The following is a 57,671-nucleotide window of genomic DNA, read 5'->3' as shown; positions in this document are numbered from 1 at the left end:
GGCAGATGTTGGTGCAGGTAGTAAAAAAATATTCCGCTACATATACTTTCCCTTCAACGTCTTTGCTGGTGATTGTTTTGCCTTCCTGGTTCACAAAAGAGAAGCCGCCGATAATATGGCCGTTGGTGCCAAGTATGGGTAATTTCTCTTCCCCGAAGAAACTGCCTTTCTCACCTTTGATCACATAACCTGAGTAGCCGAGGAAAGCGATGGATAACAGGGCAAAAAATATAATATAGAACACATTCTTTTTAGACATAATGCCAGTCGTTTTACATCACAAAGGTAGTACACAATTAGCTAAATACGTTTAGGCACCCTGCCGGCAGGCGGGTGGCCGAAGAATTAGGTTTGTAAACGGGAAATGGCGCCGCTGGCGGACTGTTATAAACGCAATCCGATTTTTATGCCTAAATGCAGACTGGGCAGTACACTGATGAGACGTCCGTCTCTGGAGTCGGCTACACCATTATTATCATAAAAGTTATTGTAGTCGTAAACTTTTGCGCGGACGCCGAGGCCGACATAGGGGTCTATAACGAATCTGTCCCGGGTGATCTGGCGGCCCAGCAGGAACTGGATGGCGTAGACGTCTTTATCGCCGGTGTTTTCGTATTCGGTACCCCGGATATTGATTTTCTCGTTGGGGTAAAATACCTTCTTATATGTAAGGACGGGTTGAAAGTAGGTACCCTGGGCGCGTGTAATGTCGTCTTTCTGGGTGACGAGGTACCAGCGGAGGCTGGCACTGAATCCGAGTCCTCTCCCATCGACGAATTGTTCTGTGCTGATATCTGGTTTTTTCTGGCCGATATCTATTTTCCTGGCGAGGATGTAATCGGGGTAATCTGTGTAGATACCGGCGACACCCAGTTCAAGGCTCAGGCGTTGAGTGAGTTCCTGTTCAACGGTGAATTCCAGCTGATTGATCAGCCGGGCGGGATTTACCTTAATATAGGTAGACCGGTGAAAGGGCTTTTTGTCCTGGGCATAGAGGGACATTCCACTCAGGCATAACAGGCAAATAACAAGCAGTGGTTGTTTCATATAGTTGTCTGCATTTGACGGTGGCCGCCAGCAATTGTAGGTTCAGAAGGGCGCCTACAGCTGAGCTGAAAGCCCGTGATTATGAGGTCAATAATCGTTCCACAATTAGAGGATACCATTGATGTTCAAGCAGGTGGATTTTAGCTGCGAGGGTCTCGGGGGTATCATCCGGGGTGATCGTACAACGTTCCTGGAGGATTGTTGCGCCATCATCATATTTTTCGTTGACGAAGTGGATGGTGATGCCACTTTCTGTTTCTTTTGCCAGGATCACTGCTTCGTGTACGAAGTTGCCATACATGCCTTTACCACCATATTTAGGTAACAGGGCCGGGTGTATATTAATGATACGGTCCGGAAAAGCCTGTACCAGGTTAGCGGGTACTTTCCAGAGGAAACCGGCCAATACGACGAGGTCGGTGGAGGCATCCTTTAATACCTTTATATAATGGTCCGTACGGAAAAAACCTTCTTTTTCGATCAGTACGGAGGGGATACCTTCTTTTTCGGCTATCTTCAGCACGCCGGCCTCCGGTTTATTACAAAGTATCAAAGCGACCCTTGCAATGGAAGAGTTCCGGAAATGATCAATAATTTTTTGTGCGTTACTACCTGCTCCTGAGGCGAAGATGGCTATATTTTTCAAAGTGCGTATGTTAAATTATAAGACGGCGCAAAAGTAACTAATTGGTCTTATTTATGGAGAGGTTTGAACATTCCAGGTACCGGGAGGGTTATAAATGGAACCTGATAAGCACAAGGAAGTTAAGAAAACAACAGTCCAGACAAAAATAATACCATCCCAAAGGACACACCATTATATATATAAGGAGAACGATAAAGAATGCAAGAGTTTGTCGAGAATCATGACTTTTATCATGTTTTTTCTCATGCGAAAAGCATTGATCAATACGTGCTTTAGCGGAATATATATAGTGAAAAGGAATCAGTGAAGCAAGTAAGAATTTTTTATAATTGTTGATAAATTGTCAACATTGTGTCTTATTTTTGTGAGCACTTTTAAAGAAACTTAAGGTCAAATCTAAACTAAATAGGCTGTGTATCGTCGTGTTTCCATTCTTATGCGCAAGCATTTTGTGAGTGTTCTTGTCCTATGCGTTGCAATGATCGCGTCCTTATCAGTAAGGGCAGCAGATGCAGGCAAGGGTAAAACATTGTTTCAGCAGAATTGCGCCAGCTGCCATAATGTTCACAAACAAGTTACTGGTCCTGCACTGAAGGGTGTGGAGGAACGTTGGTCTGATAAGAAATTATTGCACCAATGGATTCATAACTCATCTTCTGTGGTAGCTTCAGGTGATGCTTATGCTGTTAAACTCTTCAATGATTTTAACAAGCAGGTAATGCCTGGTTTCCCTGCATTTACAGATGCTGATATCGATGACATCCTGGCTTACATCGCTGATGAAAGTACCAAAGAAGTTGGTCCTAAGAAAGGAGATGGTCCAACTCCTGGTGGTAGTACTGAAGATGGCGGTAACAACAGTCTGCTGTTTGGTATCATCACACTGATCCTCGCTATCGTTGCGCTGATCCTGATGCAGATCAACAGTAACCTGAACAAGCTTGCTGGTGATAAAGACGGTGTACCTACTCCGGATCCGGTTCCTTTCTACAAGAACAAAGCTTACATCGCCCTGGTGATCCTGCTGCTGTTCATCGTAGGTGGTTACTATACAATCAATGGTGCGATCGGCCTGGGTCGTCAGAAAGACTACATGCCAGAGCAACCCATCTTCTACTCTCACAAAGTTCACGCAGGTGTTAACCAGATCAACTGTCTGTATTGCCACGCGGGTGCTGAGAAGAGTAAGCATGCTATGATTCCTTCTGAGAATATCTGTATGAACTGTCACAAGACTATCAGTGAGTATGGTGGTGCTGACCTGTACACTGCAGAAGGTAAGAAGGTAAATGGTACTGCAGAAATCCAGAAATTATACGATCATGTCGGTTGGGATAAGAAAGCACAGGCTTACACTAAACCTGGCAAACCAATCCAGTGGACCAGAATCCACAACCTGCCTGATCACGTTTACTTCAACCACTCTCAACACGTAGTAGCTGGTAAACAACAGTGTCAGACCTGTCACGGTGCGATCACTGAGATGGACGAAGTTCATCAGTTTGCTGAGCTGTCAATGGGCTGGTGCGTAAACTGTCACCGTACAACTAAAGTGCAGTTCGCAGATAATAAATATTACAGCATTTTTGAACAGTTCCACCAGCAGGTGAAAGAAGGCAAGATCGACAGCGTAACCGTTGAGATGGTAGGTGGTACTGAATGTCAGAAATGTCACTATTAATATAGAGGAAGTAAATCGGGTGAAGGAAGCTTAGGGGATTGTTAGCGAATGTAAATCGTTATGCCGGCATGCTGTACTTCAACGAGGGGCTTCAAAGTTCTAAAACAAATATCCGTAACTCGTTAGTATAAATAACATGGAGCAAAAAAAGTATTGGAAAGGCTTGGAGGAGTTGCACAATACCAAGGAACATCAGGAGATTGTGAATAACGAATTTAGAGAGGATCTGCCTTTTGAGGAGAGTGAAAGCCTGTTGAATGCTACTACACCCCGCAGGGATTTCCTTAAATACCTGGGGTTCACTACCGCAGCTGCTACAATTGCGGCTAGTTGCGAAACGCCTGTTAAGAAAGCAATACCATACGTAAATAAGCCGGAAGAAATCACTCCCGGTGTACCTAACTATTACGCTTCCACTTACGCAGTAGACGGAGAATATCTGCCTATCGTCGTTAAGACCCGTGAAGGCCGTCCGATTAAAGTTGATGGTAACGATCTGTCTACTATCACCGGTACAGCTTCCACAGCAAGAGTACAGGGTTCTGTGCTGAGCCTGTACGATGCAGCTCGTCTGCGTTTCCCTACTATCAATGGTGCGGAAACAACGTGGGCGGAGCTGGACAAACAGGTAGGTGCTGCACTGGCTGGTCTGGGCGGTGCTCCTATCGTGTTACTGACTTCTACTATTATCAGTCCTTCTACTAAGAAAGTTATTGCAGGTTTCCAGGCGAAATATCCTGGTTTCCGTCATGTAACATATGATGCAGTGTCCTACTCAGGTATGCTGCTGGCTAACGAAGCTTCTTACGGAAAAAGAGCACTGCCGGTTTACCACTTCGAAAATGCAAAGACTATTGTGAGTCTGGATGCAGATTTCCTGGGTACCTGGCTGAACCCTGTAGAGTATTCTAAGGGTTATGGTGTTAACCGTAAGATCGATCAGAAGAGACCGGAAATGAGCAAACATTTCCAGTTTGAAAGTATGATGAGCGTTACCGGTGCCAATGCTGACGAAAGATTCACACATAAGCCTTCTGAACTCGGTGCTGTAGCACTGGCGTTGCTGAGCGCTGTGGGTGGTGCGGTAAGCAAACCGGCTATCGCTGACAAACGTCTGGCAGAAGGTATTGAAAAAGCTGCGAAATCACTGAAAGAAAACCAGGGTAAAGCGCTGGTAGTAAGTGGTTCAAACGATGTGAACGTACAGATCATTGTAAATGCCATCAACAGCCAGATCGGCGCGAATGGTACTACTATCGACTGGAACTCTACCGCTGGTTACCGTCAGGGTATCGACAGCGAAATGACCCAGCTGGTAAGCGATCTGAATACAGGTAGCATCGGTGCATTATTCGTATATGGTGTTAACCCGGCTTACGACTACTTTGACTCCGCGAAATTCATCTCCGGTGTTAAACAGGTGAAACTGAGCGTTACATTCAACGATCGTAAAGACGAAACTTCTGAATTATTTAAATACGCAGCTCCTGCACATCACTTCCTGGAAAGCTGGGGAGATGCAGAAGGCCGTACCGGATACTTCAGCTTTATACAGCCAACAATCGCGCCGCTGTTCAAAACACGTGCGTTTGAATCTAGCCTGCTGGCGTGGAGCGGAAACGCTACATCATGGGAAGATTTCCTGAAAAATGAGTGGATCACTAAACTGGGTAGCCAGGAAGCCTGGGATAAAATCCTCCAGGATGGTATCATCGAGCCGGCTCAGCCAGCTGCTTTAGGTGGTGCTACTTTCGCCGGCGACGTTGCTGGTGCAGCTGCTAAGATTAACAGTGCCAAGAAAGGCGGTAAGCTGGAACTGGTACTGTATCAGAAAGTTGCTATCGGTAATGGTAAAGAGGCGAACAACCCCTGGTTGCAGGAAATGCCGGATCCGATCACCCGTGCTACATGGGATAACTACGCTGTAATATCCAACACCCTCGCTAAAACGTTCAATACGCAGCTGGGTGACGACTACGAAATCAACAACGACAGAACTGTACTGAAGATCAAAGCAAACGGTAAGGAAATTGAACTGCCGCTGCTGATCCTGCCTGGTATCCATCCTGAAGTTGTGGCTATCGCTGTTGGTTACGGTCGTAACAACAACGCCGGTAAAGCTGCTGCAGGTGTAGGTAAAAATGCCTATCCGTTAGTAAGCTTCAACGGTCAGACTTTTGATTATTTCGCTGCTGATGCTGCGGTTGAAAAAACCGGTGCAGTAGCTCAGGTAGGTGTGACGCAGACGCATAACAGCTATGAAGGTCGTCCTATCATAAAAGAAACTACTCTTGAAGAGTTCATTAAGAACCCTAAAGAGGTAAACGAAGACCGCAGAGAGCTGGATCAGTTTGGTCCTGATTTCCGTAAAGATGGTACCCTTTATCCGGATGTTCACCACTATCAGGGTATTAAATGGGGTATGTCTATCGACCTGAACACCTGTTTCGGTTGCGGCGCTTGTACTATTGCATGTCAGGCTGAAAACAACGTATCTGTAGTTGGTAAAGAGCAGGTGCTGAAAGCACACGAAATGCACTGGCTGCGAATCGACCGCTACTTCGCAGGTGATGAAAACAACCCGGAAGTAGTATTCCAGCCGATGCTGTGTCAGCACTGTGATAACGCTCCTTGTGAGAATGTTTGTCCGGTAGCAGCTACCAACCACAGCTCTGAAGGTATCAACCAGATGGCTTACAACCGTTGTATCGGTACCCGTTATTGCGCTAACAACTGTCCGTATAAAGTTCGTCGCTTCAACTGGAGAGACTGGAATGGTGCTGACAGCTTTGAAAATAACCTGTATGACGTAGCAGGTATGAACGATGATCTGACACGTATGGTACTGAACCCAGATGTTGTGGTTCGTAGCCGTGGTGTAATGGAAAAATGTTCTTTCTGCGTACAGCGTTTACAGGATGCTAAACTGACTGCTAAGAAAGCGGGTCGTCCGATGAAGGATGGCGAAGCTAAAACAGCTTGTCAGGTTGCATGTGCTGCTGATGCGATCGTATTCGGTAACATTAACGACAAAGAAAGCCGCATCGCTAAACTGCGTACAGAAGAGCAGACAGAAAGGATGTACTATGTACTGGAACAAACCCATACATTACCTTCTATCAACTACCTGGCTAAGATCAGAAACAAAGCTGCTGAGCCTAAGTTGAAAGGACATCATGAAGAAGAAGCTCATCATGAAGCAGCAGCAAAACACGAAGCGTAAGCCGGGGTTGAGCTGATTAGATTGAAAGATTAACAGAGAGATAAAGTTTTAAGTTTAGAACAATTAAAGCTCCTTATTCTGCATCCAGGTGCAGGTTAGGGGTAAAAGCTTAAAGAATTATGCATTTAAAGTACGAATCCACACTAAGAGAACCATTAGTTGATGGGGTGAAAGATTACCACCAGGTAACAGAAGATATCATCAGCCCGATTGAAGCCAAGCCTGGTAAATTGTGGTATGTGGGCTTTTTCATTTCCCTAATGCTGCTGGCATTTGGCGCCTTCTCCGTAACCTGGGAAGTTTACTACGGTACGGGTGTGTGGAACCTGAATAAAACGATCGGTTGGGGTTGGGACATTACCAACTTCGTATGGTGGGTAGGTATCGGTCACGCCGGTACACTGATCTCCGCGATCCTCCTCCTCTTCCGTCAAGGCTGGCGTACTGGTGTAAACCGTGCAGCAGAAGCGATGACGATCTTTGCGGTAATGTGTGCGGGTCAGTTCCCGATCTTCCACATGGGTCGTGTATGGATGGCCTTCTTCGTATTGCCTTATCCGAATACACGTGGTCCGCTGTGGGTGAACTTCAACTCTCCGCTCTTATGGGACGTGTTCGCGATCTCTACTTACTTCACAGTATCTCTCCTGTTCTGGTATTCCGGTCTGATCCCTGACTTCGCAACTGTACGTGACAGGGCTAAAACCAAACTGCGTAAGTTATTATATGGTGTTGCTTCTTTCGGCTGGACAGGTTCTACCAAACACTGGCAGCGTCACGAGGCACTGTCACTGGTTCTGGCGGGTCTCTCTACTCCACTGGTACTTTCTGTACACACTATCGTATCTTTTGACTTTGCAACTTCCGTAATTCCTGGTTGGCATACTACCATCTTCCCTCCATACTTCGTGGCGGGTGCGATCTTCTCCGGATTCGCAATGGTACAGACCCTGCTGATCATCGTACGTAAAATATTAGGTCTGGAAGACTATATCACCCTGGGCCACATGGAGGCTATGAACAAGGTGATTGTACTGACCGGTTCCGTAGTAGGTTGTGCTTACCTGACTGAGTTATTCATGGCATGGTACGCAGCAGTTCCTTATGAATTCGATACTTTCTATAAATACCGTGCAGCAGGTCCGCTGGGTTGGTCTTACTGGATCATGATGACCTGTAACGTAATCACTCCACAGGTATTCTGGTTCAGCAAAATGAGAAGAAACGTAGCCGTAACCTTTGTGATGTCTATCATCGTAAACATCGGTATGTGGTTCGAGCGTTTCGTAATCATCTGTACTTCCCTGTATCGTGACTACCTGCCATCCAGCTGGAGCTACTATCGTCCATCCTGGCCGGAAGTTGGTTTCTATATGGGTACCTTCGGTCTGTTCTTTACCTGTTTCTTCCTGTTCGCCAAGTACTTCCCGGTTATCGCTGTTGCTGAGATCAAGAGCGTACTGAAAACTTCCGGTGAAAGCTTCAAGAAGGGCATGGAGCAGTATGAGCAGCAGCCTGCTGAAGAGTTTGAAGCTGGTTTACACCATGATGACGATCATCATCACGATGCTCACGGTGCAGTAGCTCACGCTCATCATAACTAATCTATGACCGGGAGATCCCGGACAAGTAAAGAATCGGATTTCGTTTTTTAGACTAAGAATTTTTTAAACATATGGCGGTTAAAAATTTTGTTGTAGCAAGTTTTAGTGATGAGGCGGTATTGTTTCCGGCAGTGAAAAAAGTAAGAACTGCGGGTTACAAGTTACACGATGTGTACACACCATTTCCGGTGCATGGTCTTGACCATGCAATGGGTCTGCGCGAAACCAGCCTGCACACTGCCGGCTTCATATACGGTATCACCGGTACTACTACGGCATTATCCTGCATGAGCTGGGTATTTAACTCTGACTGGCCTATGAATATAGGTGGTAAGCCACACTTCCCGCTGCCAGCATTCATACCTATCACTTTCGAATTGACGGTATTGTTTTCAGCAGTAGGTATGGTGCTCACATTCTGCTACCTGTGTCAGCTGGCTCCTTTCGTAAAGAAACATATCTTCAATCCACGTCAGACGGACGATAAGTTCGTGATGGCGATTGAAGTAACTGCTAAAACCAATGCTGAGGAACTGAAAAGATTCCTGGCAGGTCTGGGCGGCGAGGATGTGAACGAACAGCGTGTTGAATCAGGTTGGTGGTTCGGTCGTTTTGACCGTGAAGACCGCCTGTTTGAAACAAAAGTTGAGGCTGTAAACGCATAAACAGAATTTAAAACTTTCCGGAGGACGTATTCCCCGGGAGGAGCACACAGAACATAAGCTTGAATTATAATAAACAGATGAAAAGGACTTCCAACATATTGATCGCGGCTGCTGTGGTAAGTGGAGCTATGTTATCGGCATGCGGAAAAGACAACAGGAAACCCGGCAAGCATTACATGCCGGACATGGTTGAATCCCGTGCATACGAGTTCTACAGTGAGCGTCTTTCTACACTGAAGCCAGTAGATGGAACCGTAAAAAGAGGAGAATTGCTGCCTTACCATCTGAAAGCGGCAGATACCGCTTTGGCTAATGCAGTAAAGAATCCGCTGATTCTCACAAAAGCGGATCTGGAGGAAGGAAAACGTCTATTCAATATCTACTGTGCTATCTGCCACGGTTCCAAGCTGGACGGTAACGGTCCGCTGTACAATGGTGGTGCTGGTCCATACGTAGCAGCTCCTGCCAACCTGGCGAGCGGTGCGAAAGCCAGCTATACTGAAGGACGCCTGTTCCACGTAATGACCTTCGGTTATAATGCGATGGGTAGCTACGCCAGCCAGCTCGACAGAGAACAGCGCTGGAAAGTAGCGGCTTACATCCGCAGCGTACAGAACGGCGGTGCAAACGCTGGACCAGTGGCTAATGAAGCAACACAGACAGCTCCTGCTGCATCAGCGGCATCAGCACCTGCGACAACTGACTCATCAGCGACACACTAAGATAAACAGCATTCAATCAAGTATTTTAATATACAGTAATGAAGGACCAATTTGTAGTACCGGCAAGATTAAAAAGGACCAGCTTCGTGTTAATGGGTGTTGGCTTGCTGACTTTATTGATCGGAATTTTTGCATTTCATGGTGAGCATGGCTCTACACGTTTCTGGGCTGGCCTCCTCCAGAACAGCACATTCTTTTTGTTGGTAGTATTAGCCAGTGCCTTTTTTATCGGAGCTACTACCCTGGCGCATGGTGGATGGCAGATTGGTTTCCGTCGTGTACCGGAAGCAATTTCCATGGCAGTACCTGTACTGGGCGGGATTCTGTTCGTGATCCTCATGTTAATTGCGTTCACTGGTAAAGAGAATATCTACCACTGGTTAAACGCAGAGCATGTTAAACATGACGAAATATTAAGCTGGAAATCAGCTTTTTTGAATAAAGGAATGTTCACAGCGTTTTCGGTTGTTACAATCGGCGCATGGAGCTTCTTCGCAGTAAAACTGCGTAAAATGTCCATCGAAGAAGATGGCTGGGATCTGTCCGCAGCTACCGGTCGTCGTATCGTATGGAGAAATACAGTATGGTGTGGTGGATTCATCGTGGTTTACGCACTGACTGTAGGTTCTACTACCCCATGGTTCTGGCTGATGAGTATTGATGCACACTGGTATTCTACCATGTATAGCTGGTACACATTCGCAAGCAGCTGGGTTTCTGGTATCGCACTGATCATTCTGTTCCTGGTTCACCTGAAACGTAATGGTTACCTGCCGATGGTAAATGAAGAACACCTGCATGACCTGGGTAAATTTGCTTTCGCATTCAGTATCTTCTGGACATACCTGTGGTTCTCTCAGTATATGCTGATCTGGTATGCAAACATGCCTGAGGAGATCGTCTACTTCAAACCACGTGTTTGGGGCGAGTGGAGACCCATCTTCTTCCTGAACCTGCTGATCAACTTCATTACTCCATTATTATACCTGATGAAGCGTGATACAAAACGTAACTACTCTTCTATGGTGTTTATCTCTGTAGTAATCCTGGTAGGTCACTGGTTAGATTTCTGGCAGATGGTAGGTCCTGGTACTTACAAACACCTGGTGTTCCCTTGGTACGAATTCGGTCTGGGTCTTGGTTTCGTTGGTGTGATTATCTATGTGGTAATTCATCAGCTGACGAAAGCGCCGCTGGTTCCAAAGAATCATCCTTATCTGAAAGAAAGTATTGTACACCATACCTGATCATCGAGCAAGTAACGGAGATTCCGGTGTACGCCGGAAGTGATAGGTAATAACGTAAAGCATTAGATAACTTAATTATTTCAAATAGCAATGTCAGGATATTTAGCAGTCTTAGTTGTTGTGCTCATATTCGTAGTCATCTTCCAGATTGCGAAGGCCAGCGAGTATGTGTCCATATTGAAGGGAGAAAAGAAAGCGCGTCAGCAATCCAACCGCGTGAACGGTTTCCTGTTGATCATCTTCCTGATACTGGGCCTGGTAGGTGTTTACTACTGTAACGATGCCCTGAAAGGAAAGATTTTCTTTGAAGCAGCGTCTGAACAGGGTGAGGGTATCGACAACATGATCAAATGGACGTTGTGGATCACAGGTATTGTATTCATCATTACCCAGATCCTGTTGTTCTGGTTCTCTTTTAAATATCAGGAGAAAGAAGGTCAACAAGCCTTTTACTTCCCTCATAACAACAAACTGGAGTTAATATGGACAGTTATTCCTGCCATAGCGCTCACTATCCTGGTGGCTATCGGTTTAAGACACTGGTTCCGTATCACTTCCGATGCACCGAAAGATGCTGCGGTTGTTGAGATCACCGGTAAACAGTTTAACTGGCTGATCCGTTACCCGGGTAAAGATGGTCAGCTGGGTCGTAAATTCTTCAAGAATATCAACGACGCTAACAACCCTGTAGGTCAGGATTGGGATGATCAGCTGAACAAGGATGATTTCATGGCAACAGAAATGCACCTGGTAGTTGGTAAACCGGTAAAACTGATCATTGGTTCCCGCGACGTGATCCATGACGTAGGTCTGTCTCATTTCCGTCTGAAAATGGATGCTGTTCCAGGTATTCCTACTACATTGTGGTTTACACCTAAGTATACTACCACTGAGATGAAGGACAAAACCGGCAATCCTGATTTCGTGTATGAAATCTCCTGCGATCAGATGTGTGGTTCCGGTCACTATTCCATGAAAGCGAATATCGTTGTGGAAACACAGGAAGAATTCGACGCATGGACAGCTAAACAGGTGGCACAGTACGGTGTAGCTCACCCGGCAGAAGCGCCGGTAGCCAAACCAGCAGAAGCACCTGCTGCAGCTACCGATACTACACAGAAAGTAGTAGCGGCTAACGAGGTGAAACCTTAATTTTGCCTTGTAGAAGAGATTAAATTAATTGACGCAGGAATTTTAAAAATTATAAGATAAACTGGTAGCGGTACTCCCCGATGACAGTTTTATATAAATAGAACCGATTATGAGTAACGAAGCAACATTGCACAGTCAGGAGGTAATTCATGGCGCAGCGCATGCGCACGACCACGGTCACGGGCACGATGATCATGAGCATCATGAAGGCGGCTTCATTTCGAAGTATGTTTTCAGCCTTGACCACAAAACTATTGCCAAGCAGTTTCTGATTACCGGTATTATCTGGGCTATCATAGGTGCTTTCTTCTCTGTACTGTTCCGTTTGCAGCTGGGTTTCCCTGATGCTACTTTCCCTTGGCTGGAAAGCATCCTGGGTCACTGGGCAAAAGGCGGTCGTATCACCCCGGAAGCGTATTATGCATTGGTAACCATGCACGGTACCATCCTGGTATTCTTCGTATTAACAGCCGGTTTGAGCGGCACATTCTCTAACCTGCTGATTCCTTTGCAGGTAGGTGCCCGTGATATGGCTTCTCCTCTCATGAACTGTATGAGTTACTGGGCGTTCTTCCTTGCGAGTGTCGTAATGATGGCTTCCCTGTTTGTTCAGACAGGTCCTGCATCTGGTGGCTGGACTTCTTATCCTCCGCTGAGTGCACTGGGTGACGCTTCAATCGGTTCTAAAATAGGTATGGACTTATGGCTGATCTCTATGGCGCTGTTCGTTGTTTCGCAGCTGCTGGGTGGTCTGAACTATATCTCTACTATCCTGAACATGCGTACCAAAGGTATGAACATGACTAAGATGCCGCTGACTATCTGGAGCTTCTTCTTCACTGCCGTACTTGGTGTACTTTCCTTCCCTGTATTATTGTCTGGTTTCATCCTCCTGCTGTTTGATCGTCACGGAGGTACCAGCTTCTACCTGAGCGATCTGTTCGTTGCCGGTAAAGCACTCTCCAACGAAGGTGGTAGTGCTATCCTGTATCAACACTTGTTCTGGTTCCTCGGTCACCCTGAGGTATATATCATCATCCTCCCTGCGATGGGTATGGTATCTGAGATCCTGGCGGTTAACTCCCGCAAACCGATCTTCGGTTACCTGGCGATGGTGGGTTCTATGTTTGCTATCGTTATCCTGGCGTTCCTGGTATGGGCGCACCACATGTTCGTTACTGGTCTGAATCCGTTCCTGGGTGCATTCTTCGTACTGTTAACATTGCTGATTGCGGTTCCATCAGCCATCAAGGTGTTCAACTGGATCACGACTATCTGGAGAGGTAACCTGCGCTTTACGCCTGGTATGCTGTTCTCTATCGGTTTCGTGAGCACATTCATCTCCGGTGGTCTGACAGGTATCTGGTTAGGTAACTCTTCTATCGATATTCACCTGCACGATACATACTTCGTAATTGCGCACTTCCACATCGTAATGGGTGTATCTGCGTTCTTCGGTACGTTCGCCGGTGTATACCACTGGTTCCCTAAAATGTTTGGTCGTTATCTGAACAATACCCTCGCTTACATTCACTTCTGGGCTACGCTGATCGGTGCTTACCTGATCTTCTGGCCAATGCACTATGAAGGTATCGCGGGTATGCCAAGAAGATATTATGATTACACCAGCTGGGAATCATTCAAACAGTTCGCTGATCTGAACCACTTCATCAGTATCGTGGTAATCGCAGTATTTGCTGCTCAGCTGCTGTTCGTATTTAACTTCTTCTACAGCATCTTCAAGGGTAGAAAGGTAACTACTACCAACCCATGGAACTCTACTACACTTGAGTGGACAACTCCAATCAATCCTGGTCACGGTAACTGGCCTGGTGAGATCCCTGAAGTATATCGCTGGCCATATGACTACAGCAAGAACGGTAAAGATTTCGTTCCTCAGACTGTACCATTGTCTCCAGACGAAGAAAAAGAAGGACATTAATAGTTTAAATTTTTGGGCAAGCTACGGGGTTACATCCGTGGGCATGGGCTGAAGAAATGATAAGAGAAAACTCGATAAAATTGTCGACATCGTATGCAGTAGCCAGTAAGGTGAGGGATTATTCTCAGTTGATGAAGTTTAATCTCACCATCATGGTAGTGTTTTCAAGTGTAGTGGGATATCTGCTGGTGCCGGGAATCGGGTTCAACCTCGTAAAAGTTCTTACTTTATTTGCCGGTGGATTGCTGGTGTCTGGCGCAGCCAACACAATCAATCAATTACTGGAAAAGGAAACGGATAAACTGATGGCGCGTACAGCTGTACGTCCATTACCGGCCGGCCGGATGTCTGAAACAGAAGCTATTATCTTAGCTGTTGTTACAGGAGTATCCGGTCTGGTTATCCTTGCACTGGGCTTTAACCTGTTATGTGCGGGTCTGAGTCTGCTGTCCCTGGTGTTGTACGGTTTCGTATACACACCCTGGAAGAAATGGAACTCACTGGCAGTGCTGGTGGGTGCGGTGCCTGGAGCGTTACCCCTGCTCATTGGATGGGCGGGTGGTGCTAACGAAATCGGTAATGGCGGATGGGCTTTGTTTGCAATTCAGTTCCTGTGGCAGTTCCCCCACTTCTGGGCTATCGCCTGGATCGGGCATAAAGACTACACAAGAGCAGGATTCAAACTGTTACCTGCCGGAGGAGAACCTAACAAGCTGATTGCATTACAGGCAGTGCTGTATACATTACTGCTGATTCCTGCAGGATTATTACCATATTACCTGGGTATCAGTGGTCAAAGTTCTGCGATCATTGTATTGCTGGTGACATTGTTCTTCCTGTACAGAGCAATCAATCTGTATAGAAAAGCAGATGTGCCTGCAGCACGCAAGCTGATGTTTGGTTCATATATTTATCTGATGATCATGCAGTTTGCACTACTGTTTGATAAGATCGGGTAATTCAATTTTGAAATCAAGGAGTGATGGACGCAATGAGCTTACAACGCAATAAAATACATCCGCATAAATATTCTCTTTGGATAGCAATGGGTAGCATTACCATGATGTTCATAGGGTTTACGAGTGCTTATGTTGTGAAGCGTGCCCAGGCCAACTGGTTCACTTTCAACCTGCCGATGATTTTCTGGATCTCTACTGCAATCATTCTGACCAGCAGTGCGACTATCCAGATGGCAGTGAAACAGTTCCGTAACAGGAACATGCAGCGGTACAAACAGCTGATTACGCTGACCGCAGCATTGGGTGTTGCCTTTGCTTTGTGCCAATGGGTTGGTTTCCAACAAATGAATGATAGTGGTCTGCGACTGAATGGTCCTGCTTCTGTATCTTTCATCTACGTTATCGTGAGTGTACACCTGTTACACGTACTGGGTGGTGTTGTTGCACTGCTGATCATGTTTGGCAAAGCATTTCGCACCCGGGTCCGTTCATACAGCTCCGTTCCTATAGAAGTTGCCGCTACGTATTGGCATTTTGTGGACGGGTTATGGATTTACCTGTTGATATTTCTGAGTATTGCCAGATAAACTTTCTTAAAATTAATTTACAAAACAAACAATGGATACAGCAGTTACAGCGAAGAAAAAATGGTGGTCCGGGGGACATTCTCCTTTTAATGTGAGCTACGGAAAGTTGATGATGTGGTACTTCCTGATGTCAGATGCCTTTACTTTTGGTGCATTGCTGATAGCATATGGTACGATCCGCTTCATGAGCCCATCCTGGCCTGATCCTAACGTGGTATTCCACTCATTCCCTGGTATGGGGCATGCAGATCTCCCGCTGGTATTCGTGAGCTTGATGACCTTCATCCTGATCATGAGTTCTGTAACAATGGTATTGGCTGTACACGCCGGTAAAATGAGAGACCGTCAGGCAGTTGTAAAATGGATGGCATGGACTATTCTCGGTGGTGCTGCGTTCCTGGCTTGTCAGGCATGGGAGTGGACACACTTACATGAATCCGGTGCATGGTGGGGTCGTAACCCTTTCCATAATGTCGATGGTACAGTCGCATCTACCAACTTTACTAACTTCTTCTTTACTATTACCGGTTTCCACGGTTTACACGTAACTTCTGGTGTTGTATTGAATATCATCATCCTCGCTAACGTACTGAAAGGTACTTATGAAGAAAGAGGTCATTATGAAATGGTGGAGAAAGTAGGTTTATACTGGCACTTTGTAGATCTGGTTTGGGTATTCGTATTCACCTGTTTCTATCTGCTCTAAGAGAAGTCAGTAGTATTTGTAAATCTGGAACTTTAAAAGAAAAAACTAATGGAACATACACATACAGGAGCGGCGCACGAGGAACATGCTCACGATTCATCCACTAAAAGTATCTGGAAGACGTTCTGGATATTATTAGCAATCACTGTTTTTGAAGTAGGTCTGGCATTCCTTTACCTGGAATACGACTTCATGGCAAGATGGGCACTCAACGGCATCTTCGTTTGTCTGACGCTGGTGAAAGCTTTCTTCATCGTAGCTGAATTCATGCACTTACGTCATGAGATCAGAAACCTGATTATGACCATCTTAATTCCTTTGTTATTGTTCGTATGGTTTATCATCGCTTTCCTGGCTGATGGTGATTCCTGGAAAAACATGCGCAAAGACCTGTCTCCTGGTACACCTGTAGCTCCTGCTACACACATTACCAACGAGCCCGCACATCACTAATTAACAAACTTTATATATTACGCTTTACGAATCCTGCTGTATCTTTACGGCCGTATTTGTAAAGCGTAATTTTTATCTGACACTTTAAAACTTCAGGCCATTACCAAGAGAGGATTATTAGGAGCGATGTTGGCAATATTAGTGCCATTGGCGGGATACCTGATTGTAGATCACTACAGTAAAAACGTGGTTCCTATCCCACGGTACTACATCCCGGAAGGAGTAGATACTATAGTGAAAAACGGCACAACTACTTACGATACTACCTTCCATGTAGTGAAAGATATCACCCTCACTAACCAGATGGGGCGCCAGGTAAGTCTGAAAGACCTTCCTAACAAGGTAATACTGGTTAATTTCTTCTTCACCTCCTGCCCCAGCATATGTCCGCGTATGATGGCCAACCTTGAAAAGATCCAGCAGGCTTACATCAAGAACGATACCCTCTTACAGCTGGTATCACTGACTGTGGATCCGGAGAGAGATTCTTCTGAAACGCTGCGTATGTATGGTGTAAAACATGGTATCAATCCGGATAACTGGTGGTTACTCACCGGCGCCAAGAAAGATATTTATGACTGGGCGAGAAATGAAGTATATGTGAGTGTGGTAAAAGGAGACGGCGGACCGGATGATTTTATCCATACCGAGAAACTGGTGCTGCTGGATAAGAATCATAATATCAGAGGTTATTACGATGGAACGGATTCCAATGCCGTACGTAAATGTGCCAATGATATTGCCGTGCTGCACCTGGAGAAGGATAAACACAGACCGGGTTTGTTAAAAAGACTGTTTTCAACAACGGAATAATGAGTACATACGTTAGTATGTTCTAAATACATAAACGATGAAATGTAAATGTGAAAAGTGAAATGTGAAAACGCCCGCAATGCGCGTTCACATTTCACTTTTTACATTCAGGCAAAACCTAACACCGCAATGGATATAAAAAACAAAAATCTTAATCTGCCTATCGCGATCATTTCGATTGTGATACCGGTACTTGTAGCCATCCTCTTCTACCTGCCGAGGCCAAATATCGAAGCAGGATTTAATGTACAGATACTGCCGCTTTTTCATGCGGTGCTTAATTCCGCTACAGCGGTCATGCTGCTTGCGAGTCTTTACTTTATCAAAAGAGGACAGACTAAAGCGCATAAGGTGAGTAACCTGATTGCAGTGGCATTGTCATCAGTATTTCTGCTGTCTTATGTGACGTTTCACTTTTTTACTGAAAGCACCAAATATGGCGATGTGGACCATAACCACGTCGTAGATGCAGCTGAAAAGGCAGCGATCAGTGGTAGTGCGGGTATTTACTACTTCATTCTGCTGACACATATCGTACTGGCTGCGGTAATCGTACCATTGGTACTGTTTACATTGCTTCGTGGTTTTCAGGCGGACTTTGAAAGACATAAAAAGATTGCCCGTTATACTTGGCCTATCTGGTTTTATGTGGCTGTAACAGGCGTAGTGGTGTATGTAATGATCTCTCCGTACTATTGACGAATGGTAGTGAGGAAATAGCAAGAATGCTTAATTTTACCTTATGAAAAAGATAGCGCAGATTTTAGCGATCATTTTATGCTTCAGTGTACAGGCAATGGCACAGTGCTCTCTTTGTACGAAAACAGCTCAGCAGCTGGGTGAAGGTCCGGCGAAAGGGTTGAATAACGGTATCCTGATGCTGGCAGCGACGCCGCTGATCATCATCGCCATACTGGGATTCAGGTACTGGAGGAATAACCGCACAGCATAAAAGTATAAACTCTTTATAAATCAAAGGAGGTCCGGCATTACGCCAGACCTCCTTTTTTGCGTTTGATTAGGATACGGTTTAGTGGTATATATCTTTTATCTGCAGCCTTCCAGTTCGTAGATATGGTAGCCATGCTGCCGGATGTTTTGTTCCCATATAGGAATCACTTCCTGTACATGACAGAATCTACAGTCCCTGGAAGAGACAGATTGTTTTTCAATTGATTTTGACTTGAGATATGCGTTTCCGAAGGTTAGCACGTTTTCATAATTGGTATCAGCGGATACTATAATGTCAAAGTGCATATAGCCGCCTTCACGGCGCTTCACGTAGGTGTCAAAGATAGCAACGTCCATGATAGTCTATACTTTTAAGGTCATAGAATATGAAAATCAAATTATCAGATAATGGATCAATGGTAGGCCACAAATGTAAGAATGGTGTTAAACTGGTCAAATTTTTAACATCTCATTTACCACAGCTAAAGTGGATAACTCAAATAAGTAGTAATAAGACTAATCTTTGTAATATCATTAATTAATAAATTAAACTTATTAATAACGTACCTATGGAGTATAGTTATTTCTTAACATCGGATTAACATCTTATATACGCAAATTATGCGGTGGACCATCTATTGTTGTTTATACTTGTAAATCGGACAGCAAAAAGATAGTATACAGTAATACATGGATATACGTATATTGAACATTTAAAAAATCATCTTAAATGAGAGAGAATATCCGGGCCTTTGTAAAAGAAGGCATCCCCCTGATGGATACTGCCGGACTGCACAAACCACTGTCTGAAAACCCCATCGGAAACAGACACCTACCCCTGTTGTTCCTGTATGCATTACTACTTGCCGCAGCGACCGCCTTCCTGCTGTTTGGATTGATCTCCGTCATGAATAGAATTCCGACTTATAGCGGGCTTCCTGGTGTATCCAGGGACCTGGATGAAAGAGATTGGCTGCTGCTGTCTGCACCGGTTGTTATTGCCCTGCTGACGCGTGGTATACTGTATTACGCAGGAGACGGCACAAAACGGATGTTAAGGCCATTTCAGGGAATTTTATTGATCAATTCAGGTATTCCCCTTGGATTGGAAGGACCGCTTGCTGATATGCCCTTTGCGATCGCAGCGCATGAAAAGCGTTCCAGGCAGAAAAAACGGATACTGGCAGCAGCCTGTATGACCAGCGGATTGGCCTTCCTTTTCGGCGCTCCCCTGACGGCTGTAGCACTGGCTATTGAACTCCTGGTGATAGAACTGAGCTGGATAGGTATTGTGGCAATAGTACTGGGAGGTGGAACCGGTTTGCTTTGCCGTTACTGCCTGATAGGAACAGACCCTGTTTTTCTTACACCGGACATACCGGCAGCCAGTTTTCCGATGTTACTGGTATATACCGGCACCGGCATACTGGTCGGTTTACTGGGTATGCTGACCAGGAGAATGACAAATGGGGCAAAAAAGCTATTTAAATGCCTTCCTTTTGATCAATTATGGTGGCCGGTAGTCGTGGCGATTATCGTGGGCATTACGGGCTATTTTAAGCCCGAATTAGCAGGTGGTGGATATGAGCATATCGATAGCCTGTTATTGGGCCGGATTACCCTGCAATTTCTTGTGGTGATGATGATAGGAAAACTGCTACTGCTGAGCATCTGTATCGGCGGAGGGATACCTGGTAGTGCGATGACGCCCCTGGTTATTGCCGGTGGTGCAGCCGGACTCTTTATTACCTTCCTGCTGCAATTCGCTTTTCCCGCATTACATCTCAACTTTACCGTAGCGGCACTGGTGGGTATGTCGGCCATGTTTGCGGCAGGTAACCGGGTACTGATCGCTCCTATCCTCTTTGCGATAGAAACTACACATGCGCTCCATGCGTTATTGCCCGTGATCTGTGCTTGTACGGCTGCTTATGCGATGGTGTTCCTGCTGAGCAAAAAGAAAGATAGCCGCGCATACGATATCTTAGGTTCTTAGTGGTACAGTGCATCACATGTATGCTTATGCAAGCGTATTGACAAAGCGGTAGAGGTTAAATGTGCCGCTGGCTAATTCCTGTGTAATCTGTTGTTGCAGTGTACGACGGCTTACATCCTGCATACGGCGGTGCTGCAATAACTGATACGCTTTCTCTGCCAGTAATAATGCATGGTGTGTACGGTTGCCGGTTAGCTGTTGCTGATGTGCATCAATGGCTGCTACCAGCGCCTGTAATCCTTCCTCTTTTGTAGCGATCGTTTTTAGTACCGGAATTTCCCAGTTTTCTTTTTGCCGGGTATGTGCAAGTATGCGCAGATTTTTTACAAATTCATCTGCATTATCCCTGTCCGCTTTATTGACCACAAAGATATTTGCGATCTCCATCAGTCCTGCTTTCATCGTCTGTATCTCATCTCCTGCTTCGGGTACAACAACAACAATGGTCGTATCTGCAATACCGGCGATTTCCACCTCACTCTGCCCCACTCCCACTGTTTCAATAAACAGGTAATCAAATCCTGCTGCCTTTATAAGATCGCTTGCCTCAATGATCTTAGGACTTAAACCTCCTAATGCTCCCCTGCTGGCCATAGAACGGATGAATACGTTCTCATTGCCAAAATGCTCCGACATCCTGATACGATCTCCCAGTAATGCACCATAGTTGAATGGCGAAGAAGGATCTACTGCAATGATCGCAATACGTTTCTGCTGTTGCAGCAGAAATGTTATCAGAGAATTAACCAGGGTACTTTTGCCTGCACCCGGAGGGCCGGTAATACCAATCACCCGGGTCGTCTGTTGTGCCGGAAGATCTTCCAGCAGGCGTTCATAGCCGGCAGACTCATTTTCAGCAAGCGAAATACTTCTTGCCAGGGATCTGATATCTCCATTCAGTAAGCCATTGATGAGCGAGGGTTGCATGCTCCGAAATTAAACAATTCGCAATGATTATATATCTTCGCAAACAATATATATCTGTCTATATGAAAGTATCCGGGTTCACTTTTGTTCGGAATGCCGTTAAATATGATTATCCTGTAGTGGCGTCGATAAAATCTATCCTGCCGCTATGCGATGAAGTGATTGTCAGTGTAGGCAACTGCGAAGACGGTACACTTGAACTGATCCAGTCTATCGGATCGCCTAAGATCAAAATCTTTCATTCTGTATGGGATGATTCACTGAAAGAAGGCGGACGTATACTGGCTGTAGAAACGGACAAAGCATACGCACATGTAAGTGCAGAATCAGACTGGGCTTTTTACATACAGGCAGATGAAGTGGTGCATGAGCAGGATTACGATGCTATCCGTACTGCCATGCAGCAATACCGTGATGATAAACGCGTCGAAGGATTGCTGTTCAGATACACGCATTTTTTTGGTAGCTATGACTATATCGGAGATTCAAGAACATGGTATCAGAACGAGATCAGGATCATCCGTAATGACAAACGTATCTCTTCTTACCGCGATGCACAGGGCTTCAGAAAAGAAGGCCAGAAACTGCATGTAAAACCGGTAAATGCACGCATGTATCATTATGGTTGGGTGAAAGATCCAAAGGTACAGGCGCAGAAGGTGAATAACTCATTTCAGATGTATCATGGATCAAATGAAACGGAAGTAAACGGACCGGTATCAGCAGATGCATTTGACTATGGTGAGGTAGATTCACTGGCGGTATTCAAAGGTACGCATCCCGGTGTTATGCAGGAGCGCATTCATCAGAAGAACTGGCAGTTCTCGCATGATATCAGCAGGAAGAAAATGTCGTTTAAAGACACTGTCCTGTACTGGGTAGAGAAGATAACAGGAAAGCGTTTGTTTGACTACAGGAACTACAAACTTATCTGATCAATACAACCGGCAATCACAGTTATTACATACTGCTGTTGCCGGTTGATTTTTTATGTCAGTACAGACTTCTGTACAGCTCCATATATTTTCTTGCGTTGGTATCCCAGCTGAATTTTACAGCGTGTTGTTTTATTTTTTCTACAGGCTGATTCGTCGCATAATGTTGCATCCCTGCTTCGAATACGCCACGCATATATTCGTTATCGAAATCTTTAAAATAATACGCGGCGTCCCCTCCTATTTCCGGCAGACTTGTACGGTCTGACAGGAATACGGGTTTGCCAAAATGCATCGCTTCTACCACCGGTGCACCAAAGCCTTCTGCAACGGAAGGGAACATAAATGCGGCACAGTTTTTATAGTACCAGTATTTCTCTTCATCTGTGATGCTGCCCAGCATTTTAACGCGATCGGATACACCGAATTTGGCAGCCTCCTCTTCTATTCGTTTTACATAATCTCCCTGTGTTTTTCCAGCAATCAGTAATTCGTAATCGTTGTGTTCCAGCAGTCGTGGTAATACATGGAAATTCTTCTTGGGCAATATCATGCCTATAGAGAACAGGAATGGCGCTGATGGCCGGTATGTAGGTGCATCAAAGCCAGGAAATTCCTTTATCTCAGAACCCTGGTAAATGATACTGCATTTGTTGTCAGGAATCTGCAGATGTTCATGAATTGTTTTCAGCGTGAACTCAGATATCGCAACGATATGATCTGTTTCATCTACCTGTTTTTGAATGGCATCTAGAGCGTTTTTTTTCTCACGATCACTTTTGTTGGGTTCAAACAAAAAGTTCAGGTCGTGTATAGTGACGATCGTCTTCTTTGCTTTCTTTCTCGGCCATACATTTCCATTCTGGTGAACGGCATGCCAGATGTCCATTTCCGGTGCATTGAACATATAACGGTCGTACCATTTGTAAGGGATCTTTTTGAAATCTCCTTTGTAGTGATCGAATGTATCAGGCAGGTAGTATAACAGTTGTTCATCTGCTGTTTTGAATTGCAGCAAACGTTGTCCCAGTTGTACACAGAATGTATACAAACCGTTATGAGGATATTTTAGTTTTTCTAGGTCTATTCCGATGCGATGCATAAAAAATAAGTTAGTACAGACTACGATATATCTGCAGGTAATTCCTTGCAGTATTGTCCAGGTTCAATGATGCTGCATGTGCTTTCATTGCTGCGCCAGGCATGGTTGCGTTAAAATGGGCCATACCTTCTGCGAAGGTTTTTTGCATGGCAGTGTCAGTGAAGTCATGGAAATAATAAGCCAGTGGTCCTCCTACTTCCGGCAGACTTGTTCTGTCAGAAAGAAAGCAGGGCTTGCCTTCGCTCATAGCTTCCACTACCGGCAGCCCAAAACCTTCTGCCAGTGAAGGAAATGCAAATGCCGTGCAATGATGGTAATACCAGTACCTGCTTTTATTGGAAATACTGCCGATTACTTTAACACGATCTTCTACACCGTATTGTGCAGCGGTGCCAAGGATCTTTCTTTTATATTCTTCGTCAAAAACAGGGCCCGCAATGACGAGTTCGTACTCATTACCTATTAAAAGCGCTGGCAGTACATGCGCGTTTTTCTTTGCGTCTATACTACCGATATTATAGATAAAAGGACGCTGAGGACGGTATTCCGGTGTATCAAAACCAGGAAAGGTTTCCAGTACGCCACCGTTGTATATTACGCTTGCAGGTTTATTGCGCAGATCAAGATGTTGCTTTACATCTTCCAGTACAAATTTTGAGATTGTAACTACATGATCAGCGCTGTCGATATTCCGTTGTACTTTTTTCAGAACAGAGGCTACCTTTTTAGGGTTCTTTTTTTCATGAATAAAGTTCAGATCGTGAATAGTAAGTACGTGTCCGATATTCTTGTTGGAAGGCCGGTAATGCGTCGACTGAAAGGAAGTGTGCCAGATATCCAGATAAGAAAATGAAGGCATCATTAAACGGTGCAGTTTGCTGATCGTGATATATTGGTGTTCTTCTCCGAAGAAACCCTTCAGGCCGGAAGGAACGTAATAGGTAATTTTCTCGTCTTCAGCTTTGTTGCGGAGCAATGCATGGCCAAACTGTTTACAATACTCATAGAGTCCTGTATTGGCATATTTCATTGTCTCGCAATCAAACAATATATGATGCATGGAAAATGTTTAACTTGATACTGAAGGTCTTAAGGCCCGCATAGTCCTGGTTTTCAGCATATCGGGCAAATATAGATAACATCTTTATATATTTCATTGGTAACGAGTAATTCTATAATTTAGGTTTGTATGACCAATTTTATTCCCATATTCCCACTTGGCATCGCAGTATACCCGGATGAGCAGCTGAATCTGCACATTTTTGAGCCAAGGTATAAACAGCTTATAAAAGAATGTATCGCTGAAAACAAGCCTTTCGGTATTCCATCTGTGGTGGACAGGCGCGTGGCGGAGTACGGAACACTGGTAGAGATCATCAGGATTGAAAAAACATATGACAATGGTGAGCTGGATGTAGTAACGCGTGGTATTAAAGTATTCCGGATACTGGAAGTGATCAAAAGTATCCCCGATAAAATGTTTGCAGGCGCCATTGTGAGTTATCCTGATAACCAGTTCAGTAGCAATGCACGGTTACATGCCCAGGTGGTACATGCGATGAGAGAACTGCACAGTATTCTCCAGATCAACAAGAATTTCCAGAAGGAAGACGAAGCTTTATCTTCTTACGACATGGCACATCATGTAGGACTTTCCCTGACAGAAGAATATGAATTACTGCATCTCTTCCAGGAATTACAGCGATTGGAGTATCTGAAGCGTCATTTACTGAAGGTGATCCCCCTGATGGCGGAAATGGAAAGATTGAAGGACAGGGTGAAGCTGAACGGACATTTCAGGAATCTATCCACCGGGGAAGCGTAAGCCATCCACGGGCTTCGTTCCTCTTTTGCCGGGGATTATCTACATTTGGGGCCGAAAATGCCCGGACAGGCAATCTTTAATCAGTATTATGAATAACATTATAGCGCGCATCGCGTTGTTCTTTTCCCTGCTGACAATCGTAGCCTGTGAAAATGACATCAATGCCATTATGAACATGGACAAACAACTGGCCGCCGTAGAGGAGGGTAAGGATATCGAGTCCATGTACAGCCAGACTGGTCGTGTAAAGGCCAAGCTGACAGCTCCTACTATGCTCAGGCATCTGAAGCCGCCGGTATTCGTAGAATTCAATACCGGGCTTAAAGTGCTGTTTTACAATGACACCCTCGGCGTAGAGAGTACACTGACTGCCCGTTATGGCAAATACTTCGAAAACGACGCCAACGTCTTCCTGAAAGATCATGTGGTGGTTATCAATAAGAAAGGAGAAAGACTCGATTGTGAAGAACTGAACTGGGATTCCAAGCAGCAGAAGTTCCTTTCTAATAAACCAGTGCGTATCAGTACGGTAACTGACACTTTATATGGTACCGGACTGGAATCCAACCAGGATTTCAGTGATTATACCATACTGCATCCGAGTGGTCCGTTTGTAATCCAGGACAGCACGATGATGCAATAAGATATTGGCTGAAAGGCCCTGACGACAACGGCCCGACATTGTATGATACAATGTCGGGCCGTTTCGCTTTAACCTATTTTTAACCTAAAATTTTGTCTCTATAAAAACGCAAGAACCATGCCATTAAGTATGTGGAGGTAGAAGGTTTTTTTATGATATAATAACTTAAATACATCTGTTGTACATATGCTGTATTTCGATGCATTCACACGGGAAATTAGGTGTTTTCACCAAATGGTGGTTTTGTGGTACTTATGAGTGGAATATATTTGCGCAGGTTTTTCATAGGATATGGTTTAAATTATTGGGCGGTAGTCTTACCTGCCCTTTTTTTATTCTGTTAATTTTCATAGATTTATCACTATGGATACAATCAACTGGGCAGATTTTGAAAAAGTAGAGATCAGAGTAGGAACGATTATAGAAGCAGCCGATTTTCCGAGAGCAAAGAACCCTGCCTATCAGTTGACCATAGATTTTGGCCCCGAGCTGGGCATTAAACGTTCCTCCGCACAAATCACTACCTTGTATCAGCAGGAAGAGCTGATTGGCAAACAGATCGTTGCCATTGTTAATTTTCCCGTAAAGCAGATTGCAAACTTCTTTTCCGAATGCCTGGTTTTAGGTGTTTATGGGAATGATAAGGAGGTAATCTTACTCCAACCAGACAAGGCAGTGGCAAATGGCCTAAAAATCGGCTAAAAAGCTAACTCCTTGATACTATATTCACTATTATATATACAAGAAATACAATTATATTTTAATATAATATGATAATATTTAGCATATGATGGCTGACCTATCCAAACTGACCAGTTTACGAACTAAAATATAACGTTCACGGAAATGGGAGGTTACTACATGTGGGCCTGCTATATCTTTGGTTCAGGTTTTTCATAGGATATGGTTAAAATTATTACAAGGGCGGTATTCTTACCGCCCTTCTACATTTAAAGCCGGTTTTACCCCCTTTACCCCTTCTTTTGAGCTAATATGCTTATAATCAATAAAAACATAAAAAACACCCCCTGAAAATGGGTATTTTTTCACCCGCAGATCCTTATACGTTCACCTTCTTTTTCTATACGTTCCCCAACTAAAATATAGCATTCACTAGAATGCCCTTTGCCTATATGCAAAATACGCGCACCTTTGGTTCAGGTTTTTCAATAAAGATATGGTTAAAATTTTTCGGGGCTGTAGTCTTGCAGCCCCGTTTCTTTTTCCAGAAACTCCCACTCCTCCTGCATTTATCCTTCTTACATGCTATCTTACTGCTGACATTGCCCAAGGCATGATTTCTTGTAGCATACCCTGCTTTTGCCCCTTTTCAGCCGTTTAGCGTCCGAAACGTTAAACCGGAAAATTCATACGTTCACCGGAAAAAGACCAGGGTTGAACGCAATACCCCCTTTTCAGCGCTTACAGATAATAAAAACGGCCGGTCAGCATAAGCCAACCAGCCGTATAAAAAGCTATTTACAGCGTAATTACTTCGTGAAGCTCTCAGGGAAAGGACGCTCCAGGAGGTTGCGGTAGATGAAACGGTATGCCTCGTTATCGCTGTGCAGCGACTTGACACTTCTCCAGCCATGACGCTCACCCGGATATACCATGAACTCAAAATGTTTGTTCAGGTTCTCCAGTTTGTCCACCAGCTGCATACTGTTCTGCATGTGTACGTTATCGTCCATGGTACCATGTACGATACGGATCAGCCCCTTATAACGATCCGCATAGGTGATCGGAGACGTGATACGATAGCCTTCAGGATTCTCCTGCGGGGTATCCATATAGCGCTCGGTATAGTGGCTGTCATATAAACGCCAGTCCGTTACCGCGAAATTGGCCATTCCATGCGTAAACACATCGGCGCCATAAGTCAGGGCCATACAGGTCATATAACCACCGAAACTGCCTCCTGTCATACAAACCTTGGTTGGGTCTGCCCAGGGCTGCGATTTGAGCCAGATTGCCGCGTCCATATAATCCTCGATTTCATGTTTACCCAGCTGACGGTGTATATAATTCATACCCATCTTACCCAGCTGGCCAGAGCTACGGTTGTCAATCGCTACCTGGATCACGCCTTCTTCTGCCCACCATTGGGTAGTCAGTGGCATCTTCCAGGTGTCATATACGTTACCTGCGTCCGGACCGCCATAGATACTGATCAGAATAGGGTATTTTTTGCCCTGTTCCATGTGTAAAGGCATCGTGATCGTCATAGGCAGTTCCAGGCCGTCACGGGTCTTATAATACTGTAATCTGGTCGTTGCCAGGTTGTATTGATCAAACTGACTGCCTTTGGCGTCGCCCAGTTCGCGGACCACCTTTCCTTTGTTATTCAGCAGGGCCGTACGTGGTGGCGTAGCCAGGTTGGAATAGGTAGTGATGAAGTAGCTGCCATTCGGACTTACATCCACCGTGTGCATATAATCGCCGAAAGTCAGCCGGGTGATAACACCGGTTTTCAGGCTTACCTGGTACAGATCGGTACGCGGAGAAGCCTCTTTACGGGCGGTAAAATAGATCAGTTGCTGTTTGTTGTCAATCGAACGGATATCTTTTACGGTCCAGTTACCGTCAGTCAGCTGTTTCTTGAGGGTACCGTCCATATTGTGCCAGTACAGATGAGCCCAGCCGGATTTATCACTTCTGAGGATGAAACCCTTGCTGCCTGCCAGGAATGGAATAGCGTCATACCAGTCGATCCAGGTTTTCTGTTTTTCATCATAGATCTCCTTCTTTTTGCCGGTAGCAGGATCGATCTCATAGATCTTCAGGTTATCCTGACCACGGTTCATCCACTGTACCCAGAGGCGTCCTTCCGGTGTAAAGAATGGTGCGCCAAAGTACTGATCTTCATTTTCATTGAAGTCAGACCAGAGGGTAGCGCCACCGCCAACAGCTACGGTACCTATTTTCACAGCAGGGTTGGTATCACCAGCTTTAGGGTAGCGGGTGTTTTCCAGGTAACCGTGCTGTCCTTTTTCACTATAAATAGGAAACACAGGTACTTTTGAGTCGTCAAAGCGCATATAGGCGATATAACGGCTGTCAGGGCTCCACCAGAAAGCGCGGTATCTGGAAGCGCGACCCAGGATTTCCTCGTAGTATACCCAGGATGCCCAACCGTTATAGATGACGTCAGAGCCGTCAGTCGTATATCTGATCTCTTTTTTAGTGCTGATTTCTATCGCATACAGGTCATTGCCACGGGTGAAGGCCACGAATTTGCCATCAGGAGACAGTGTTGGGTTTCGCTCCTGAGCGGTATCACTGGTAAGTTGAGTTTGCTGTCCTTCCGGAGAAGTATAGATGACGTCATTGTTGTGCACTTCTACCGTAGCACCTTCCGGAGGTGTTACATAAGGCTCGGATTTGCCGGTGGCTGCCTCTACTTTCCATGCTTTCGAAGCGCCTCCGTCTGTACGATACTGGATGTAATGGGTGTCATCTGCCCATCCTTTGATATTAGGTAGTGGTTGATAAAGGCCGGTTGCCTCTCCTTTGAATATCTGCCGGAACGTAAGATCTTTTTTGTCCTGTGCCTGCAGACTCAGACCGAGCAGGCTCAGTGCGGTGAAACACACTGACCCGTAACGTGTTGTATGCATAGTTTAGCTATTGTTGTAAGAAACAGCTAAAATAATTAAATAAAGAAAAGCTCAGTCTGAAATTACGGATGGGTGGAGTAAAGCAGCTATTTTCCGGTATTGCCGGCAAGGATAGCGCCTGCCAGTAGTCCGACGTCCTTCATTAACATGGTCATTGAAGTCAGGTCTTCAAACGCATGTGGTGTATGCACCAACAGGATGACCAGGAAAATATAAAATGCCAGCAGGTAACCGGCTAACCGCACATAACGGTTGATGATGAAAGCGATACCCGCCAGTAGTAATGCCAGTCCGGTAATATATAACCAGATCTTTCCGCCGGGTATAGGTACTGCCGCCACCATTATATCCGCATGTACAAAGTGAATCAGGCCAAATAAGGCGATAACGATGCCGTAGAGGATGACGGCGATCCTGGTAGGAATGAGTGCTTTCATACCGCTTGGGTTTAGGCCAAAGGTAGAGCAATGTAATGTATTGACAATGAAGCTCCAATGGACATGAGGTGGACTTGATGCGGACTTCAACTGGTCTTTATGTAAAACGGGACGTTCTCTGCTCCAGAGAACGTCCCGTTTATATGGTCAGCAACCGGCTTGTGGTTGCATGGTAATCAAAGTATTATGCTGTTTTCTCAGGTTTCATCTGAGGGAAGAACAGTACATCCTGGATGGACGGCTGATTGGTCATGATCATGGTCAGACGGTCAATACCAATACCGATACCCGAGGTTGGCGGCATACCGTATTCCAGTGCACGCAGGAAGTCGTAGTCGATGTACATGGCTTCGTCATCACCACGTTCCATCAGTTTCACCTGATCTTCGAAGCGGGCGCGCTGATCGATCGGGTCGTTCAGCTCACTGTACGCGTTTGCCAGCTCTTTACCGTTTACCATCAGTTCGAAGCGTTCTACCAGACCTGGTTTGCTACGGTGCTTTTTGGTCAGCGGACTCATTTCCACCGGATAATCGGTGATAAAGGTAGGCTGTACGTAGTGGTGTTCACATTTCTCGCCGAAGATCTCGTCAATCAGTTTGCCTTTACCCATGCTAGGTTTCACATAGATACCCAGTTGTACACAGGTAGCGCGCAGCTGATCTTCATCCATGTTGCTCACATCGATACCGGTATGTTCCAGGATCGCTTCATACATGGTTACTCTGCGGAAAGGCGCCTTGAAGTTGATCACTTTTTCACCTACTGTTACTTCGGTAGTACCATGGAGGGCAATCGCGATCTTTTCCAGGAGGGTTTCGGTGGTATCCATCATCCACTCGTAGTCTTTGTACGCAGCGTACATTTCCATTACGGTGAATTCCGGGTTGTGGGTACGGTCCATACCCTCGTTACGGAAGTCTTTCGCAAATTCATATACACCTTCAAAACCACCCACGATCAGGCGTTTCAGGTACAGTTCATTCGCAATACGCATGTATAAAGGAATATCCAGCGCGTTATGGTGTGTGGTGAACGGACGTGCGGTAGCACCACCAGGAATAGGCTGCAGGATAGGTGTTTCTACTTCCAGGTAACCCAGGTCGTTATAGAAATCACGGATGGTCTGCATGATGCGGGTACGTTTGATGAAAACTTCCTTCACCTGCGGATTCACGATCAGGTCTACGTAACGCTGACGGTATTTGAACTCCGGATCAGTTACGGCATCAAACACTTCTCCTTCTTTCTCACGTACCACCGGTAACGGACGGATAGATTTAGCCAGGACATCCAGTTTGGTAACGTGGATAGATAATTCCCCGGTTTTGGTGATGAAGGCATAACCTTTCACACCGATAATATCGCCCAGATCAAGTAATTTCTTGAATACGACGTCGAACATTGTCTTGTCATCGCCATTGCAGATATCGTCACGACGAATGTACAGCTGCATCTGTGTAGTATGGTCCTGTAACTTCACAAAAGCCGCCTTACCCATGTCACGTACAGCCATAATACGGCCAGCCAGACATATATCCTGGAACTGGTCTTTGGTTTCCTCCGTATACAGGGCCTTTATATTGGCAGCTGTATTGTTCACCGGATATTTTTCCGCCGGATAAGGGTTGATGCCCAGTTTCTCCAGTTCCTGCAGTTTCTCCCTGCGTATGATCTCTTGCTCGGATAATTGTGTCATGTGTACTGATTACAATAATTGGAGTGCAAAAATAGTCGATTTAAAGGGTAAATGAGCGAAACACGGGTTTGGCATCAAATTTTCATTATGTATGAGGCCCCCAATCAGGGATTCATCAGCTTTAAAACATACACAGGATGAAAACCATCATCGTACCTACAGACTTTTCCGCTACTGCCTATAATGCCGCCCGTTATGCACTGGGACTGGCAGCACAGATGGGTACCGCCCGTATTTTGCTTTACCATGCTTACGAACTGATCGTGCCCATCCCCGATGTGCCGACCTCCATCCCCATGGTAGATCCTAATGAGCTGAAAGCGGCCAGTCTGGAAGGACTGGAACATATGAAACAGGATCTGCTGCCGGTATTACCGGGTGGTGTGGAACTGGACTACCGGGCGGATAATAATTTGCTGGCGGCCAGCATAGAAGATCTCAGCAAAGAAGAAAAGGCTGATCTGATCATCATGGGTACTACCGGCGGTAGCCAGCTGGAAGAGATCCTGATCGGGTCCAATACCATCGATGTGGTGAAACATACCTCCTGCCCTGTTATGATCATCCCTTCCAATGTTTCCTTTCAGCCGATAAAAAGGATCGTTTTTGCCTGCGATTTCAAAAAAGTGGGCACCGGTACGCCGATTTATCCCCTGAAAAGACTGTTGAACGTGTTCCAGGGAGAATTGCATGTGCTGAATATCGACAAGGAAGGAAAAGGACTTGCCAGTGATACACCGGAAGCCAGTTTGCTATTGGATACCCTGCTGGAAGGACTTCATCCCAAATATCATTTCATTGACCATTCGAATGTTGTACAGGGTATTATGGAGTTTGCGGACAGGGAAAAAGCCGATCTGATCATTACGATCCCCCGTAAACACGGATTGTTTGAAAGTATCTTCAAACGCAGTCGTACGGCTCAGCTGGCATTCCATACGCATATTCCCATGCTGGCAATACATGAATAAATACCGCTTGTCCCTCCATTAAACCTGGCGGGTTCTTTTTGTTCTAACTTTATAGTAGCGCTTCTAAATATTGTTACTATTTTGCATATAAAACCACAACAATCCAGTCTATGTACAAGAAACTATGCGTTCTATTATTATCAGGTATAGCTTTCGTGCCCGCTACCCAGGCACAGCTGCTGAAGAAATTAGGTGAAGCGGCAAGCAGTGCAGCTTCCAAAACCGGAACATCCAATGTTACTCAAGGTGAAGCAGGCAGCGCAATCAAAGAAGCGCTGGCGAAAGGTGTAGCAAATGGTATCGCTAATCTGAACAAAACTGACGGTTTCTTCGGAAACGAACTTTATAAAATGCTGCTTCCGCCAGATGCGGTAAAAATCGGTAATACCCTCCGTGGTGTGGGTATGGGAGCGCAGGTAGATAAGGCGATCCTGTCTATCAACCGTGCTGCTGAAAAAGCGGTAGGTTATGCAGCGCCGATTTTTGTGGATGCGATCAAAGAAATGAGCATCACTGACGCCCTGAAACTGGTATCCGGTGGTAACAACTCCGCTACTGAGTATTTCAAAGGCAAAACAACTGACAAATTGAAAGCGGCTTTCTCTCCGGTGGTGAAAGGTTCACTGGATAGCACCAGCGCTACAAAATATTATGGCGATATCGTTAACGCGTACAACAAGCTGCCAACTACCTTTAACAAGGCAAATCCTGATTTACAGGACTATGTAACAGGTATGGCAGTAACTGCGCTGTTTGACCAGATCGCGAAAGAGGAATCCAATATCCGCGCTAATCCGGCTGCAAGAACAACTGACCTGCTGAAGAAAGTATTCGGCAGCAGCTCCAGCAGCAAATAAGGATTGCTGAACGATTTATGAAAAAGCCTCGTATCACTGATACGAGGCTTTTTTATTTGTCTTTGCGTGTATACATAGTTATTGCGCACCGGCGAGTAACACCTGCCAGGCTTCCTGTACATGTCCTTTTTCCAGTAATTGCTGCGCATGACGATGGAGTTCTTTTTCCATTTCATCAGGCGTGATACTGTAGTACTGAAAGATGTTCTTCAGATGATCATCTTCAAATGCGGGATCTATTTCCGGCTGTACGTGTACATTGGCGAGTTGTCCGAGGTTGTTACCGGTAAGGATGCTGCTTTGTCTGACAGACAGCGGCAATGCATCTATACCGATACCGAGTGAGGTATTAGGTTTGGCTACTTCGAATACTGCTGCGCCGGATGCACGACAGTAGTAATCCCCTCCCATACGGGCTACGAGGTCAATCTTATGCGGATCGATAGTACCGGCTTCATTCAGGATCTCGTCGTTAATGTGGATCATTACCGCTTCGCAGATGATCAGGTTTCCTGCGCCGCCTTCTGTACCTTGTGTCAGTACTTCTTTCACTTTACACTCAAACTGAACCGGACTTTCTTTGACGCGGAAAGGTTTTACTTTTTCAGCAGCTATGGGAGTAAATCCGGACTTCTCAAATTCGTTTGTCCCCTTTGGGTATTCGCAGCTGGAAAGAGATGCCTGTTGTACCATGGAATAGTTCACCACATTGATGACCACTTCCATTGTTTCCAGGATATTTTCCAGCGTGTGTTTAGTCGTATTATCGCGTACCCTGCGGGCAGGGGAAAAGATCAGTGTAACCGGGTTGCTGCCAAAGATGTTAAAGAAGCTGAAGGGCGACAGGTTAGGTCTCCCCTCTTTATCAACGGTGCTGGCAAAGCAAATGGGTCTGGGAGCAACAGCACCCTGCAGGTATCCCTGTAGCGCTGCTGTTGGCAGCTGTCCTGGAATGATTTGCATGTGGTCTTATTATTTTTTCAATTGCAGAATAGAGAAGTCTGTTTCTTCTGCCACAATTGTATTTGTCAGTGTACCCAGTCCGTCGATATCCATTTCCACTACATCGCCTGGTTGTAACCATTGTTCCTGGTAATCAGGATTTTCACGTTTACCCGTGCCGTTCAGTTCAAGGAAACAGCCGGTGCCTACGGTACCGCTGCCTATTACATCACCCGGATAGATATTAGCGCCATATGCGCAACGTTCGATAATTTCTGCAAAGGTCCAGTCCATATCGCCCATGTTACCTTCACTTACCTGCACACCATTTACACGGCAGGTCATTTTCAGGTTATAGTTTTTGCCGGTATGGCCTGGTTTTGCCGGAATGAGGAGGTGTTCCAGTTCGTCTGGTGTGACCAGCATAGGGCCAATGACGGTACTGAAATCCTTGCCTTTGGCCGGACCCAGATTGAGCTTCATTTCTTCCATCTGTAAGGTGCGGGCGCTCATGTCGTTCATGATCATAAAGCCACCGATATAGTTGTCTGCTTCAGCTGCCGGTATGTTGCGACCGAATTTGCAGATAACAATTGCTGCTTCCAGTTCGAAGTCCAGTTTATCGAAGTGGTCAGGCATACACAATACATCGCCGGGGCCTTGTATCGCATTATGGTTGGTGAAATAAAAGATCGGATACTGATCAAATTCAGGGATCATGTCTACACGACGGTTACGTCTTGCAGCTGCTACGTGCTGTCTGAACGCATAACCATCGCGGCAGGATGTAGGCGCGGGAACGGGCGCCAGTATTTCCACTGAATTGTAAGGGATCGGGGTGGCGGAACCTATGTGTTTTCCGGCTTTCAGCTGTGCATCAATTTCGAGGGCCAGGTCTATTACTTCTTCCCAGGAGAGTAAAAACATCTGCATGTTACCAGGCAGATTGGGGTGCAGGTCCTGCGTGTTGTACAATTTATCGCCGATTAAAATGGCCAGGTGGTCAGCTTCATCCCGTAGATAACTAACAAGTTTCATAATAAGTAGTTGGTTCTGGTTGTATGATTTGTAAATATAGGGCAATTAAGAATTAACTTCTGAGGTACACGCTTTGGATGGATTGTTGCCGGATAAATCAGGCGGTGATTATAGGGGAGATTGTGGTAGCAGGCGTTTATTATCAGGGACAGTTTGGTCGGACCATTGATCATTTAATCTGATATATGTAAGATGTTGCCTGTTGATATGGTAAATACACTGTGCAGATTTATCTGAGAATTTGTGAAGGTAGCTTAGGGAAAATCGATAAATTACGGTGTCATCTCATGACAAACGGACATTACGGACAGGTATGTTTACCAATCAATAAAGAAAGTTAGCACCGTATCTATCAGTACCCCATTTACCCCCTCCGGTCTTCTGATGGACGCAATTAGATATTCACATACCCGTCAAATGCATAAGATCGGCATAATATTCGCGGCAGCAATTTTTCGGCATAAGTTAGAACAGATTAGGAAACCAACATGTCATTCGTTTAAGCACTTATTTGCATTAAATAAAGGAGTTATGAAGTTTGATAAGATTAAGAACAAGGGACAGGCGAGATTATTTGAAAGCAGGTATTTGGAGATGCTCACCAAAACACACCCCCTGGTTATCTGGGCGATGTACATCCCCATCATCGGTTACATGCTATTTTACAGTTATGACACATTAGGATTCAGTATTACCCGTGTGGTGACTGTTTTTCTGGGTGCGATGTTTTTCTGGACTTTATTTGAATACCTGATGCATCGCTATCTGTTCCATTTCAGTAGCGAAAACCAGCGGGTAAAGCGATTTATTTATGTCATGCATGGTAATCACCATGAGTACCCGCGTGACAAACAACGGCTGTTCATGCCGCCGGTACCCAGTCTGATCCTGGCCTCGGTTATCTTCAGTGCGCAGTACGTTTTTCTCAGGGAGTATACTTTTATGTTTTTTCCTGGGTTCATGCTGGGATACCTGATTTATGGCAGTATGCACTATGCGATCCATGCATGGAATCCGCCGGCGAAGTTCCTGAAACCATTATGGCGTAACCACCATCTGCACCATTATAAAGGTGACGAGAAGGGCTTTGGTGTAAGTTCCAGTATATGGGATTATATATTCGGTACCAGCTTTGATCTGGAAAAGGAAAAAGAAGACAAGGAGAAAGTGCGGGAACTGATGTTCAATAAATAATCGGGTTTACCATTTCTCCTCTCCGTCATCGGGAGGAGGCTGGCTATATTTTTTGCGGGAAAGGATCTTTTCCTGTTGTCTTTCTATCAGCAGTGCGGCTATCTTTCTATAAACGCCGGGTGTCAGGTCAGCCTCCAGTACCTGCCGGATACTGAATTCAGAGACATCTATTTTATACAGCAGCAGCACAAATTGTTGAAAGTCGGAACTGATCAGCTGTTCAAGCTTTTCAGCCAGGGTCTCTTCCAGCTGATCGTAGGTCATACCGGCGATCATTGGCAGACCGGCATCAGCTGATATCTGTTGGGCCGTTTCCGGAAGTAATTGCGTCATACAGCACAAAAATAAAAAGGTCCGCGGTTAGCGGACCTTTTTATGTATTATTTCATTTGTTTGATCTTGTAGGAGGAGTTGGTGACTATCTTCACCGGCACCTTGATGTCTTTCTTGATACGTTTGGCTTTGTTGGCCTTATAGGTATACGTACCATTCATTTCCATATTCTGTGCACAGATGCTGGGTAAGCCGGTATTGCGGTCAATCAGGTAGTTGGTCATGATATCGCCGTCTACTTCTGCGGTTGCAGTAATACCGTCTTCAATCGTGAATGTCTCTACTTTATTAGTATGTACTTTACCAGTACCGGAGATCTTAGCCGTCTGGGCGTCCCAGGTTTGCAGGTTCCAGTAAAGGTCTATATCTCCTACCAGTCCGGTACGGATAGGTACGGTTTCTTCCCAGCGGGTGCCGGTCTTGATACTGCGTACCGGGTAGATCACCAGCAGTTGTTCCAGCCAGGTGCGGAAAGCGGCTGTTCCAAACTGGTCTTTCATCAGTTTCTTGTATGCTTCTCTTTCGTCTTCCTTCAGATTGGAGAAGGTAGCGGAGGCTTTATCCAGCAGTTCATCCAGACCGGTGATCTTATTGATAAAGCCGGAATTGGAGATATCGACAGTGAACGGATGGTCGATGATGCTTTTCAGGGCCGCCTGGAAAGGTTCTTTATCATTAGGAACACCGGCATCTACCAGGATGTTCTGATTTTTAGCATTGAAGTTGAATTTCAGTTCTTTATACCTGAATTCAAGATAGAGATGTCCGGATACCACATCTGACACCTGGATACTGATACTGTTGTTGAAATCGCGGGAAACACGCTGCATAATATCGTCTACGGTCGTGTATGTCTCACTGCGGCTTTCCTGTTTCAGTTCAAACTGCTGGCCTTTCTGAAAATTGTAGGCAAGGTCGATATAATCTCTTTTTTCTTCCTGATTCTGGGCTGTTGCCGGAAGTGCCAGCACGGCGCCCATTGCCATTGACACCAAAAATCGCTTCATCATTGCGCTATATTTATTAAACATACTTTTCAATTACTCCCAGGCCGAACAATGCGAAGTCGTATTTCGCCGGGTCCAGTGGGTCCAGCTGCCTGAGTTGCTCGGTAAGGGCGATTGCCGTTTTCCAGTCGGATTTAGCGGCAGGAATCAAACCTAGTCTGGTGGCCACTCTGCCTACATGCACATCCACAGGACATACTAACTGCGATGGCTGGATATGTTCCCATAATCCAAAATCCACGCCATTTTCGTCCTTCCTCACCATCCAGCGAAGGTACATATTCAATCTTTTACAGGCAGAATTTCTCGCAGGAGTGGAAATATGTTTACGTGTACGTTCAGGGTGCTCCGGTAGGAAGAACATATGATGGAACCCGCGCAGCGCGTTTTCGATGGTATCGTCTTCCGGGGTGATGTGGCCACTGAAAGCGAATTCCAGGGAAGTAATGTCATTATAATAGCCCTGGAGGAACTCGACAAAGTACATCAGGTCTACCCCGTTGAAAGTACGGTGGCAGAACTGAAGGAGTTTCATCCGTTCTCTGGGCTTATGGTTTTTGATGAAGTCATAGGGTGCATCGTCCATCAGCTTCAGGAGATCCGTACACTTATTGATGATGGTGGTACGGTTGCCCCAGGCCAGTATGGCTGCAAACAGACCTGAAATTTCGATATCCTGAAGTTGGGTAAACCTATGCGGTATGCTTATCGGGTCGCCTGGTATAAAGTCAGGATTGTTGTATTGCGCTGCTTTCGCGTCCAGAAAGGCCTTCAGTTGGTCAAATCTCATAATGGTCTGCTCGGTTTTGTGCTGATTGTGTCGGGAGTGCATTACTCTGGCTGCCCGAAAAATAAGCAAAGATGTTCATACTATATCAATTTATATAGATAACGGATTATATATTATAGTTAATTGATAATGAGTATTTGTGAGTATATTTTGTTGTAAGTACCGGTCAACAAGGCTTCCAGACTCATTGGTTTAGTATTTAAAAGCATGTTAATTATACACTCTTAGGCCGCATAGTGTTGAGTAAGAAGCATTTTTTTGCCTTTTTTAGTCATTTGACAGCGAATTACTTATGGCAGAGTATGGTTGGTGTGGGGTTAGTATAGCATAAAAAAGGATGCAGGAACAAACGCCTGGGTAAATAGCGTTGGTTCCTGCATGAGGAATATTGTCTGTTGATCTTGTTATCCGATGGCTTTGGACAGGTCGGCGATCAGATCTTCTGCATCTTCAATACCTACACTCAATCGGATCAGGGAATCTACCAGTCCGTTGGCGATCCTTTCTTCGCGGGGAATAGAGGCATGAGTCATACTGGCCGGGTGTCCTATGAGCGACTCCACTCCTCCCAGCGATTCTGCGAGGGAGAACAGGTGGGTGCCGCTCAGTACTTTAAAGGCAGCTTCCTGGCTGTCATCTTTCAGGGTGAAAGAGATCATACCGCCGAAGCCTCTCATCTGCTGTTTGGCGATGTGATGGTTTGGATGATCTTCGAATCCGCACCAATGCACTTTGGCCACTTTCGGATGCTGGCGAAGGAACTGTGCGATAACAGCGCCATTTTCACAATGACGCTGCATACGTACGTGCAGGGTTTTGAGTCCGCGTAATACAAGGAAGCAGTCCTGCGGACCAGGTACTGCGCCACAGCTGTTCTGTATGAAATAGAGTTGTTTTGCCAGTGCTTCTTCTTTTACCACAATTGCGCCGTGTACCACATCGCTATGACCACCGAGATATTTGGTAGCGCTGTGTACGACGATATCTGCGCCCAGGTCCAGTGGGTTTTGCAGGTATGGAGAGGCGAAGGTATTATCTACACAAAGCAGCAGCTTGTTTTCCTTTGCAATCTTTGCGCTGGCGGCGATATCAATGATATTCAGCAGCGGATTGGTCGGTGTTTCTATCCAGAGCAGTTTTGTGTTTTTGTTGACATACTGCCGGATGTTTTCGGCGTCCTGCATACCAATGAAATGGAACTTAATGCCGTAGCGTTCGAATATCTTGGTAAATATGCGATACGTGCCGCCATAGAGATCGTTGGAGGCAATGACTTCATCGCCAGGTTGCAGCAGTTTCATGACTGCGTCAGTAGCAGCCAGACCACTACCAAAGGAAATACCGTATTTGCCGTTTTCGATGGCTGCCAGTGCATTCTGTAACGCATCACGGGTGGGGTTTTGCGTGCGGGCATATTCATATCCTTTATGGTCGCCCGGTGCGTTCTGCACATACGTGGACGTCTGAAAGATCGGGGTCATGATTGCCCCGGTTGAAGGATCAGGGGTAACGCCTGCGTGTATAAGTTTAGTTCCCAGCTTCATTCCTGAAATATTTTAGTATTTAGACGATTCTTTTCGACAGCTCCAAAGGTACTAATTCCCGCATTCCGGCGCCGGTTCGCTCCTTTATTTGTACAAGGTGTTATGTATCAAATCAGATAAAAAAAAATACAAATAAGTAGATCTACGCAGGTGCAGACTGAAGTATAAATACGGGCCATGGTGGCTGTTTTTGTCCTTAATCGCTTTCAGAAATCACTTTACGGATGAAATCGCCACTTTCACGAACAAAATTTGTTCACTCAGCCGAAACCGTAGTTTCCGCGCAGTTATTCGAACTACATTTGAAAAGGTTTTTCATAGGATATGGTTAAAATTCGTGGGCGGTAATCTTACCGCCTATTTTATTACTAAAAACAAAGAGAGCGGAAGTGCATACTCCCGCTCTCTTGATTTTTATATGAACTGCTTTTTGTTATTTCTTTTTACCGGTAGCAGGTGCTTTGTCTGACCATTTGATAGGCAGGCTTACACTGGTAGTATCCCAGGCAACTACGAGGTTAGCGCCATAGTCTGCTTTTTCGAACACGATGCTGAAGGGTTCAACAGGTGTGCTTAGCTTTACAACAGGTACCTCTGCTCTTGCCACGTCTTTCTTTTCGTCGTATTTGAACGCGCCCCAGATATCCGTTTCACGGTTTACGATCATGGTCCATTTCTGTTCGCCTAATATCGCGTACATGGTATAACGGCCTTTAGGGATGTTTTTACCACCGATATTAACAGGGCGATAGAATTCTATTTCAGTAGCCTCGTTGGCGCCCAGCCGATAGATTTCGCCATAAGCTTCCAGTTCGCCGAAGATCTTTCTTCCTTTCTTCTGCGGACGGCTATATATAACACGTGCCACAAGTGCGCCGGGTTCACCTTTCACCTTTACTACATAGGGATACATTACCGGATAGTATGCCATGTCCATAGGGCTCGCATCGAGAGGCGGCATCTTTTTGTCCTGGGCATTGGTGGTCAGGCTGGTGAGACCTGCTATAATGGTAAGCAGCATTAAGCGAAGTAAACATTTCATTGTTGGCTATCAATTCAGTTTGTTACAAAATATGTGCAAACCTACGATTTAATGCGGGTATGTTTTAACGAATGCGACCAATTCAGGAAAGAATGTTCTGTAATGATCAGCCAGTTCGTCATAATGCTGTTTAAGTACTTCAAATGGCGCATCAGCCGTCACTTCCAGGAATTTTGCCCGGTGTACGATACCGCTGAAGCTCTTATAAATACCGTCCATAAACCGGTAACCATACAGCCAGTCATGTTGTTGCATGTGCCGGAAAACCTGTTGAAATACAGGTGGTAGTATATCATGTTGCTGTGCAACAGTATGGTATATCTGTTTTGTAAAAGCAGATAAGGATTGTTCTGAAAAAATGCTGGTATCAGTAGCGAGGAAATGATCATATACAATGTCGATAAAGACGGCACTGTATCGTCCGCAGGATGCCTGGAAATATTCTCTGGCTGCCAGTGTCACCGGGTGCGTATCTGTAAATGTATCGATCGCACGGTGCAACTGTATGCCCTGCTGAATACCCCGATCGTATTCCTGCCAGTGTTTGCCTTTCACATAATCAGCTATCATATTGCCCACTATCAGGGACTGATCATTGAAAGAAAGATATGCGTGGGCCAGGTAGTTCATGTACTGAAGGTAAGAATTAGGAATTAGGAATTAAGAATTAGGAATTACGTTTGAACGAGCATCAATTGATAGTAATTGTATCAATAAGGCAAATACTGGACCGTAATCACCAACAATGTTATTGCTTATCAGTAGGGGTTTTTATAACAGCTGGCTAACCAATTCCTAATTCCTAATTTGTAATTCCTAATTGATTTTAACCGTTCATCGCTACACTGTCCAGTTTAACAAAAGCTTAACGCAGGTGCCTGCAACGATCGTCGTTTCAGTGCAACATCTGAATGGCACAAGGAAGTATATGAAAAGACAAGGTAAGTTGAATATAATTCTGTTACAGATGCGAATTACCAATTAATCTAGCGTCTCCATTTAACACAAAGCATTTGACCCCGCCCCATTCTTGCATGTACCTTTACATCACAAAACCAAACCTAAAAGTTTCCGCCATGAAACCGATCAAATCAATTAACCTCAGTGCACCTGCGGGTGCTACACGACTGTCTTTCGGTCGTATCAGGAGCATGCTTCTGTTATTTGTTGCCGCTCTTCTTTTCAGTACACAGCTCACATTTGCAGCCACCAAGGAAATGGAGGCCAGCAGTAAATTGAAGAATGCACTCAGCAAAGAATTTTCGGGTGCTTCAGATGTGAAATGGTATAGCGAAGACAACAAAACGTTTATGGCCAAATTCACATTGAAAGAACGTAATGTGACTGCCTACTTCGATAAAGAAGGAACGCTGCTGGCTACCCGCCGCTACATAGCGGAAGAGCATCTGCCGCTGGCTGTGACCAACAAGCTGGCGAAACGTTATCCGAATGAAAAAGTACGCTGGGTGGTAGAATTCGAAAGCGATGGAAACACCGTGTACTATGTAACACTGGAAGGCGACAAGACCTGGAAAGTGATCAAATCAAGCGCAGGTGGCGACATGAGTGTACACCAGCACCTGAAGAAAGTCTAGACATCAGTTCATCAGTTGAAAGTCCATAGTCAAGGTAGTCCATAGTAGCGACAGCTATTATGGGCTATTTTTTTTAATTCATTACCTTTGCGGTTCTTAGAGAATTTAAACTATTTAAACGGACATGAATAAAGGGCCTATTTCTCAATTTATCCAGCACCACTACCGCCACTTTAATGCGGCTGCACTGGTGGATGCTGCCAAGGGATATGAAACACATTTACTGGAAGGCGGTAAAATGCTGGTATCTCTTGCGGGTGCTATGAGTACTGCCGAGTTGGGTATCTCCTTCGCGGAAATGATCCGCCAGGGTAAAGTAGATATCATCTCCTGTACAGGCGCTAACCTGGAGGAAGATATCATGAACCTGGTAGCACATACACACTACAAAAGGGTTCCTAACTACCGTGACCTGAGCCCCCAGGAAGAATGGGACCTGCTCCAGGATGGTTTTAACAGGGTGACTGATACCTGTATTCCGGAGGAAGAAGCTTTCCGCCGTATACAAGAGCATATTCACAAGATCTGGAAAGACGCTGATGATAAAGGTGAACGTTACTTCCCGCACGAGTACATGTACAAACTCCTGCTGAGCGGTGTAATGAAAGAGCACTACGAGATCGATCCAAAGAACAGCTGGATGCTCGCTGCTGCTGAACGTAATATTCCGATCGTTGTTCCGGGATGGGAAGATAGCACCATGGGTAATATCTTCGCTTCTTACATCATCAAAGGTGAACTGAAAGCATCTACCATGAAGAGCGGTATCGAGTACATGGTATGGCTGGCAGACTGGTACCGTAACAATTCCGCTGGTAAGGGCGTAGGCTTCTTCCAGATCGGTGGCGGTATCGCGGGTGACTTCCCGATCTGCGTAGTGCCAATGATGTATCAGGATCTGGAATGGCATGATGTGCCTTTCTGGGGCTATTTCTGCCAGATTTCTGACTCCACTACTTCTTATGGTTCTTACTCCGGTGCAGTACCAAACGAGAAGATTACCTGGGGTAAACTGGATATCAACACACCAAAATTCATCGTTGAATCTGATGCTACGATCGTAGCGCCACTGATATTTGCTTACCTGCTCGGCTGGTAAGTGCTGCTGCCGCAAGGCTGACGCAAAGACAAACGCTGACCACTGCATTTTGCGGTGATCAGCGTTTTGTCTTTTATAAGACTATCACTTTTAATACGAAAAGCGTATATTGTACCCTTATAACTTCCAAAAATGAAAAACATATTTCCACTATTAACAGTGGCGGCCGCAGTTAGCTTCAGCGCCTGCCAGTCTGGTACAAAAACCGATAATAATACAGCAGATAGTATGAGTACCAAGCAAGACAGTCTTTCTCAGGGCCAGATATCAGATGCGAAATTTGATACTACCATCGACGGCAAACAGGTGAAATTATATCACCTGAAAGGTAAAGGAAATATCCAGGTAGCTATTACCAACTATGGCGCAAAGATCGTAAGTCTGCTCGCTCCTGATAAACAGGGACAACTGGCCGACGTTGAGCTGGGTTATGATAATGCCGCTCAGTATGTAAGCACCAAGGAAAGATATTATGGTGGTATCGTAGGCCGTTATGGCAACCGTATCGCTAAAGGTAAGTTCAAAGTGGATGGTAAAGAGTATACCCTCGCTACCAACAATGGCGTGAATCACCTGCACGGTGGTAAAGTAGGTTTTAATGATGTGGTATGGGATGCTGAGCAGCCAAATGATCACACCCTGAAACTGCACTATGTAGCAAAAGACGGTGAAGAAGGATACCCTGGTAACCTGGATATCACACTGACTTACGAACTGACAGACAGCAACGAAGTAAAGATCGATTATAAAGCCACTACCGATAAAGCAACTGTGGTAAACCTGACTAACCACTCTTTCTTCAACCTGCATGGCGCGGGTAATGGCGATATCAATGATCATATCATGTATATCAATGCCGATAAGTTCACACCGGTGGACAGTACCCTGATCCCTACCGGTAAACTCCAGGCGGTAAAAGGTACACCGATGGACTTCACCACACCTACCAAAATCGGTGAAAGAGTAGATGCTGATTTCGAACAGCTGAAATTCGGTAAAGGATACGATCACAACTATGTGCTGAACAAAAAAGGTAAAGAACTGTCACTGGCAGCTACTGTAGAAGAGCCTACCAGCGGCCGTACCCTGGAAGTATGGACGACTGAGCCGGGTGTTCAGTTCTACGGTGGTAACTTCCTGGATGGTACCGACAAGGGTAAAGAAGGTAAAAGCTATGTACACCGTGGTGCATTCTGCCTGGAAACACAGCACTTCCCTGATTCACCAAATAAGCCTACGTTCCCTTCAGTAGTACTGAAACCGGGAGAAACCTATACTTCTACCTGTGTGTATAAGTTTGGCGTAAAATCTTAATCAGTTACAAAGGCGATTGCCTGGAGTTTTTAGAGATATTAGCACAGAGGGTGTCCGCCGTATGGCAGACACCCTCTGCTTTTAGGCCGTATAAGGCCCGGTTTCTACGTTCATTTAGCTTCATTCCTTCGATTACCCCCTTATTATACCGGCATTACGCCGTTACCGCTCCGTTCAGGAACGAAGAGATAGCGGCATAATGACGGTGTAGTAACGTAATTATACGAAGCTCATACCGGGAAACAGGCTCAGAAAAAGAGATCTGAGGCAATACCATCGGCAAAAAGCCGGCCTTCCGGCGTCAGTACCAGGGTATCGTTGCGGAGAATCATCCAGCCTTTATCGATGAAAGTCCGGGATAGTTGCAGGAGAGTATCCCGTTTGTCAGTACCGAAACGTTCCGCGACTACGGGCAGTATACAGCCCTGTGAGGTACGCAGGGTGGTCATGATATATTCATTCAGCATCATAACAGCCGTCAGTTCTTCCAGTTCGAAAGGCACTTTATCCTGCTCCATGCTTTTGATATACTGCGCGTTGTTGGCAATGTTCCACTGACGGGAACCACCATTGAAGGAATGTGCCGAAGGCCCTAATCCGAGGTAAGGCTGTCCCTGCCAGTAACTGCTGTTGTGACGGGAGTGCCAGCCGGGAAGGGCGAAGTTGGATATTTCATAATGCTCATAGCCGGCTTTTGCCGTCCATTGCATGAGTTGTTCAAAATGACGGGCAGCTTTATCGGAATCAACGGCAGCTACTTTCTTTTTCCGGATAAACTGGTCCAGCGCCGTGCCGGGTTCTACGGTCAGTGCATAACAGGAAAGATGTTGTACACCCAGGTCGATGGCCTGTTGTACATTGGCAGCCCATCCTTCATCAGTCAGCGTCGGTCCACCATATATCAGGTCTATGGTCAGGTTATCAAAGCCGGCAGCCTTTGCATTGATGATACTTTGCAAGGCTTGCTGACTATCGTGCGCACGGTTCATCCAGCGCAGATCCGGTTCATGAAAGGACTGTATACCGATACTCAGCCGGTTGATACCAGCAGCGCGGAGGGCGTCCAGTTTTCCAGGAGAAAGATCATCCGGATTGGCTTCCAGGGTGATCTCTGCGTCCGGATTAACCGGGAAGGTATCCCGCAGTTTACTGAGCAGCAGCTGTATATCAGCCTGCGGAAGCATACTGGGGGTGCCGCCACCGAAATAGATACTGCTTACCGGGGCGCCGGAGAGATAATTGCGTTGTAAATCTATTTCCCTTACCAGTTGCTTAACCAGGGCTGGTTGCTGCGACAATGAAGTGGAAAAATGGAAGTTACAGTAGTAACAAGCCTGCTTACAAAAAGGAATATGTAGATAAATACCTGCCATCTGAAAAAAAGCGTGTGCCGGCACAGGCCGGTAGACACTGAAATAAATTGAGTATAGCTTAAATAAGTATATGGTAACTATAGTATATCAACTAGTGACCATGGACTATTTTTATATCTTTGCAAACGACAAAATTACTGCATTAAAAAATATTCACGGTGCGACGCTGGTTATTGTTTCTGTTCATTCTACCCTGTTTACGTTTGGCGGCTCAGACGGATAGCTCCGCAAAGCCGGCTCCTGCTGTGCAAAGCGCGCCTGTGAAGGTACAAAGTGACCCCCGGGACACCACAGTCAAACCTGTGAAGAAGAAAGTACCGGTGATCAAAAAAGACAGTGCAGGTGTGAGTGCGCCTGCAAGTGTATTAAAGCCTGCTACACCGGCAGTTCCTGTAAGTACTACTACTGCACCTGCGGCTACTGCACAAAATGCAGTACCGGCGGCCCCTGTTGTCACTGCTGACAGTACTGCGAAAGCAGCTGCTGATAGTAGGCAGCAGCAGGCTGCTGTACCTTTACGGCAGGAAACGGCGTATGATCTGTACCTGAAAAAGCTGGCGGCTACCAATATTTTCCTGAAAAGCGACAAGCCTACCCGGCTGGATGTCAATAAAGTAAGGGTATATGAAGACCTGGACTGGCTGGTATATGTGATGGCGGGCGTTGTGTTGTTACTGGGTATCATCCGGCTGAGTTACCTGAAATACTTCTCCGATCTGTTCCGGGCGTTTATGAATCCGACGCTGAGTCAGCGACAGCTGAAGGACCAGTTGTCACAGTCTCCGTTCCCTAACTTTTTGCTGAACGGCTTTTTTGTGATCAGTCTGGCTTTGTACCTGTATCTGTTGATGTACCGGCAGCAGTATATACCTGCGAATACTGCCTGGATGGCGATTCCGGGACTGGTATTGCTGGTGGCGGTTGTATATAGCGTGAAATATGTAATGTTACGCTTCTGCGGATGGCTGTTTGGTAGTTCAGAACTGGCCGATGCTTACATCTTCGTATTATATCTCATCAACAAAATACTGGGCATTTTACTGGTGCCATTCCTGGTGATACTGGCATTCTGTAAGCCGGAATGGTCAAAACCATTCATGTATATGTCCGTAGCATTTATTGTGTTACTCGTTGCGTATCGCTATATCCGGTCATATTCAGTGGTAAAACAATACTTATCTTTCAGCAGATTGCATTTTTTTCTTTACCTTTGCGCATTCGAAGTAGCGCCGGTTCTAATAATAACTAAGGTGTTGCTGGTAGCGTTAACTGGTGGTCTCTGATTATTAAAACTGCCTATTGTTAACACAAGAGCATAAAAACGTATGATTAAAGGCGGGCCAAAAAAAGATTTGCAAGCAAAGCACATTCAGACAATTCTAATTTCCCAACCTAAGCCTGAAACAGAAAAATCACCTTACTTTGAACTAGCTAAAAAATTCAATGTCAAATTGGATTTTTATCCGTTTATAAGGGTGGAGGGGCTGTCCGCAAAAGAGTTCAGGAAACAGAAAATAGATATCCCGAACTTTACGGCTGTGATTTTTACCAGCCGCAATGCAGTGGATCACTTTTTCAGGATCTGTGAGGAAATGAAAATTAAGGTCTCCCAGGACTGTAAGTATTTCTGTATCACGGAGGCGATTGCTTTGTATTTGCAGAAATTCATCCTGTACCGGAAACGTAAAGTATTCTATGGTGCCGACGGCTCGACGAAGAGTTTGCTGGAAGTGATGAACAAGCACAGGGACAATGAGAAATTCCTGTTCCCAAGTTCAGATAGTCAGCGGAAAGATATCGAAGAGTGGTTAAAGACCAACAAATGTGAATACGCTACTGCTACCCTGTACAAGACTGTCTCTAACGACGTAAAGGAAGTATTGACGGCAACCGATTATGATATGATCGTTTTCTTCAGTCCTTATGGTGTAAAATCACTGTTTGAGAACGTTCCTAAGTTTGAGCAGAACGGTACCCGTATCGGTGCTTTCGGACCGACTACCTCAGCAGCTGTTGAAGAGGCTGGTTTACGACTGGATGTTAAGGCTCCTGCACCTCAGGCTCCTTCCATGGTAGCAGCGCTGGAGCAGTATCTGGCGACGATCAACAAAAAATAACACGAAAATCACGGTAAAATATTACACAGAAAGGGACAGCGAAAGCTGTCCCTTCTTATATTTGGGGTAGTGAAGAATTACCGTTAAGAACAGAAGTAAGACCAAAAATTGCGTAGGTAACAGAATAACCATTCACTGTGAACAGATTAGCGAAAGAAACCAGTCCGTACCTGCTGCAACACGCTCACAATCCTGTAGATTGGTATCCCTGGGGGGAGGAGGCGCTGCAGCGGGCAAAAACCGAGGATAAACCTATATTAGTCAGCATTGGATACGCCGCCTGCCATTGGTGTCATGTTATGGAGCGGGAGAGCTTCGAGCATGAGGAGACCGCGCGTATCATGAACGAGCATTTCATTAATATTAAGATAGACAGGGAAGAGCGTCCGGATCTGGATCACATCTATATGGATGCGGTACAGGCGATGACGGGTTCCGGCGGTTGGCCGCTGAACGTTTTCCTGACACCTGATAAACTGCCTTTTTATGGCGGGACCTACTTCCCTCCTGTCAAGGCATTTAACAGACCTTCCTGGACAGATGTATTGCTGGCATTGTCCCAGGCATTCAAAGAGCGCCGGGAGGATCTGGAAACACAGGCGCAGAATATGCGCGACCACCTGGTACAGGCATCCGGTTTTAGCGGAAAGGCGCCCGGCCAGGACCTGGTACCTCATGAAGAGCTGTTTACGAAAGCGCAGTGTGAGACCATTTTCAATAATATGATGCAGCAGGGCGATAAGGTATGGGGTGGCTTTGGCAGTGCGCCGAAATTTCCCGGCACTTTTATCATTCAATACCTGTTAAGGTATCATCATAGTTTCAATGAGCCGAAGGCGCTGGAGCAGGCCTTATTATCGCTGGACAAAATGATCCGGGGCGGTATTTACGACCAGTTAGGCGGAGGTTTTGCACGGTACAGTACGGATGCCAAATGGCTGGCGCCTCACTTTGAAAAGATGTTGTATGACAACGCCTTGCTGGTGGATGTGCTGAGTGAAGCGTATCAGTTGACAGGCAATGAGTTGTATGCGAGGACGATTGCCGATACCCTGGGTTTTGTGGCAAGGGAGATGACAGATGCGGGCGGTGGCTTTTACAGTGCGCTGGATGCTGATTCTGAAGGTGTTGAGGGTAAGTTTTATACCTGGAGTAAGGAAGAAATTGAACATATTCTTGGTACAGATGCCGCTTTATTCTGTGCATTTTATGATGTAACGGAGGAGGGTAACTGGGAAGAGACGAATATATTATGGGTGACGAAGCCGGCGGCAGTATTTGCAGCGGAGCAGGGAATCACTGAAGAGGCGCTGGAGCGTAGTCTGGCTATCAGCCGGGAAAAGCTGATGGCGGTAAGGGCAAAAAGGATCCGTCCGGGACTGGATGACAAAATTATTCTGGGCTGGAATGCGCTGATGATACATGCCTGTTGTAAGGCGTATGCGGCGTTGGGCATAGAGCGGTACCGGGAGATGGGTGTAAATGCGATGAAATTTTGCCTGGAGCACTTACAAAACACTGATAAACAGTCTTTTTTTCATACATTTAAGGGCGGCGTAGCAAAATATCCGGCATTTCTGGATGACTATGCATGGATGGTACGCGCTTTAATTGCTTTACAGGAAGTGAGTGGAGAACCGGAGTGGCTGAGTAAGGCGAAAGAACTGACGGAGTATGTAGTGAATAATTTTTCGGACGAAGGGGGCATTTATTTTTACTATACGGAAGCCGGACAGACGGATGTTATCGTACGTAAGAAGGAAGTATATGATGGCGCCACGCCTAGTGGCAACGCTGTAATGGCGGCTAACCTGCTTTATCTATCAGTTGTTTATGACAGGAAGGACTGGTCTAACCGTGGCATTCATATGCTGGCGGGGCAGTCACAGACGGCGGTCAGGTATTCCACTTCATTTGGGGTATGGGCTGGCGTGTTATTGCAGCAGGTGATCGGGGTGCGGGAGATAGCGGTTGTGGGGGCCGAATATAAATCCAGGATGAGGGATACTAACAGGCATTATATTCCGTTTAAAGTAATGTTGGGAGCAGCAACCGATCAACCCGGTCTGCCACTACTTGAACAGCGGGAACGGCCAGGAGAAACACTTATATACGTCTGTGAGCATTATCATTGTATTAAGCCAGTTAATTATATAGAGGAAATAATTAATTTAAAATAATATTTATGTATCTTGCATGACCATATCTGTGTAAAAAGCACACGGAAAAATGATTTTGAGAAGATATAATAAAATGTTAAAAAGTACGTTTATTTTAATTGTCACACGTCCCTGATCGGGCATGAAAAAGTTGGGTAAAAACTAACTACGGATTAAAATTAATCGTTACATTTGTTATCTTGCTTAATAGTGTGGGATAGACTATCAGAAGGGTAAGTGCTGACTTTGAAGAGATAATGTGTTTCCAACGGGAATGAATTCAAAAAATTGAAACCAACAAGTATAACAACCGCGAAATTTCTGAAGTTGCCCTTAACAACTTTAGGGTCATTAAGTGTGAGGGGCTCGTTGGTAAACGGTCCGACCGGAGAGATCGGCGAGACTAAAGGCCATGTTTCAGAACTTAGCGACATCCTCAGTAGCATTATGGCCAATGTGCACTGCGTCGCCTACGAAATAAATGATTTTCAATGAAAGCTACCCTTATGAAGCTTAATTTTTCAAGTGGTCTGTTAGCAGCAGTATTGCTGGTTAGTCTGCTCGCCAGCTGTGGTGGTAGTAAGACCCCCAAAAACGCGCAAGGACAGCTAATCGGCGTAAGTCCTAGACCTAAGTATTTCCCGCCCGTACCCTATGGAATGGTGTATGTACCGTCTGGTACTTTTCACATGGGCCCGAGCGATGAAGATTTGAACTACGCGTACACCGCCCGTAACAAGTCTATTTCAATCTCCGGTTTCTACATGGATGCTACGGAGATCACAAATAACGAGTACAGGCAGTTTGTACAGTGGGTTACTGACTCCATTGCCCACGTAATGTTAGGGCATGTGAAGAATGATGGTGGTGAGGATTATATCGACTGGAAGAAGAAAATCAACTACCGGGACAAGTCTACTATGGATCAGCTGGAAAGTATGACATATGCACCTGAAGACCGTCTGTATGGTCGTAAGGAGTTTGACGTACGTAAGCTGGTTTACCATGCGGAGACGTTCAACTGGGAACAGGCTAAGAAGCGTGAAAACGCGAATGTATCCCGTGCTAAGTTCATCGTAAAGAAGGATGTTGCGATCTATCCTGACACATTGTGCTGGATCCGTGACTTCTCTTATGCTTACAATGAGCCGATGACGAGGATGTACTTCTGGCACCCTGCGTTTGATAACTATCCGGTTGTGGGCGTGACCTGGCACCAGGCAAACGCTTTCGCTGAATGGCGCAGTAAGTTCTGGGAAGACTACCGTATTTCTAAGAAATTATTTACAGAAGATAAATTCCAGTTGCCTTCAGAAGCGCAATGGGAGTACGCTGCACGTGGTGGTAGAGAGCAAACGCCTTACCCATGGGGTGGTTACTACATTCGTAACAAGAAAGGTTGCTTGCTGGCTAACTTTAAACCAGGTCGTGGTAACTATCCTGAAGACGGTGGTTTCTACACTGTAAGAGCGGATGCTTACTGGCCAAATGACTACGGTTTATATAACATGTCAGGTAACGTAGCTGAGTGGACACAGGATATTTACTATGAGAACGCATATTCCTTTACGTCTGATATGAACCCTTATCTGCGTATGGACGTTCCGGACAATGCAGTTCCGAAAATGAAACGTAAAGCGGTAAGAGGTGGTTCCTGGAAAGATATCGGATATTTCCTCCAGACAGGTACACGTTCTTACGAGTATCAGGATAGTGCTAAATCCTACATTGGATTCAGATGTACAATCGCCTTCCTGAGCCGTTCTAAAAACGATTTTGGTCACAGGTAACAATTATAGTAACAGCATTACGGATAGATGAGTATGAGAACAGGCAGTATCGAAGAGACAGGAACAAACCTGTATGCCTTTGGGACGGGCATGTGTGTGAAAATCAAACTAAAACAAGTTGATATGAGAAACCGTATGAAGTACATTGGGAAACCGCAAATCATCGTTGAGCAACAACTATTCCATAACAACAATTTAACCTTTAACACTTTAACCAGTAAATTTTGACCTATGGCTATGAATCCTACTACATCGAAATGGCTTAATTTCTTTGTTTGTGTCGCGGCATCTGTAGTAATTATCGGTGCGCTTTTTAAACTTCAACACTGGCCAGGCGCTGATATCGCCCTGATCGTTGGTTTGAGCACAGAAGCGCTGATCTTCTTCGTTTATGCATTCGTACCGGATAGCGGTGGTCACGATGCAGCTCCTACTCAGGTAGCAGTTGTAGCTGGTGGTAGCCCTGCTCTGGCTGGTCTGGATAAAATGCTCGAAGAAGCTGACATCACTCCGGTAAGCTTACAGCGTCTGAGCGAGAACTTCCAGAAATTAGGTTCCACAGTAGATAAAATGCGGGATATCAGTGATGTAGTTGCCGCTACAGGTGATTACACACAAAAAACAAGAGAAGCTGCTACTGCAATTGGTAGCGTAGCGCACGCTTACACTACTGCTGCTTCAGCTGTATCTTCTTTCAACAGTGCTTCCGAGTCTACAAGAAGCTTCCATGAGCAAATGCAGGGCATGACCAAAAACCTGGCTTCCCTGAATGCTATCTATGAACTGGAACTGCAGGACACTAACAATCACCTGAAAGCTATGAACAACTTCTATAGCAATCTGCTGAATGTTTCTCAGGCAATGACCAGCAGCGTGGACGATGCTCGTAAAACTCAGGATCAGATCTCTAAACTGGCTCACAACCTGACCAGCCTGAACACCGTATACGGTAACATGCTCAGCGCTATGCAGAGTGCGAGATAAGGTATCGCTAATAGTTTTTGAATTAACAACAGACAATCATTCAAACCTGAGAACAAACTATGGCACTACCTAAAGATCCCAGGCAGAAGATGATCAATATCATGTACTTGGTCTTAACGGCCATGCTGGCATTGAACGTCTCTGCTGAGATATTGAACGCATTTAATATAGTAAACAACTCTATCAATACTTCGAATAAGTCGATCACAGATAAGAACAACGATACTTACGCTGCGTTCGAACAGAAAATGAGCGAGGACGCTGCTAAAACAGGTCCTTTCAAACAGAAAGCTGAACAGGTACGTACTGCATCTGCTGAGATGTATACCTTCCTGGACTCTCTGAAAGAAAGAATCGTAAGAGAAAGCGGTGGTCTAGATGAACATGGCGAATTGAAAAGTAAAGATAACCTGGATGCTCCAACCCGTGTGATGGAGAATCAGAAACAGGGTCCTTTACTGGAAAAGAAGCTGACTGATTTACGCGCAAACCTCCTGACTTTCGTTGATGCGAAAGACAAGGCGAAATTCGAAAAATCTCTGCCACTGCACATTGAAATTGGCAAATCCCATGGTAGCCATGGTCCTGCAAAAGACTGGACTTCCTACCACTTTAACATGGTGCCAACCATCGCTGCAGTAACTATCCTGAGTAAATTCCAGAACGACATCAAGAACTCAGAAGCCCTGATCATTGATGACCTGTATGCTCAGATCGGTAAGAGAGATTTCCATTTCGACAAAATCAGACCTTTCGTTTCCCTGAACTCAAAAAACCTGATGGAAGGACAAACACTGACAGCTGCAATCGCTGTAGGTGCGTACAGTTCTACTGTAAATCCTGAGATCGTTGTAAACGGTTCCGGCGTAACTGCGAAAGAAGGTTTAGGCGAATATTCAATGGTAGTTTCCGGTATCGGTGAAAAAACAATCTCCGGTGCTGTGAAAATGACTGATCCAAGTGGTCAGGTAATTAACATGCCTTTCTCTGAAACATATAGTGTTGGTGCTTCTACTACCTCTATCTCTGCTGACAAGATGAACGTACTGTACATCGGTCTGCAAAACCCGATCTCGATCTCTGCCGGTGGGGTTCCAGCTGAAAAAGTATCTGCTGGTATCAACAACGGTACTATGGCGAAAACCGCTGCTGGTAAGTACTCTGTAACAGTTACCAAACCAGGTACTGCGATGATTACTGTTAACGGCGATATCGATGGTAAAGTAAAAACACTTGGTTCTAAAGAATTCCGTATCAAATACATTCCTGACCCGGTTCTGAAGGTTGGTATGAGCAAAGGCCCTTTCATGAAGGCTGCTGAGTTCAAAGTACAGGGCGGTCTCCGTGCTGACCTGGAAGACTTCCTCTTCGACGGTGTTAGATATGAAGTTGTAAGCTATCGTATTGGTATCGACGCAAAAGGTAAAGACTATGCAGAAGGCGAAGCTAACTCTGCATACTTCCCTAACAGCGTAATGCCTGTTATCCGCTCCCTGAGAGCTGGCGATATCGTATACTTCGACAACATCCGCGTAAAAGGTCCGGATGGAAGAGTGAGAGATATGAGTAACGTCAATTTCAAGATTAACTAATATTATTTTTCTATGCGAGCAGTCATCCTTAACAGAATCGGTTTGTGCGCTTTGTTGCTGGTATTCCTGGCAACTGAGGCAAACGCTCAGGGCGGTGGTCGCCGTCGTACGACACGTCGTACCGAGTCTACCCCAACTGAGAATACAACACCTGCTGATGGTTCTGTTGTCAATCCCGCTACCGGCAATGCAGTATCTGCACCTCCTCAGCAACCGCAAGGTGCTGAACCAGCCTCCCTCCGCCAAGATGGTGTTGGTGTGCCTGTTGTAGATACTCCACGCAAATCCCTGCGTACGGATGGCATTTCTGAAAAGAACTTTATCAAAGACCGTGTGCCTATTCCATACGACCATATCCGCTCAGACGATGAGTTCTGGGAAAAGAAAATATGGCAGGTGATCGACACCCGTGAAAAGATGAACCTTCCTTTCCAGTACAATGTTGAGGATGAATCCGGTACTAACCAGCTGTTCATAAACATTCTGCTCAACGCGGTTAAGTCCGGCGAAGTGCAGGCTTTCAGCCCTATCGATGACAGGTTCACTACCGTTATTCCTTTCTCCGAAGTTCAGAACAAACTGAGTGGTGAAGAGAAAACCGTACGTAGTATCGACCCTGTAACCGGTGAGGAGAAAATGGTCACTACCCGTGATGAATTTGACCCACGTACTGTTGTTCAGTACAAGATCAAAGAAATCTGGGTATTCGATAAAGAAGCCTCTGCACTGAAAGTTCGTATTCTGGGTATCGCTCCGATGGTATCCCGTATGAACGAAGACGGTTCCTTCCGTGCTGCTATCCCGCTGTTCTGGGTATACTATCCTGATCTGCGTCCTGTACTGGCTAAATTTGATGTTTACAACCAGAATAACGATGCGGCTACAATGAGCTGGGAAGACCTTTTCGAAATGCGCTTCTTCTCCAGCTTCATTATCAAGGAAAACAATACTTATAACCGCGAGATCAAAGAATACATTAAAGATGGTACCATGCGTCTCCTGGAAGGTCAGGCGATCAAGGATAAAATCTTTAACAAAGAACAAGATATGTGGCAGTATTAATCTGCTCGCAGGATATAAAAAACTGAAAAAGGGTCTGCCATACGGCGGATCCTTTTTCTTTTACATGACTTATCTCATTTCTCCCCTGCCCGCCCCTGCCTACCTTTGCTCCGTAAACAATCGCCACGATTATGTCCCTGAAATTTGAAACCCCCGTACTGCTTGACCAGCTGCACCGCCAGGTGGAAGCACTATTACAGATTGCCCGCCACCAATTCCTTAACATCTCTGATGAAATCCTGTTAAGGCAACCAGCTCCGGGAAAATGGAGTGTTGCTCAATGCCTGGACCACCTCAATGCATATGCCCGTTTTTACGTACCGGCCATAGAAAACGCTATTCAGGGAAAACTGTCCGGCAGCCTCCCTCCCAACCCATCGCCTGTTTTTAAAAGCGGTTGGCTGGGTAATTATTTTACGAATATGATGTTGCCAAAAGCGGATGGTCAAGCCGGTATGAAGATGCAGGCGCCGAAGGCTTACCGGCCGCTGGCGGACCTGGATGCCGGGAAAGTGGTGCATGAGTTTATTGAATGGCAGGAAAAGATAAACGCCCTGCTGGACCGCGCCAGGCTGGTGAACCTGCAACAGATAAAGATAGGCACTACATTGGGTAGCTGGCTGAAATTTTCACTGGGTGATACTTTCCGCTTCGTGATCGCACATGAACAGCGGCACATGGCCCAGGCACTGCGGGCAAAGGCATAATATCAGTTATTACTATCTGCATCTGTAACAGGGCCTGTTTCTCCTGTAGCCGGATGGAAATGTGTGTATACGAGACGGGCCTTGGCTGCTCCTATTTCCTTTACAAGGTCATCCTCTGATAATAATTTGATTTTAGCTACCGAACGGAAGGTTTTCAGGAGCTGGGTGGCCGTATTCTCGCCGATGCCCTTAATAGCCTCTAATTCGTTCTTAAAAGTGCCTTTACTGCGTTTCTGACGATGGAAAGTGATGCCGAAACGGTGCACTTCATCACGCACACGACGGATCAGCTTCAGACTTTCACTGTCGTAAGGCAGTTTGATACTGTCTTTATCTCCCGGAAAGAAGATCTCTTCTTCGTTCTTCGCCAGCCCTACTACGGTCATACTGCCGATAAGGTCCAGCGCCCGGATACTTTCCATCGCAGATCCCAGCTGTCCTTTACCTCCATCTATGATGACCAGCTGCGGCAAAGGTTGCTGTTCGGCCAGTAAGCGGCTGTAACGGCGGTATACCACTTCCTTCATAGAGGCGAAGTCGTTAATACCCTGAACCGTTTTGATATTGAAATGGCGGTAG

General features: G+C 45.6%; 54 protein-coding genes (2 of these 54 cut by a window edge). 34 read left to right on the top strand and 20 right to left on the bottom strand.

Going from position 1 to position 57,671, the window contains the following annotated elements; genetic code table 11:
* From CPIN_RS02610 to purN, 3 genes are all read right to left on the bottom strand, one after another.
* Positions 1–259: the start of an SCO family protein gene (locus CPIN_RS02610; RefSeq protein WP_012788206.1), read on the bottom strand. It extends 374 nt beyond the left edge of the window; 259 of the gene's 633 nt are visible here — the first part of the coding sequence; the start codon lies at positions 257–259; the stop codon falls past the left edge of the window.
* Between the two features lie 125 nt (positions 260–384).
* The gene (locus tag CPIN_RS02605) at positions 385–1,047 is read right to left on the bottom strand and encodes a hypothetical protein (RefSeq protein ID WP_012788205.1); all 663 of its coding nucleotides are present in this window, start codon (positions 1,045–1,047) and stop codon (positions 385–387) included.
* A gap of 79 nt (positions 1,048–1,126) precedes the next feature.
* On the bottom strand, positions 1,127–1,693 hold the full coding sequence (gene purN / locus CPIN_RS02600) for a phosphoribosylglycinamide formyltransferase (RefSeq protein ID WP_012788204.1): 567 nt from the start codon (positions 1,691–1,693) through the stop codon (positions 1,127–1,129).
* Positions 1,694–2,171: 478 nt separating this feature from the next.
* On the opposite strand from purN, the gene CPIN_RS02590 reads away from it, so the two are divergent.
* The 15 genes from CPIN_RS02590 (at position 2,172) to CPIN_RS02520 (ending at position 18,399) form a co-directional block, all read left to right on the top strand.
* A complete protein-coding gene (locus CPIN_RS02590; RefSeq protein ID WP_012788203.1) occupies positions 2,172–3,374 on the top strand; it encodes a c-type cytochrome in 1,203 nt (400 codons plus the stop codon).
* Between the two features lie 136 nt (positions 3,375–3,510).
* Positions 3,511–6,597 (top strand): TAT-variant-translocated molybdopterin oxidoreductase, encoded by a 3,087-nt coding sequence (locus CPIN_RS02585; protein WP_012788202.1) that lies wholly within the window; start codon positions 3,511–3,513, stop codon positions 6,595–6,597.
* 119 nt (positions 6,598–6,716) lie between these two features.
* Entirely contained in the window at positions 6,717–8,201 is a 1,485-nt protein-coding gene (gene nrfD / locus CPIN_RS02580; RefSeq protein ID WP_012788201.1) for an NrfD/PsrC family molybdoenzyme membrane anchor subunit, read from the top strand.
* A 71-nt stretch (positions 8,202–8,272) separates the two neighbouring features.
* Positions 8,273–8,866 carry a DUF3341 domain-containing protein gene (locus CPIN_RS02575; RefSeq protein ID WP_012788200.1) on the top strand — a complete coding sequence of 198 codons (594 nt, stop codon included), beginning with the start codon at positions 8,273–8,275 and terminating at the stop codon, positions 8,864–8,866.
* Positions 8,867–8,943: 77 nt separating this feature from the next.
* Positions 8,944–9,588 carry a c-type cytochrome gene (locus tag CPIN_RS02570; protein WP_012788199.1) on the top strand — a complete coding sequence of 215 codons (645 nt, stop codon included), beginning with the start codon at positions 8,944–8,946 and terminating at the stop codon, positions 9,586–9,588.
* Positions 9,589–9,626: 38 nt separating this feature from the next.
* Positions 9,627–10,835: a hypothetical protein gene (locus CPIN_RS02565; protein WP_012788198.1), complete on the top strand. Its 1,209-nt coding sequence runs from the start codon at positions 9,627–9,629 to the stop codon at positions 10,833–10,835.
* A gap of 90 nt (positions 10,836–10,925) precedes the next feature.
* Positions 10,926–11,987, top strand: coding sequence for a cytochrome c oxidase subunit II (locus CPIN_RS02560; RefSeq protein ID WP_012788197.1), 1,062 nt, complete (start codon positions 10,926–10,928; stop codon positions 11,985–11,987).
* Positions 11,988–12,096: 109 nt separating this feature from the next.
* Positions 12,097–13,929 (top strand): cytochrome c oxidase subunit I, encoded by a 1,833-nt coding sequence (locus CPIN_RS02555; RefSeq protein WP_012788196.1) that lies wholly within the window; start codon positions 12,097–12,099, stop codon positions 13,927–13,929.
* A gap of 80 nt (positions 13,930–14,009) precedes the next feature.
* A complete protein-coding gene (cyoE, locus tag CPIN_RS02550) occupies positions 14,010–14,888 on the top strand; it encodes a heme o synthase (RefSeq protein ID WP_245552076.1) in 879 nt (292 codons plus the stop codon).
* A 23-nt stretch (positions 14,889–14,911) separates the two neighbouring features.
* Positions 14,912–15,475, top strand: a complete 564-nt coding sequence (locus tag CPIN_RS02545; RefSeq protein WP_012788194.1) for a cytochrome c oxidase subunit 3 — start codon at positions 14,912–14,914, stop codon at positions 15,473–15,475.
* 31 nt (positions 15,476–15,506) lie between these two features.
* Entirely contained in the window at positions 15,507–16,181 is a 675-nt protein-coding gene (locus tag CPIN_RS02540; RefSeq protein WP_012788193.1) for a cytochrome c oxidase subunit 3, read from the top strand.
* Between the two features lie 48 nt (positions 16,182–16,229).
* Entirely contained in the window at positions 16,230–16,634 is a 405-nt protein-coding gene (locus CPIN_RS02535; RefSeq protein WP_012788192.1) for a cytochrome C oxidase subunit IV family protein, read from the top strand.
* Between the two features lie 126 nt (positions 16,635–16,760).
* Positions 16,761–17,447, top strand: a complete 687-nt coding sequence (locus CPIN_RS02530; RefSeq protein ID WP_012788191.1) for an SCO family protein — start codon at positions 16,761–16,763, stop codon at positions 17,445–17,447.
* Positions 17,448–17,576: 129 nt separating this feature from the next.
* Positions 17,577–18,146: a DUF420 domain-containing protein gene (locus CPIN_RS02525; protein WP_012788190.1), complete on the top strand. Its 570-nt coding sequence runs from the start codon at positions 17,577–17,579 to the stop codon at positions 18,144–18,146.
* A 43-nt stretch (positions 18,147–18,189) separates the two neighbouring features.
* On the top strand, positions 18,190–18,399 hold the full coding sequence (locus CPIN_RS02520; RefSeq protein ID WP_012788189.1) for a CAMCR motif-containing small membrane protein: 210 nt from the start codon (positions 18,190–18,192) through the stop codon (positions 18,397–18,399).
* Between the two features lie 95 nt (positions 18,400–18,494).
* Here the strand turns inward: CPIN_RS02520 and CPIN_RS02515 are convergent, their stop codons facing one another.
* On the bottom strand, positions 18,495–18,755 hold the full coding sequence (locus CPIN_RS02515) for a DUF2024 family protein (protein ID WP_012788188.1): 261 nt from the start codon (positions 18,753–18,755) through the stop codon (positions 18,495–18,497).
* Between the two features lie 373 nt (positions 18,756–19,128).
* On the opposite strand from CPIN_RS02515, the gene CPIN_RS02510 reads away from it, so the two are divergent.
* A complete protein-coding gene (locus CPIN_RS02510; protein WP_012788187.1) occupies positions 19,129–20,394 on the top strand; it encodes a chloride channel protein in 1,266 nt (421 codons plus the stop codon).
* 24 nt (positions 20,395–20,418) lie between these two features.
* Here CPIN_RS02510 and meaB read toward each other — a convergent pair whose 3' ends face one another.
* A complete protein-coding gene (meaB, locus tag CPIN_RS02505; RefSeq protein WP_012788186.1) occupies positions 20,419–21,321 on the bottom strand; it encodes a methylmalonyl Co-A mutase-associated GTPase MeaB in 903 nt (300 codons plus the stop codon).
* A gap of 23 nt (positions 21,322–21,344) precedes the next feature.
* Here meaB and CPIN_RS02500 point away from each other — a divergent pair, with 23 nt between their 5' ends.
* Positions 21,345–22,256 (top strand): glycosyltransferase family protein, encoded by a 912-nt coding sequence (locus CPIN_RS02500; protein ID WP_245552075.1) that lies wholly within the window; start codon positions 21,345–21,347, stop codon positions 22,254–22,256.
* 58 nt (positions 22,257–22,314) lie between these two features.
* Here CPIN_RS02500 and CPIN_RS02495 read toward each other — a convergent pair whose 3' ends face one another.
* Both CPIN_RS02495 and CPIN_RS02490 read right to left on the bottom strand, forming a co-directional pair.
* Positions 22,315–23,358 (bottom strand): glycosyltransferase family 4 protein, encoded by a 1,044-nt coding sequence (locus CPIN_RS02495; protein WP_012788184.1) that lies wholly within the window; start codon positions 23,356–23,358, stop codon positions 22,315–22,317.
* A 10-nt stretch (positions 23,359–23,368) separates the two neighbouring features.
* On the bottom strand, positions 23,369–24,418 hold the full coding sequence (locus tag CPIN_RS02490) for a glycosyltransferase family 4 protein (RefSeq protein ID WP_012788183.1): 1,050 nt from the start codon (positions 24,416–24,418) through the stop codon (positions 23,369–23,371).
* Positions 24,419–24,547: 129 nt separating this feature from the next.
* Here CPIN_RS02490 and CPIN_RS02485 point away from each other — a divergent pair, with 129 nt between their 5' ends.
* The 3 genes from CPIN_RS02485 to CPIN_RS02475 all read left to right on the top strand — a co-directional run bounded on the left by CPIN_RS02485 (position 24,548) and on the right by CPIN_RS02475 (position 26,528).
* Positions 24,548–25,183, top strand: coding sequence for an LON peptidase substrate-binding domain-containing protein (locus CPIN_RS02485; protein ID WP_012788182.1), 636 nt, complete (start codon positions 24,548–24,550; stop codon positions 25,181–25,183).
* 88 nt (positions 25,184–25,271) lie between these two features.
* Positions 25,272–25,826, top strand: a complete 555-nt coding sequence (gene lptC / locus CPIN_RS02480; RefSeq protein ID WP_012788181.1) for an LPS export ABC transporter periplasmic protein LptC — start codon at positions 25,272–25,274, stop codon at positions 25,824–25,826.
* Between the two features lie 363 nt (positions 25,827–26,189).
* Positions 26,190–26,528 (top strand): tRNA-binding protein, encoded by a 339-nt coding sequence (locus CPIN_RS02475; RefSeq protein WP_012788180.1) that lies wholly within the window; start codon positions 26,190–26,192, stop codon positions 26,526–26,528.
* A 788-nt stretch (positions 26,529–27,316) separates the two neighbouring features.
* Here the strand turns inward: CPIN_RS02475 and CPIN_RS02470 are convergent.
* The 3 genes from CPIN_RS02470 to lysS form a co-directional block, all read right to left on the bottom strand.
* Positions 27,317–29,446 (bottom strand): S9 family peptidase, encoded by a 2,130-nt coding sequence (locus CPIN_RS02470; RefSeq protein ID WP_012788179.1) that lies wholly within the window; start codon positions 29,444–29,446, stop codon positions 27,317–27,319.
* Between the two features lie 86 nt (positions 29,447–29,532).
* Complete coding sequence (locus CPIN_RS02465; RefSeq protein ID WP_012788178.1) at positions 29,533–29,883, bottom strand: DoxX family protein; 351 nt, start codon at positions 29,881–29,883, stop codon at positions 29,533–29,535.
* 184 nt (positions 29,884–30,067) lie between these two features.
* Positions 30,068–31,582, bottom strand: coding sequence for a lysine--tRNA ligase (lysS, locus tag CPIN_RS02460; RefSeq protein WP_012788177.1), 1,515 nt, complete (start codon positions 31,580–31,582; stop codon positions 30,068–30,070).
* A 137-nt stretch (positions 31,583–31,719) separates the two neighbouring features.
* On the opposite strand from lysS, the gene CPIN_RS02455 reads away from it, so the two are divergent.
* Both CPIN_RS02455 and CPIN_RS02450 read left to right on the top strand, forming a co-directional pair.
* A complete protein-coding gene (locus CPIN_RS02455; RefSeq protein WP_012788176.1) occupies positions 31,720–32,553 on the top strand; it encodes a universal stress protein in 834 nt (277 codons plus the stop codon).
* Between the two features lie 110 nt (positions 32,554–32,663).
* The gene (locus CPIN_RS02450) at positions 32,664–33,410 is read left to right on the top strand and encodes a DUF4197 domain-containing protein (RefSeq protein ID WP_012788175.1); all 747 of its coding nucleotides are present in this window, start codon (positions 32,664–32,666) and stop codon (positions 33,408–33,410) included.
* A 78-nt stretch (positions 33,411–33,488) separates the two neighbouring features.
* On the opposite strand, the gene CPIN_RS02445 is transcribed toward CPIN_RS02450, so the two are convergent.
* Entirely contained in the window at positions 33,489–34,373 is an 885-nt protein-coding gene (locus CPIN_RS02445; RefSeq protein ID WP_012788174.1) for a flavin reductase family protein, read from the bottom strand.
* Between the two features lie 9 nt (positions 34,374–34,382).
* Positions 34,383–35,390 carry a fumarylacetoacetate hydrolase family protein gene (locus tag CPIN_RS02440; protein ID WP_012788173.1) on the bottom strand — a complete coding sequence of 336 codons (1,008 nt, stop codon included), beginning with the start codon at positions 35,388–35,390 and terminating at the stop codon, positions 34,383–34,385.
* A gap of 531 nt (positions 35,391–35,921) precedes the next feature.
* On the opposite strand from CPIN_RS02440, the gene CPIN_RS02435 reads away from it, so the two are divergent.
* Positions 35,922–36,584: a sterol desaturase family protein gene (locus CPIN_RS02435; protein ID WP_012788172.1), complete on the top strand. Its 663-nt coding sequence runs from the start codon at positions 35,922–35,924 to the stop codon at positions 36,582–36,584.
* Positions 36,585–36,590: 6 nt separating this feature from the next.
* Here CPIN_RS02435 and CPIN_RS02430 read toward each other — a convergent pair whose 3' ends face one another.
* The 6 genes from CPIN_RS02430 to CPIN_RS02405 form a co-directional block, all read right to left on the bottom strand.
* Positions 36,591–36,917: a hypothetical protein gene (locus tag CPIN_RS02430; protein WP_012788171.1), complete on the bottom strand. Its 327-nt coding sequence runs from the start codon at positions 36,915–36,917 to the stop codon at positions 36,591–36,593.
* A gap of 47 nt (positions 36,918–36,964) precedes the next feature.
* Positions 36,965–37,927, bottom strand: a complete 963-nt coding sequence (locus tag CPIN_RS02425) for a DUF6263 family protein (protein WP_148230493.1) — start codon at positions 37,925–37,927, stop codon at positions 36,965–36,967.
* 13 nt (positions 37,928–37,940) lie between these two features.
* Positions 37,941–38,714 (bottom strand): TIGR02757 family protein, encoded by a 774-nt coding sequence (locus CPIN_RS02420; protein WP_012788169.1) that lies wholly within the window; start codon positions 38,712–38,714, stop codon positions 37,941–37,943.
* Positions 38,715–39,118: 404 nt separating this feature from the next.
* Positions 39,119–40,258 (bottom strand): cystathionine gamma-synthase, encoded by a 1,140-nt coding sequence (locus CPIN_RS02415; protein WP_012788168.1) that lies wholly within the window; start codon positions 40,256–40,258, stop codon positions 39,119–39,121.
* Between the two features lie 433 nt (positions 40,259–40,691).
* Positions 40,692–41,300, bottom strand: coding sequence for a DUF2911 domain-containing protein (locus CPIN_RS02410; RefSeq protein ID WP_044217690.1), 609 nt, complete (start codon positions 41,298–41,300; stop codon positions 40,692–40,694).
* Between the two features lie 48 nt (positions 41,301–41,348).
* Positions 41,349–41,930, bottom strand: coding sequence for an acyl carrier protein phosphodiesterase (locus CPIN_RS02405; protein ID WP_012788166.1), 582 nt, complete (start codon positions 41,928–41,930; stop codon positions 41,349–41,351).
* Positions 41,931–42,376: 446 nt separating this feature from the next.
* Between CPIN_RS02405 and CPIN_RS02400 the strand changes: the two genes are divergently transcribed.
* The 3 genes from CPIN_RS02400 to CPIN_RS02390 all read left to right on the top strand — a co-directional run bounded on the left by CPIN_RS02400 (position 42,377) and on the right by CPIN_RS02390 (position 45,308).
* Positions 42,377–42,895: a hypothetical protein gene (locus tag CPIN_RS02400; RefSeq protein WP_012788165.1), complete on the top strand. Its 519-nt coding sequence runs from the start codon at positions 42,377–42,379 to the stop codon at positions 42,893–42,895.
* 124 nt (positions 42,896–43,019) lie between these two features.
* Complete coding sequence (locus CPIN_RS02395) at positions 43,020–43,994, top strand: deoxyhypusine synthase family protein (protein ID WP_012788164.1); 975 nt, start codon at positions 43,020–43,022, stop codon at positions 43,992–43,994.
* A 132-nt stretch (positions 43,995–44,126) separates the two neighbouring features.
* A complete protein-coding gene (locus CPIN_RS02390) occupies positions 44,127–45,308 on the top strand; it encodes an aldose epimerase family protein (RefSeq protein ID WP_012788163.1) in 1,182 nt (393 codons plus the stop codon).
* A 248-nt stretch (positions 45,309–45,556) separates the two neighbouring features.
* On the opposite strand, the gene hemW is transcribed toward CPIN_RS02390, so the two are convergent.
* Positions 45,557–46,681, bottom strand: coding sequence for a radical SAM family heme chaperone HemW (hemW, locus tag CPIN_RS02385; protein ID WP_012788162.1), 1,125 nt, complete (start codon positions 46,679–46,681; stop codon positions 45,557–45,559).
* Between the two features lie 158 nt (positions 46,682–46,839).
* Here hemW and CPIN_RS02380 point away from each other — a divergent pair, with 158 nt between their 5' ends.
* The 8 genes from CPIN_RS02380 to CPIN_RS02340 all read left to right on the top strand — a co-directional run bounded on the left by CPIN_RS02380 (position 46,840) and on the right by CPIN_RS02340 (position 57,092).
* Positions 46,840–47,964: a DUF4271 domain-containing protein gene (locus CPIN_RS02380; RefSeq protein WP_012788161.1), complete on the top strand. Its 1,125-nt coding sequence runs from the start codon at positions 46,840–46,842 to the stop codon at positions 47,962–47,964.
* Positions 47,965–48,006: 42 nt separating this feature from the next.
* The gene (locus tag CPIN_RS02375) at positions 48,007–48,798 is read left to right on the top strand and encodes a uroporphyrinogen-III synthase (RefSeq protein WP_012788160.1); all 792 of its coding nucleotides are present in this window, start codon (positions 48,007–48,009) and stop codon (positions 48,796–48,798) included.
* A gap of 137 nt (positions 48,799–48,935) precedes the next feature.
* Positions 48,936–50,978 (top strand): thioredoxin domain-containing protein, encoded by a 2,043-nt coding sequence (locus CPIN_RS02370; RefSeq protein ID WP_012788159.1) that lies wholly within the window; start codon positions 48,936–48,938, stop codon positions 50,976–50,978.
* Positions 50,979–51,448: 470 nt separating this feature from the next.
* Positions 51,449–52,747 (top strand): T9SS ring complex lipoprotein PorK/GldK, encoded by a 1,299-nt coding sequence (gene porK, locus CPIN_RS02365; RefSeq protein ID WP_245552073.1) that lies wholly within the window; start codon positions 51,449–51,451, stop codon positions 52,745–52,747.
* Positions 52,748–52,978: 231 nt separating this feature from the next.
* Positions 52,979–53,731: a type IX secretion system motor protein PorL/GldL gene (gene porL, locus CPIN_RS02355; RefSeq protein ID WP_012788155.1), complete on the top strand. Its 753-nt coding sequence runs from the start codon at positions 52,979–52,981 to the stop codon at positions 53,729–53,731.
* 59 nt (positions 53,732–53,790) lie between these two features.
* Complete coding sequence (porM, locus tag CPIN_RS02350; RefSeq protein WP_012788154.1) at positions 53,791–55,323, top strand: type IX secretion system motor protein PorM/GldM; 1,533 nt, start codon at positions 53,791–53,793, stop codon at positions 55,321–55,323.
* Positions 55,324–55,335: 12 nt separating this feature from the next.
* On the top strand, positions 55,336–56,385 hold the full coding sequence (gene porN / locus CPIN_RS02345; protein ID WP_012788153.1) for a type IX secretion system ring subunit PorN/GldN: 1,050 nt from the start codon (positions 55,336–55,338) through the stop codon (positions 56,383–56,385).
* 131 nt (positions 56,386–56,516) lie between these two features.
* Positions 56,517–57,092, top strand: coding sequence for a DinB family protein (locus CPIN_RS02340; protein WP_012788152.1), 576 nt, complete (start codon positions 56,517–56,519; stop codon positions 57,090–57,092).
* Positions 57,093–57,094: 2 nt separating this feature from the next.
* On the opposite strand, the gene uvrC is transcribed toward CPIN_RS02340, so the two are convergent.
* Positions 57,095–57,671: the 3' end of an excinuclease ABC subunit UvrC gene (uvrC, locus tag CPIN_RS02335; protein WP_012788151.1), read on the bottom strand. The gene runs 1,271 nt beyond the window's last position; the window shows 577 of its 1,848 coding nt (coding positions 1,272–1,848); its start codon lies off the right edge, out of view — the gene reads right to left on this strand; its stop codon occupies positions 57,095–57,097.

Origin of the sequence: Chitinophaga pinensis DSM 2588, from assembly GCF_000024005.1 — a bacterium.
GTDB lineage: Bacteria > Bacteroidota > Bacteroidia > Chitinophagales > Chitinophagaceae > Chitinophaga > Chitinophaga pinensis.
This window is presented reverse-complemented; position numbering and strand designations above follow the sequence as displayed.

Excerpts from the sequence above, each read along its gene's own strand:
- CPIN_RS02430 (WP_012788171.1), bottom strand. The coding sequence starts at position 36,917 with ATGACGCAATTACTTCCGGAAACGGCCCAACAGATATCAGCTGATGCC.
- CPIN_RS02455 (WP_012788176.1), top strand. The coding sequence starts at position 31,720 with ATGAAAACCATCATCGTACCTACAGACTTTTCCGCTACTGCCTATAAT.
- CPIN_RS02340 (WP_012788152.1), top strand. The coding sequence starts at position 56,517 with ATGTCCCTGAAATTTGAAACCCCCGTACTGCTTGACCAGCTGCACCGC.
- CPIN_RS02410 (WP_044217690.1), bottom strand. The coding sequence starts at position 41,300 with ATGAAATGTTTACTTCGCTTAATGCTGCTTACCATTATAGCAGGTCTC.
- porN (WP_012788153.1), top strand. The coding sequence starts at position 55,336 with ATGCGAGCAGTCATCCTTAACAGAATCGGTTTGTGCGCTTTGTTGCTG.
- CPIN_RS02465 (WP_012788178.1), bottom strand. The coding sequence starts at position 29,883 with ATGAAAGCACTCATTCCTACCAGGATCGCCGTCATCCTCTACGGCATC.
- nrfD (WP_012788201.1), top strand. The coding sequence starts at position 6,717 with ATGCATTTAAAGTACGAATCCACACTAAGAGAACCATTAGTTGATGGG.
- CPIN_RS02545 (WP_012788194.1), top strand. The coding sequence starts at position 14,912 with ATGGACGCAATGAGCTTACAACGCAATAAAATACATCCGCATAAATAT.
- CPIN_RS02475 (WP_012788180.1), top strand. The coding sequence starts at position 26,190 with ATGGATACAATCAACTGGGCAGATTTTGAAAAAGTAGAGATCAGAGTA.
- CPIN_RS02530 (WP_012788191.1), top strand. The coding sequence starts at position 16,761 with ATGTTGGCAATATTAGTGCCATTGGCGGGATACCTGATTGTAGATCAC.
- CPIN_RS02495 (WP_012788184.1), bottom strand. The coding sequence starts at position 23,358 with ATGCATCGCATCGGAATAGACCTAGAAAAACTAAAATATCCTCATAAC.
- CPIN_RS02440 (WP_012788173.1), bottom strand. The coding sequence starts at position 35,390 with ATGAAACTTGTTAGTTATCTACGGGATGAAGCTGACCACCTGGCCATT.
- CPIN_RS02535 (WP_012788192.1), top strand. The coding sequence starts at position 16,230 with ATGGAACATACACATACAGGAGCGGCGCACGAGGAACATGCTCACGAT.
- lptC (WP_012788181.1), top strand. The coding sequence starts at position 25,272 with ATGAATAACATTATAGCGCGCATCGCGTTGTTCTTTTCCCTGCTGACA.
- CPIN_RS02515 (WP_012788188.1), bottom strand. The coding sequence starts at position 18,755 with ATGGACGTTGCTATCTTTGACACCTACGTGAAGCGCCGTGAAGGCGGC.
- CPIN_RS02555 (WP_012788196.1), top strand. The coding sequence starts at position 12,097 with ATGAGTAACGAAGCAACATTGCACAGTCAGGAGGTAATTCATGGCGCA.
- porK (WP_245552073.1), top strand. The coding sequence starts at position 51,449 with ATGAAAGCTACCCTTATGAAGCTTAATTTTTCAAGTGGTCTGTTAGCA.
- CPIN_RS02575 (WP_012788200.1), top strand. The coding sequence starts at position 8,273 with ATGGCGGTTAAAAATTTTGTTGTAGCAAGTTTTAGTGATGAGGCGGTA.
- hemW (WP_012788162.1), bottom strand. The coding sequence starts at position 46,681 with ATGGCAGGTATTTATCTACATATTCCTTTTTGTAAGCAGGCTTGTTAC.
- CPIN_RS02395 (WP_012788164.1), top strand. The coding sequence starts at position 43,020 with ATGAATAAAGGGCCTATTTCTCAATTTATCCAGCACCACTACCGCCAC.
- CPIN_RS02605 (WP_012788205.1), bottom strand. The coding sequence starts at position 1,047 with ATGAAACAACCACTGCTTGTTATTTGCCTGTTATGCCTGAGTGGAATG.
- porL (WP_012788155.1), top strand. The coding sequence starts at position 52,979 with ATGGCTATGAATCCTACTACATCGAAATGGCTTAATTTCTTTGTTTGT.
- CPIN_RS02405 (WP_012788166.1), bottom strand. The coding sequence starts at position 41,930 with ATGAACTACCTGGCCCACGCATATCTTTCTTTCAATGATCAGTCCCTG.
- porM (WP_012788154.1), top strand. The coding sequence starts at position 53,791 with ATGGCACTACCTAAAGATCCCAGGCAGAAGATGATCAATATCATGTAC.
- CPIN_RS02570 (WP_012788199.1), top strand. The coding sequence starts at position 8,944 with ATGAAAAGGACTTCCAACATATTGATCGCGGCTGCTGTGGTAAGTGGA.
- CPIN_RS02510 (WP_012788187.1), top strand. The coding sequence starts at position 19,129 with ATGAGAGAGAATATCCGGGCCTTTGTAAAAGAAGGCATCCCCCTGATG.
- CPIN_RS02525 (WP_012788190.1), top strand. The coding sequence starts at position 17,577 with ATGGATATAAAAAACAAAAATCTTAATCTGCCTATCGCGATCATTTCG.
- CPIN_RS02400 (WP_012788165.1), top strand. The coding sequence starts at position 42,377 with ATGAAACCGATCAAATCAATTAACCTCAGTGCACCTGCGGGTGCTACA.
- CPIN_RS02490 (WP_012788183.1), bottom strand. The coding sequence starts at position 24,418 with ATGCATCATATATTGTTTGATTGCGAGACAATGAAATATGCCAATACA.
- CPIN_RS02420 (WP_012788169.1), bottom strand. The coding sequence starts at position 38,714 with ATGAGATTTGACCAACTGAAGGCCTTTCTGGACGCGAAAGCAGCGCAA.
- CPIN_RS02375 (WP_012788160.1), top strand. The coding sequence starts at position 48,007 with ATGATTAAAGGCGGGCCAAAAAAAGATTTGCAAGCAAAGCACATTCAG.
- meaB (WP_012788186.1), bottom strand. The coding sequence starts at position 21,321 with ATGCAACCCTCGCTCATCAATGGCTTACTGAATGGAGATATCAGATCC.
- CPIN_RS02500 (WP_245552075.1), top strand. The coding sequence starts at position 21,345 with ATGATTATATATCTTCGCAAACAATATATATCTGTCTATATGAAAGTA.
- CPIN_RS02390 (WP_012788163.1), top strand. The coding sequence starts at position 44,127 with ATGAAAAACATATTTCCACTATTAACAGTGGCGGCCGCAGTTAGCTTC.
- CPIN_RS02520 (WP_012788189.1), top strand. The coding sequence starts at position 18,190 with ATGAAAAAGATAGCGCAGATTTTAGCGATCATTTTATGCTTCAGTGTA.
- CPIN_RS02540 (WP_012788193.1), top strand. The coding sequence starts at position 15,507 with ATGGATACAGCAGTTACAGCGAAGAAAAAATGGTGGTCCGGGGGACAT.
- CPIN_RS02470 (WP_012788179.1), bottom strand. The coding sequence starts at position 29,446 with ATGCATACAACACGTTACGGGTCAGTGTGTTTCACCGCACTGAGCCTG.
- CPIN_RS02425 (WP_148230493.1), bottom strand. The coding sequence starts at position 37,927 with ATGATGAAGCGATTTTTGGTGTCAATGGCAATGGGCGCCGTGCTGGCA.
- CPIN_RS02450 (WP_012788175.1), top strand. The coding sequence starts at position 32,664 with ATGTACAAGAAACTATGCGTTCTATTATTATCAGGTATAGCTTTCGTG.
- CPIN_RS02565 (WP_012788198.1), top strand. The coding sequence starts at position 9,627 with ATGAAGGACCAATTTGTAGTACCGGCAAGATTAAAAAGGACCAGCTTC.
- CPIN_RS02585 (WP_012788202.1), top strand. The coding sequence starts at position 3,511 with ATGGAGCAAAAAAAGTATTGGAAAGGCTTGGAGGAGTTGCACAATACC.
- CPIN_RS02590 (WP_012788203.1), top strand. The coding sequence starts at position 2,172 with ATGATCGCGTCCTTATCAGTAAGGGCAGCAGATGCAGGCAAGGGTAAA.
- CPIN_RS02560 (WP_012788197.1), top strand. The coding sequence starts at position 10,926 with ATGTCAGGATATTTAGCAGTCTTAGTTGTTGTGCTCATATTCGTAGTC.
- CPIN_RS02415 (WP_012788168.1), bottom strand. The coding sequence starts at position 40,258 with ATGAAGCTGGGAACTAAACTTATACACGCAGGCGTTACCCCTGATCCT.
- CPIN_RS02435 (WP_012788172.1), top strand. The coding sequence starts at position 35,922 with ATGAAGTTTGATAAGATTAAGAACAAGGGACAGGCGAGATTATTTGAA.
- lysS (WP_012788177.1), bottom strand. The coding sequence starts at position 31,582 with ATGACACAATTATCCGAGCAAGAGATCATACGCAGGGAGAAACTGCAG.
- CPIN_RS02485 (WP_012788182.1), top strand. The coding sequence starts at position 24,548 with ATGACCAATTTTATTCCCATATTCCCACTTGGCATCGCAGTATACCCG.
- CPIN_RS02445 (WP_012788174.1), bottom strand. The coding sequence starts at position 34,373 with ATGCAAATCATTCCAGGACAGCTGCCAACAGCAGCGCTACAGGGATAC.